Raw genomic sequence first — 57,671 nt, 5'->3', positions numbered from 1 at the left:
GGGATCACTCAATTTGAATCCGGCTGCGCATACAAACATTCCCAGCATGACCGCAGCCAACGAATAGAAGATGGCATAGATGCCGGCGGTAATCGTGCCCCAGCGTGCGATCTTCGGCGTCTTGGCCGTGAAGATACGCTGCCACATATCCTGGCCGATCACCAGACCGGGAACATAAAGCAGGATCCAATGAAGCGTTCCTGAGAAACCGTAGGCGCCCAGATTCCAATGGGTGGCAGGGATGTGCTGAACGAATCCGGCAATTCCACCGACAGCAGGGTTGCTGAGCACGAAAATAGGCACCAGAATCATCACGCCAAGCGTTTTGATGATGAATTGGACGATATCGGTCATGGTCACCGACCACATACCGCCAAGGAAGGTATAGAAAACCACGACCAAGCCCGAACCGATGATGGCCCAGACTTTCGGGATCTTGAAGATGCCAGAGACGATGGCGCCCATCGACACCACCTGAACCACCGTCAGAGAAACCGTGTAGATGATGGTGAGAACGGCCCCGAAGACGCGGGCGCTGGCACCATAGTTGCGTTCGATCACTTCATTGATCGACAATGCGCTGAGCTTACTGAGCTTGCTGGAGACCAAGATACCGAGCGCTATAAGGCCCAAACCGAGCGAAGTACCTACCCAGGCACCGGCGATGCCGTCGGAATAACCTTTCTCGGTTCCGCCCACGGTAACGGCGCCACCTACAGCCATGGCCGCCATACACCCGAAGAACAACGGAAAGTGCAAACGGCGGCCAGCGACGAGGTAGTCATCACGATTTTTGGTTTTACGCAACGACCAAAGCCCTATACCTATCAGGACCACGAAATACAATCCGATAACAATAAAATCCAATGTATGCAAGGATTTCAAGAAAATCACCTTCGATTCTCATGATTAATGAAAAATCTATAAATTTGAACCATAAAACAAACACCACCAGGAACACATTGTCCCAACGACACGAAAGCCTTGAGAACTTTCAACTCAATCCCGCCGGGACACTAGATACAACCCACAAAAGTGATGGGCGGCATATGCGTGCTACCCATCACCACTGTGAGCCTTCTCCTTGCCACATATAATCAGTTTCAGGCGTGGATGCGTGTCCCGGCGGTACCCGCAAGCGTCGCTGCCGCTTGCTGCAACGAACCGATGACTGCAACCTTACCCGGCCCAGATTCCGCGAAGCGTATAGCCGCAAGCACCTTGGGAAGCATGCTACCGGGAGCGAACTGTCCCTCTTCGCACAACTTGCGGGCCTCGGCGGTTGTCAGATCGTCAAGATCCTGCTGCTGCGGAGTGCCGAAGTTGATCGCCACCCTATCGACCGCAGTCAGAAGGCACAATGTCTGGGCACCGACATCCTCGGCCAAAACGGCCGCAGCGAGATCCTTGTCGATGACGGCGGGAACACCCTGAAGCATGCCATCCTTATTGCTGACAACAGGAACTCCTCCGCCTCCGGAGCAGATCACTATGAACTCGGAATCAAGCAAATTGAGAATCGACGGCTTTTCGACGATTCGCAACGGGGCCGGCGAGGCAACTACCTGACGCCATCCCCTGCCGGAATCCTCGACAAACTTCAGATCGGGCGACTCCTGGGACGCTTTCTTCATCTGTTCTTCGGTGAGGAAAGCCCCAACAGGCTTCGTCGGATTGCTGAATGCCGGATCGGCGGGGTCGACTTCAATCTGCGTGACAAGCGAAGAGACATGCCATTGCTTACCGCGCCGCTTGATCTCATTCTGCAGTGCTTGCTGCAAATGATATCCAATGTAGCCTTGGCTCATCGCCCCACACTCAGGCAATGGCATGGAGGGAATTTTCTCACCCGTCTGGGACGCGATGGAAAACGCCTTCTGAATCATACCGACCTGTGGGCCGTTGCCATGGGTGACAATGATCTCGTTGTCATGCATGATCATCTCAATGAGCGCTTTGGCGGTATCACGAACCCGCTCGAGCTGTTCCTGAGGTGTGTTCCCCAAAGCATTACCACCAAGCGCGAGTACGCTACGTGGATCTGTAGACATATTTTTATTTCCTTTCCAGTGCGAACGGAGTTTCACACTGCATTAACGAGCTTGAACACCCTTTCCTTTTCGCCTTTCAGGAAGTGCACGATGTTCTCGCAAGACAAACGCTGCAAAGCTTCCATTGAGGTTGTGGAATAGAACGCGGAATGCGGGGTCAGGAGCACGTTGTCCCTGCCGACCAAGGCATTGTTGGCCAGGTCGGGCGTCTCGTCGCTCAACACATCGGCCGCATAGCCACGAATCTGCCCGGAATCAAGCGCCTCCAACAGTGCAGACTCATCTACACATAGGCCGCGGCTGACATTGACGAACAACGGCTTTCTTTGCATCGCTGCAAACGCATCGGCGTTGAAGCAGCCAACGTTGGTATCGTTGAGGTTCATAATATTGATAATGACGTCGCTCGTGGCAAGCAGTTCGTCCTTATCCTTCATGGTTACCCCTGCGGCGAGAGCGGACTCGTTGCTGATGTAAGGGTCACAGACTGAGATGTCTTTGACCAAGCCCATCAGTTTCCTCGAGGTCGCCTTGCCGATCTTGCCGAAGCCAAAGATACCTACGCTCTGATCCTGCAGACGCGGCCATGCCGGGAATGCCGAGAAGTCCCATTCATGGTCCCTGTCAATCTGTTGGCCGTAAGCTTTGATTCTTTTGTGCAGGGCCAGCACGAAGGCAACAGCCGCTTCCGCGACATCCGTCGTGCAGTATTCGCCAACGGGGCATACACCGATGCCCCGCTTGGTCGCTTCCTTGAGATCCACGCGATCGTATCCCGTGGAATTCAACGAGACGACCTTGAGATTAGGCGCGGCATCCATCACCGAAGCGTCGACATTGACAAACGCGGTCAGTAACGCATCCGCCTTGCTTATCGCCTTCAGAAATTCGTCATGTCGCGAATCGTCATATTCGAGCACATCGATGACGGCGTCGTCGCCTAATCCATTTTTCAGCGTCTGCATTTCCAAGCGATGGTCCGGCATCATTGAATCCGGATAATCACAGATAAGAATATGCATTACAGAGCCTTTTCTCACGGACGCTCAATAGGCTGAGTCAGGCAGTGAGGGCCACCGCCGGCGTGCAGGATCTGATCGAAGGGCACGTCAATGACATCAAGGCCGAGAGCACGCATCTTATCGTTGATGTGCTTGTTCTTCTCGATGGCGATGACCTTGCCGTTGCCGATTGCCTCGACGTTGCAGCCATGCTTGAACACATCCTGAGCATCGACAGGGATGAGCTCGAAGTTACGACGCTTCAGAGCCTTCACGAACTGATAAGGAAGCTGGTCGATGACGGCCAGTGCAACCTGCGGCGCCACGATGTTGAAGCACATATCCAGATGGAGGTTGTCCGGGTTGACAGGAACACCTACGACGGTGTAACCGTACTTCCACAGCTGCTCACGGAGGTTGGCGACACCGGCTTCGTCGGTGCGATCGACTTCGCCCCAAGCCAGCGTATGCTCATCGAGCATCCAGAAGTCTCCGCCTTCCATGCAGCCGGCATTGACCCTGGCAATGATCGGAACGCCCATTTCCTTGAGCTTCGCCTCATAGTACTTGGTCTCAATCTGACGTGCCGGGTGGCGGAAGTGGCCGATGATGGCGCCTTCCTTGACCATGCAGCCATAGTCACGGGAGAACGTCATGACCTCGCATTCAGGGTGCGGCTCGACCTGAACGACCTCAATGCCGTTGTCCTTGTAGGCATCGACCAGGGTCTGCCACTCACGGACCATAACGTCGTTCTTTTCGGTGTCGCCCTTCTTCATCCACTCGGTGGTGATGACGTTGATGTCGTTGAACTTATAGCCCACCGGTGAACACATCATCACCTTCTTCAGAGGGTTAGTCGCATTGGTTACATATGTTTTGCTTGTATCTGCTGGGGCATTCATGATGGCCCAACCTTTCTTATTATTTATACTTTTATTTTTTATTTGTCTAGTTTTTAAGACTAAACAAAACCTTATCTGATAAGCAGGGAAAACATTTCTCTGCAGGAATATCAGTGTGGGAAATACTCAGATAAGCGCTGCAATGACGAGGATGACGCAGCAGGCGCCAAAGATGATCGCCCAATACGGCGCGATGAAACGTATCCATTTCCCATACGAAATATGCGCGGCCTGAAGGCACGTCATCAGCACGATGGATGTTGGTGTGACCATCTTCGCCAAGCCCAAAGCCATGCAGTAAATCGTAACCATCAACGCTGCAGGAACATGTGCGAAGCCGGCCAATGATGCCATGATGGCCATGGTCGCAGCCGCAAGTCCGGTCGAGCTGGGGATGAGGCAGGCGATAAGGGTGTAGAAGATGAGGGAGACAATCATGAAAGCAATCGGAGGCAGCGCGGCCAGCGAGCTCTCACCCATGTGCAGGATGGTAGGCGTAATCTGGCCATCATCCATAACGACCTGAATGCCACGGGCCATCGCCACGATCAACGCCGTGGACACCAGACCGGAGGCGCCGTGAATGATGATGTTGACAATCTTGTCGGTGGTGTATCCCATGACCTTGCCGATGATGAACGACATGACCAGCAGCAGCATCGAAAGCTCGGCGAAATACCAGGAACCAAACGGGGTGATATCAGAGCCAAGCAACACGCGAAGCACCGGCGTCTTGCCGATCCAAGTGGCGAAGGTTTCAAAGAACGTCCACTTCGAGTTGAGCCCCGTCCACGGAATGAGCGAGATAACCATAATCACGAAGGTCGCAACGAACAGCCACAGGGAGGCCTTCTGAGCTCCGGTCAGAGAAAGATGAGAATCGTCCTCTGCGGTCGGGAACAGCTCAAGATCCTTGTCCCTACGGTAATACTGCATCGAACGGGAAGGATCCTTCTGAACGCGCTTGGCATAGGTGAAAATGAGGAACGAGACCAAAGCGGTAAAGACGATCAGCATGATGACACGCAAGCCGAGGCCGTCACCAACGGAAATACGAGCGATGCCCGAAGCGATTCCGGTGGCGAACGGGTTAATCGTAGATGCCAGGCAGCCTGCCTGAGTACCAAGCACGATAATCATGGTGCCGGTAACGGTATCAAGTCCCATTGCCAGAAGCAACGGCAGGAACATCAGCAGGTAGACGATACCTTCCTCATATGCACCTTCGATGGTTCCCAAGACGCTCATGATGCTGGTAAGCGCCACGATGAGCAGCAACAGCTTCTTCTGGCTCGCAATTGCGATCTTGCGCAGACCGATCTTCAGAGCCCCGCTCTCTTCCATCATTTCGAGGAAGGAGCCGAAAAGCATAATGAACAGCGAAATCGGAATCGCCGGATCGATGGTCTTAGAGCCGAGCATGCCGGTGATAGGCGCCATGAGCATATCCCATATGCCCTGCGGTGTCGACTTCACGCTGTGATAGGTGCCCGAAATCGCGTGGCCTGTAGCATCCGCCTTATAGGCACCGCCGGGAACAAACCACGTAAGAACGGCGATTACTACGATGATCAGGAAAAGAATGACATAAGTATTCGGCATCGACTTGCGACGCTTGGGCTTGACATCCTTCTTTTCATCAGATTTTGCAACAGTAGTTTGTGACATAAGAAAATCCTTTTTCATATACTGGTATCTACACTGGTGCCAGATGAATGGCTAAAGTTATGCCTCGGCCAGGCTCCTATAATACGAGGAAATTAGAGGAGCCCGGTCTAGGAATAGAAAATAATCAGAGGAGCATCAATACATCAGATGCTAGGGACGTAAAGATTCCCTAAAGTTGCCGCCATGATAGCCTTGATGCTATGCATACGGTTCTCAGCTTCTTGGAACTGACGTGCGTGCGACGAATAGAAGCACTCGTCGGTGATTTCCATCTCACTGATTCCGAAACGCTCTTGGATATCCTTGGCATAATCGGTCTCGGCGTTATGGAACGCAGGCAGGCAATGCAGAATGATGTAGTTGGGGTTACGAACGTTAGAGAGCAATTCGGAATTGACCTGATACGGACGCATTACACGAACACGTTCGGCGAACTGCGCCTCTTCACCCATCGCAGCCCATACATTCGTGTAGATGACATCGGCATCACGCACAGCTTCGACCGGGTCGGAAGTGACCTTGATGGTCGATCCCGACTTTGCTGCGAAGCCTTCGGCGACCTTCACAATGGCCGGATCCGGAGCCAGATCTTCAGGAGTCGCATCCACATAATTCACACCGAGAATGGCACTGGTAATCATCAGCGAATTCTGGACATTGTTGCGACCTTGACCGCAATAGGCCAACGTCTTGCCCTCAAGGGTGCCAAACTCCTCAAGAATCGTCATGAAATCAGCGAGCATCTGCGTCGGGTGCTCCTGATCGGTAAGCCCGTTCCAGACCGGTACCCCGGAATACTTTGCAAGCTGCAGAACGTGCTCGTGCTTGAATCCACGGAATTCGATGCCGTCAAACATGGAGCCCAAGACCAACGCGGTATCACGTACGGTCTCCTTCTTACCCAGCTGGATATCCGACTTGCCGAGGAACTCAGGATGAGCGCCGAGATCGATGCTTGCAGTGGTGAAAGCAGAACGAGTACGCGTAGAGGTCTTCTCGAAGAGCAACGCGATGTTCTTGCCTTCAAGATAATGATGAGGAATGTTGTTGCGCTTCAATTCCTTGAGGTGGATCGCAAACCTGATAAGCCACATGAGTTCTTCTTTTGTGAAATCACGTGTAGAGAGCAAACTACGCCCTTGGAAATGGGACAATTCAGTCATAATAACCACCTTACAGTCCGTCGATTTACTGACGATACTCTTCGTTAAGTACGCCCGACGGACAGCACCCCAAAAAACTCGGGTAGTTATACACCTTGATTTCTCGAGGTGTCCCCTCCTTGGCTAATTCCACAGCATAGTCCGTTTCGTTTACTGGGTCAATCCAATACACGATAATGAGCTGCGTCACTATACACTAGACGGCGATTTGTTTAAAACGTTCAAGGGTTGTGTCGATTGAGGTTTGAAAGGAAATTGAATTACAATTTTCTCGTTAAGAAAATCACATTTATCGGCGTGTCGCAATTGCTTGCACAGCGCGAAAGAGGTCTTGAGTCTCACCCCTCTTCACTGACAGCGCCAGGGTAACAGAATTACAATTCGGCAAGCCCAACTCTCCATACAATTAAAAGAATAGGCTCACATTTTTTCGACGAGTTGAAAAAATGTGAGCCTAAATGTATCAACAACCTCACACGTTGAACTTGAAGTCTACGATGTCACCGTCCTGCATCACGTAGTCGCGACCTTCCTGGCGGAGTTTGCCTTCCTCCTTGATCTCGTTCATGCTGCCGTTGGCGGCGACGAAATCGTCGTAGGAGACGATGTCGGCCTTGATGAAGCCACGCTCGAAATCGCTGTGGATGACGCCGGCGGCCTGCGGGGCGGTCCAGCCCTGATGGATCTGCCAGGCACGCACCTCTTTGACACCGGCGGTCAGGAAGGTCTGCAGGCCGAGCACATCGAAGCCGACGCGAGCCAGCTGGTCGAGGCCGGATTCCTTCAAGCCTGCATCGGTCAACATCTCGCGGGCATCGGCCTCATCGAGATCGGTCAGGTCGGACTCGAACTGAGCGTTCAAAAAAATCGACTGGGCGGGCGCGACGGAATCGGCAAGCTGCTTCTGGAAGTCCTTGTCGCCCAATTCGTTGTCGTCGACGTTGAAGACGTAAATGAACGGCTTGGCGGTCATCAGATGCAGGTCGTAGATGTCGGTCTTATCGATCTTGCCGGCGGAAGCGGCGTGGTCGATGGTCTCCCCCTCGCTCAGGATGGATTGAGCCTTCTTGACCGCGTCCATGTATTCCTGCGTGACCTTCTTACCGCGCAGCTCCTTCTCGAGCTTGGGCAAAGCGTTTTCGATGGTCTGCAGGTCGGCGAGCATGAGCTCGGTGTTGATGGTGTCGATGTCGTCGGACGGGTCGACCTTGCCGTTGACGTGGACGATGTCATCGTCCTTGAAGGCACGCACGACCTCGCAGATCGCGTCGGCCTCGCGGATGTTGGCCAGGAACTTGTTGCCCAGGCCCTCACCCTCGGAGGCACCTTTGACGATGCCGGCGATGTCGACGAACGTAACGGTGGCCGGCACGATCTTCTCGGTGCCTACCAGCTTGGCCAGCACGGGAAGCCGCTTGTCGGGCAGCGGCACGATGCCGGTGTTGGGCTCGATGGTGGCGAACGGATAGTTTTCCGCAAGCACGTTGTTGCGGGTCAAAGCATTGAACATAGTGGATTTGCCGACATTCGGCAGACCGACGATTCCGATAGTTAAAGACATGCCTCAAGTCTAGCGCCAAGACGGACGAAAGCGATTCGCTCCGCACAGTACGCAAACGCCCAGTTTGTCAAAAGATAGCTCCACGCTCCAAGGGCAGGAACCACAACGCTATCCGATTCCTGACGGTTCTAATGAACAATCTCACCGAGTGAATCAGAGCAGTCAACGACCATCGGGGTTGCGAACCATCCAATTGTATCTGGTAAACAATCGAATCGACTTATGCCGTGGACGGCTCAATGTTCGATTGAGCCGAACATATAAATACGCGCGACGACAACGAGCATCACAAATTATTCGTTTCCGATTGCAATGGAACATTGACAACACCGCCTGTCGCCGACATTCTGATTAAAGCAAGATGAGTCGATTGAGACAAGACAGTTTCCAAGCCATCCATTCGAAGATCCGGCAACAAGAATCGGCTGATCAGTTTCTATCGAAATCGAAGTGATAGCCTATTAGAATAGAAATCAATCGTTATTGGCATTTGACGGCTACATTACCAACGACAGAAGAACACAGACGAAGAAATATGCCACTTTCAGCAGGCGGGAACGCATCATGAAACATCAAGACAAGAAAGGCTCCAACGCGCAACGCCTTCACAAGCCAACAGAATCTTCCTCAACACCACACGATCCAGAGATCGTAGTTCCACGACGTCGACACCGATTTTCACGCATCACGACCCGAATAGTGAGCGTGTGCGTCATCGCGGCTTTCCTCATCCTGTGGGGCTGCGCAACATGGGATACAATCACTCACCCCGATGCAACGCCACCAAGTCAAACCGCCAAAACCAGCGTCCAGCGATTTGCGTACACAAGCTCGCCGCTTTTCCTCACCAATCAGGCTCTAGCCGATAAAAGCGGCAATATCAACTATTCCCCCACCTCAATGTGGGTGACGCTTTCCATGGCCGAGCAAGGATCGGCCGGAACCACGAAAACCGAGTTTCAATCCACCCTCAACGGCAACGAAAAGCCTAACATCGATGATTATCATTCGCTGATGCTCTCCATCAACGGCAAACGTTACTGTGGAGCTGCTTCCAGGTACGGCAAATTCACCTGCGAATCAAAGATGCAGACCGACAATTCGATATGGATTCAGAAAGGACATCCCCTCGACAAGGATTTCAAGAAGGATATGAAACATGGCTTCGACGCTGAGATGAAAACGTTCTCAGGCGATGCCTCTGGGCAAATGAGCTCATGGGTGGATAGGAAAACTCACGGAATCCTCAAGCCTGATTTCGCTTCTGACGACGCAATCCTAACGCTCCTCAACACCGTGTATGCAAACGGGAAATGGCAAGACCCATTCGACGCGGACGACACATCCGACCAACCGTTCCACGGAGAGAAAGGAGACTCGAAGGTCTCCATGATGAGCCAGAGCGGAACTATGGATATGGCCAGAGGCGAAGGGTTCAGGCGCCTCGACAAAGCATTCGACGACGGATCCAAACTGAAAATCGTGCTGCCCGACCAAAAAACAGCGGCAAACGACCTAGCAGGAAAAACCGACTCGCTACGCGCCATGTTCAACGCGAAAAGCGAGCCAACCGAAGTCGATCTCAGTCTTCCGAAGTTCAAGATAGCCAATACGTTCGGCGATTCAATATCAATTTTAAGAAAGCTCGGCATTCGTTCCGCTTTCAACCCATCACGCGCGAATTTTTCCAAAATGACCAACAAAGATCCCCTCTACATCGGTCAAATCATCCAAGGCACCAGCATTGACGTGGGCGAAACCGGCGTCAAAGCTGCCGCATATACAAGCGAGACGTTGTCCACCGCGCCAAATCCCGGAATAGATAAATCTGTATCATTCATTGTTGACCATCCGTTCCTCTATGAATACGACACGCCTGACGGGGTCCCACTGTTCATCGGAATCGTACAAAATCTGTAATCAGCCGATGAACGAGCAAACAAATCAATGAACCAAATACGACAAATGGCGGTAATCAGTGGACAATCCTCATCATTTGTCGCGAAAATCCCCTATAGTCGCTCTTGTTATCAATCACAGAAGAGGTCGCTGAACCCATCAGTAACCGACCAGAGGCACGGCGGTGCCCGCGAAGGTCGGCAAAAGGGAGTTCAGCCGAAATTTCCGGTCGCCTCCGCGGCAAGAAGTTGGGCCTGGGTTCAAGAAATCCAGGACTGTCGCGGCCAACGCCGCGGAGCGCTATCGATGGGAATCGTTTGTGAGGCTTTTTCGCGATGAGGCGTGGTCTTTCCCATGACTCATCCGACCAAAAACGTAAATGGCAATCCCACCATCTGTAGGCTTCTTCCCTATCGGAAGGAACAGCATGCCGGCAGGAACCGGCCATACCGGACACACGGACAGCACAACGGCACCGACACGGATATCAAGCCAGCCGTCAGGAACGATGGCAAAGGACAGTCCATACACGCCTGATGTCAAAACCGCCGACGTACACCCCATTCCGCCCATCGATGGCAAAGACGAATCCAAGCAGACAAACGGCGTGCAGCGCAACCTTAAAACCCGCCATATCTCGATGATCGCCCTCGGCGGCTGCATCGGCACCGGCCTGTTCATGACCTCCGGCTCCACCATCTCGAAAGCGGGCCCGGGCGGCGGACTCGTGGCCTATATCGCCATGGGCATCATGGTCTACTTTTTGATGACCAGTCTCGGCGAACTGGCCACCAACCAACCGGTCTCCGGCTCTTTCGCCACCTACAACGCCAAATACGTCGATCCGGCGCTCGGCTTCGCGATGGGCTGGAACTATTGGTTCAACTGGGCCATCACCGTCGCCGTCGACATCTCCACCGCCGCACTGCTCATCCAATACTGGCTGCCGGACACCCCCGGCTGGATCTGGAGCCTTGTGGTGCTGACCGTCATCTTCCTCATCAACGCGCTGACGGTCTCGGCGTTCGGGGAAACCGAATACTGGCTTTCATTGATCAAAATCGTCACGGTAATCGCCTTCCTCATTATCGGACTATGCATGATCTGCGGCATCTTCTTCCACCCTGCAGTAGGGCTCGGCAACTTCACCTATAAGAAAGCCCCGTTCGTCGGGGGCTTCCCCGCAATCCTGAACGTTTTCCTCATTGCGGGATTCTCTTTCCAAGGTACCGAACTTGTCGGCGTGACGGCCGGGGAATCCGAAGATCCGGAACATGCAGTGCCAAAAGCGATCCACAGCGTGTTCTGGCGCCTGCTGATCTTCTATTTCCTCTCCATTTTCGTCATTGCGGCCATCATTCCCTACGACAGCCCGAATCTGCTTTCGGCCGCCAACGGAAATATCGCCATGTCGCCATTCACCCTCGTTTTCAACCGTGCGGGGCTCGGATTCGCAGCGACACTGATGAACGCCATCGTTCTGACGGCGGTGCTTTCCTCGGCGAATTCCGGAATGTATGCGTCCACACGTATGCTCTACTCGCTGGCCGAAGAAGGTTATGCACCGAAATATTTCGCCAGCACCACCAAACACGGCATTCCGATGCCTGCGTTGATCGTCACCGCCGTGATTTCCCTGGCCACGTTCGGTTCCTCCATTTTCGGCGAGAAAATCTATATGTGGCTTGTCGCCGCTTCTGGCCTGACCGGTTTTATCGCCTGGGTGGGCATCGCCATCAGTCACTTCCGTTTCCGCCGTGCCTTCATCCGCCAAGGGCACAAGCTTTCGGAACTCAAATATCATGCCAAGCTCTTCCCTCTGGGGCCGATCCTCGCGCTCATCCTGTGCATCATCGTCATCGGCGGACAGAACATCGACGCGTTCGTCCATTGGGACTGGCAGCAGATCGGCATCACCTACATCGGCCTGCCGCTGGTGCTCATCCTCTATTTCGGCTACAAGATCAAGAACCACACCCACATCATCCCATTGGACGAAGTGGACGTTTCCCCTTCCGATATTTCCAAGGAACACCAGGAAACGCTGGCTTAGACAAGCCGGAAATTGGGTTCATTGGTTTTAGGTGCTTTTGGAAAGTCCGGCAAATCAAACTGTCGGACTTTCCAAAAGTACTCTTCTATGAATTCTATGAATCATTATTACAAATAGACGATATTCCCTCGACGACGTGGTGCTTAATCGGGCCAACCAAGGTCAACATCACGAATCGGCGAGCAGCTTAGTCTTTCTGTGGCACGAACGATTCAAAGATAAAGTAATCAAAATCGCGGCCGCAGCGTTGAAGTTCCTCGGCACTGCGTGGGGTCCAAGCCACCGGCACGGCACCCAGTGCACGAACCAGACGCAGCGGCAACGAATGTCCTCCAGACCAGTCATAAGCCATAAAATCCGGGCGCGAAATCCAGTTGAAACCAAGCTTTCCGGCGAACCATGCCACCCCATTTTCTATGGATTTGCCGGTAAATCCGCTGGGTTGGGCAAGTTGTCCGCGAAAAACCTCAGGATGGTTCTGGCGATACCAACGCATCGCCAACGGATTGAAGGACTCCACCACATACGGACCGTCGTAGGCACGCAGCAAAGCGTCGCCGCTTTCCATCAGCAGCTTCTGGCGAGCGCCCCATTCATTGCCCTCGAACTTGTATTCAACGATCATCGGCACGCGTCCGGCGACGACTTTCAAGACATCGGAAAACAGCGGAACATGCTGGTACTGGCTTTGCTGCGGCAACGGCATGATTTTCTCCGCTTCCAGCTCCGCCTGCGAAAGCGCCTCGGCCTTGGCGTCCCCGTATACGCTGGGATTCGGGAAGAGCGGAATATGGCGCAGCTCGTCGTACGTCAGGTCGGCAATCCGCTGTGGGCAACCGGCCACGCGCAGCAAATCCGGGTCATGGACCACCACGACTTTGTTGTCGGCGGTGAGCTGCAGGTCAAGCTCGATGCCGTATCCTGCCTCGCAGGCGGCGGCGAAAGCGGCGAGTGAGTTTTCTGGGGCGATGGGTCGCTCGTCGTTTTCCGGACCCGCGCCATAGCCTGCCTTGCGGGCCATGCGACGCGCAAGTTCGATATAATCGCCGTCAGTTCCCTGATATTGCTTCGTCAGTCCCGAACCGGCGTCGTGCAGGCCGCGGTGGGCATAGAAGACATCGGGCATATTTGTAACGTTCTGGCGTTCACGATCCGTACGTGAACGAGGAGCCAACGCCCAAAGCGCTGCACCCGCAAGCGCAGCACCGGCCAGCAAGACGCGAGGCACCACCGACTTGGATTCTGCAACTGATTTCCCCTGTTTGCTTGTGGTCACCTGTCGTTTCGATGATTTTGCTGACATCTTCGCTTCCTACCATTCGCTTGACGATATCGACATACCGTATCCATCGTATATGGGCAAAGCGAAATTTGGCGATTATTGCGATTGACAACAATATCGAAGCGTGGAAAGACGGAAAACCTGACGATAGGAAGCCCGGATAATAGCAATTCTTGGTAATGCAAATTCCCAATACTGGCAATACCCGATACTGAAAATCCCGAATTAACGGCAATTCTCGATAATGCCAATCCCCAATACCGGCAATACCCGATACCGAAAAACTCGAATTAACGGCAATCTCAATAATGCCAATCCCAGATGATGAGCTCGAAGATTCATAAAGAATGATGGTGCAACAGATGATGAAAATGGGTGCGAACGTTGCCGCCTTTGATCACGAGCGTGCAGGCGTCGCCCAATAGGTGGATGAGATGGCCTTCCTCGCGCTCGGCGGCGGCGATGGCGCGGGCGGCACGGCCCATACCGGGGTTGTCGAGGTGCGGAACCACCCGAAAATCGACCAGATTGAGGCCGGTAGCGTCCCGAAGCGGCGGCGCGGCACCACGCTCGTCCATTTTGCCGATGTAGTCGATATCCGGTCCTGCGACCACAGCTCCGGCGGAAACCCCTACGTAGGTCTTGCCTGCCGCGACCTGTTCGACGATAAGGTCGGCGGCGCCCGAACGCCTCAGCGCGTGCAACAGAAAGAAGCTGTTGCCACCGCCTATCCAGATGATGTCACAAGTCGATAAAATATAACGAATTTCCGCAGCACTCGCCTGCGCGACATCAAGCTGATGTACGCGGAACCCGGCCGCTCGCAGCGCCCAACGGACCGCAGGTCGAATGTAACGAGCGACTTCCTTCTTATCCGCCGTAGGAATATAGGCAATGCGCAAGGCGGAATGAAACGCGTTACGTTTCGGCAGCGTGCCGAGCAACGAACGCAGAGCAGGGAACGGACTTGATGCCAGAATCACCTTGCCCATATCAGCTCTCCCTCGATTCCCACTTGTTCAGCCGTTCTGAATCGCATCCACCCCGGAAATCACCGCGCCGCGGAAACCTTGTTTTTCGAGCTCGGTGACGCCTTTGATGGTGGCGCCGCCGGGCGAACAGACCGCGTCTTTCATCGCGCCGGGGTTGGTGCCGGTGGCCATGTAGAGCGCGCCGACGCCTTCGGTCATTTTGGCGGCCAGACGGTAGGCGGTCTCACGCTTCAAGCCATACTTGACGCCGGCATCCGCGAGCGCCTCGATATACATCGCGGTGAACGCGGGTGCGCAGCCGGCTACGGACGAGCCGATGTCCATAAGCGGCGTGTCGACGCGCTCGATCAGCGCAATCGGCGAGAACAGCGCTTCGAAGGTTTCGCGCTGGGAATCGCTCAGTGTGTTGGCGTTTTCGGTGACGAGGATGCCTTGGCCGACCTCGATGGGCGTGTTGGGAATGACGCACTGCACGTGCGCACCGTCACCGAGCAGCTCCTCAAAGTAATCGAGGTTGCGGCCAGCGGCGATGGAAACGATGAATTTGTCATCGGTTTTGAGATCGTCCAGCACGTCGGCGAGCGCGGTTTCAATCTGGTTCGGCTTCACGGCGACGACCACGATATCGGCTGCGGCCACGGTTTCGGTCGCGCTGTGCACGGCCTTGGCGCCGATAGTCGCGGCGGCGGCTTGCGCCTTGTCAAAATGGCCTGAATTGGCGACAATCTGCGAGCCGCTGATCACTCCCCCGTTGACCAGACCTTTGGCGATGCCTTGCGCCATGTTGCCGAAACCGATGAATCCGACCGTCACGTCCTGTGCCATGAGAAGCTCCTTGTCAACGAAATAATAGAAAATGATACTTTCTCAATCTTAAACCATCGTATGGTAGCAACGCACTTTCACGGCACCGACGTCATCACATAATCAGCAATAAACAATAACAGGGATTGCGACAAGTCGAATCCGGGTTTACGCTCGATTCTTCATCCGTCGCAATCCCTGACCTGATATTTATTGTCTATGCACGCGACACGAAACGCGGGTCTAAAACAGACCTTCCAAGTCCCCTCGATCGAGGGCCTCACGGTAAAGATGGTCAAAAACCGCCCCTCCGTGGTGGATGCCGTCGTGCTGGTACTCGTTGGTGACCCACGCGTGCGAATTGCCCACGCGGGAAAGCGTGTCGAGCTGCATGCCGGAATCGACGTACATGTCGTCGAAATAGACCGCGGCCTGAAGCGGAACCTCGTTGCGTTTGAGCTGGTTGGTGTCGTAGATCTTGCCGAACTGGGTGTCACCCATCATCTCCTCGACCGCCGGCTTGAACGGACGCAGGGCACGTTCCTGCTCGAACATCCACGGGAACATCGCCTCGCCGGTGAAAAGCAGCGGGCGACGGTAAACGTCGAATTCCGGATGCTCGTCTCGCACCTGCTGCGCGGCCCAGCCGATGGGTTCGTCAAGCTCGCCGTCGGCGTAAATGAACTCCTGCAGCGGCCAATAAAGCGGCGTAGACGACGTGGCTTCCATCACCGACTCGAGGAATTGGTCGGAAAGCGGCGCTTTCCTGTTTTCGGAACCGTCCCCCTTGGCGAACGCGATGTCCATCAGCCAGTGCAGGCGTTCCGGGCTTGGCTGCATGCCGAAGTCGCTGCCCAAGGTCTGCAGACGCTCGACGGTCAGCAGGTCGCCATTGGGCAAGGTGACCGGGGACTTCCTTTTGCTAGCGCCGATATGGTCGGCCACGGCCGCGACGCGTTCGATATCCTGCGGGTAACGCTTGTAATACAGACGTGTTTTCTGCGCCATCCTCGGGAACGTATGTTCATACACCTCGCGGGCGCTGGCGGGGACGTGCGGAATGCCACCCATCGTGAAACTTGCGATGGCACCTTCCGAATATGACGAAAGATAGGCCAGCGTCAGGAATCCGCCATAGCTCTGCCCCAGCGTGACCCATTTTCTGCCGCCGAACTCCGTGCGACGCAGGTGCTCGAAATCGCGAACAATCGAGCCCGCGAGAAAGCACTTGAGGTATTCCGCCTGAGCACGTGCGCCGTCGATACGCCGCATCACATTCGAATCGACGCATGAGGAACGCCCGGTGCCCCGCTGGTCGGGCAGAATGACGCGGAAATGCTTGACGGCCTCGGCGATCCAGCCGTCGCTCGACGGGTTCAACGGACGCGGGCCGGCGCCGCCAGGACCGCCCTGCAGGAAAATCAGCAGCGGCAGGTCGTCGTGGACGTGCTCGGGCGCAGTGACGACACGATAAAACAGGCTCAGCGATTCCCCCGAAAATCCTTTGCCAGGCTGGTTAAAACGCCAATCGAGCGGCACTTTGATGGAATGGTCTTCCACGGCCAATCCAGGTACATAATATTTTGCCAGTAAAGTCATACTTCCCCCTTGATAACTTTGGCAATCCAATGGATTCACTGTATAACAACCGCTGTGCATTGCCCGGTCAAACATCCATTATTCGACTAAAAAATGTCACATGGTGAAATACATATTTCTGTTATTATACATAATCTGCATTCAGCAAAATAGAATACCCCCATCGAGGTCGAACGAAAAGCTCAATTCATTGATTTTCCAAGCTTTTCAGTGTTCCAAAATACGCAAAATGTGCCAACCTCAATTTTCCCACATCGACACAAAACGTCATTCCTGAGCACGATACCGGAGACGGCCATCCTGCGATAGTCTTGCATTATGAGCAAGATACGGCGATTCGGCAGATGGCTGACGCGCGACCCAGTGGTCGGGAGCTTCCTGCCGGTACTGGTGGCGCTGCTCTTCGCCTGCGTCAGCACGTCCAGCAACGAGGGCGGACTGTGGATCGGCTATAGCGCAGGCTGGCAGATTGCATGGTCGTGCGCGCTCATCGTTCCCGTCATCTTCCGCCGCAGCCATCCGCAGGGCGCGGCACTCGCTTTCGCCGCTCTCACGGTCCTGCAACTGGTTGTCGGCCCAAGTTACGTCTTCGGCGACCTGCTTGCGCTGGTAATGCTCTTTTCGGTCATCGCCTACGGAAACCCCGCACGCAGCAAGGCCTTTATCATCATGGCATTCATCATCGGCATTGCCGCGGCGCCGATTATCACATGGGGAACGGAAGTCGGACCGCTGCACAATCCCGGCTATGCCGGAGACACGGCAAGCTCGGTCTATGATTCCTGCCGAACCGTTTACACTTCCACAATGAGCGCAACCTGCGGAAGGAACCTCGCCGCGACCGCACTTTTCCTGCTCGTCTGCATCATCACCGCGCTCGCCGCCGCGTGTTTCTTAGGGTATCGTTCACGAATGAGGCTGGCCACCGCGTCCCTGCTGCGGGAACGCAATGAGGCACTGGCGGATCGCGAACAGGAAGATCTCGACATCGCGCGTACCGCCGAACGCGCGCGCATCGCCCGCGACATGCACGACGTCGTGGCCCACACGCTTTCCACCATCATCGTCCAGTCCGACGGCGGACGCTACGCCGGTGCCAACGACCCCGGCAAAGCACGCGAAATCATGGAAACCATTCGTCACGAATCCAAACGCGCACAACACGATATGGACGGGCTCTTGAGCACGTTCGGCGGCGCTTCGCATGCTGGTTACGACGATATCGCAGGGCTCGTTGCTCAAGCCGACGAAACCGCCCATGCCACTAAAGGAAAAGTGATACATGTCATCGGAGGAGATGCCCAGCCCCAGCCGGAACGTTTGAGCGACAAAGCACAATCCGCGCTTTACCACGCAGTGCAGGAAGCACTTACCAATGCTCGCAAATACGCTGGTGACGGCGTTACCGTTGAGGTTGAGGAGACCTGGAACGAGAACGGGCTGCGTTTGGTGGTGCGCGACGACGGCAACGGAGCTGCTGCAACGCTTGACGGGCATCGCCCCGGCTACGGAATCACCGGCATGCGAGAACGTATCGAGGCCGTGGGCGGTACGGTTGCCGCCGGGCCTCGGGTCAACGGTGGTTTCGAAGTCGACGTAACGGTGCCGTTTGAAAGGGCAACTAAACCGACAGAATCACCGGAACCGGTGGAGCCGAATGCCAAGGTGAACGCACTACCCGCCGTAGAATCGTCATCACAGATTAAAGCTCCGATTCAGGCAACATCGCCGTCACAGGCAAAGCATCCGCTCCAGCCAGCGCTCTCATCACAAATCAATGGAAAAATCGCCGACGGCGAGGCTGATAATACTGAATCCATTGATAGGAAATCTTTCGATTACCAATTTGTCAGTAAACAACCGAGCAATCGCAAAGCCGACAATTTCAAAGCCGAAAATTACGAATCGGCCAATACGCAATCGACCAATCACCAAACCAACGATACGGAATCTGCCAATAACCTTGCCAAACCCGATGGGATTTCGGCAACCGACGCAGGCGGGCGGATCGAGCCAAATGGCATAAAGGCACAGCATCATCCCCTCTTCGCAAATCTCTTCGCCAACACCGACAGCTCCGCAACGAAACAGCAAGCCAAGCAAGCTTCCGCTGAACTCAACTGGGCAGAACGCGTATCCGGCTTCTTTGCACAGCATTACTTACTGGCCGACGCCATCATCGCTTTGGTTTTGATGACTATCATTTTCCCGTGGAGCACGGTGACCTTCCGCTACAACGACAGCACACGCACCATGACGTTCAGCACCATCGTGCACGCATCCACGTTTGTCACGAAAGTCACGACCACCGTCATCAGCCTTGTGGTGTTTGCCGCTCTTGTGTTTCGCCGCCGTTTTCCGAGATCGAGCGCGGCGGCCATGGCGGTTACGGCGGCTTTCGCGCTGTGCTTCGTGCCGGAGATACCGTTGGCCGTGTTCTCCGCGCCGATATCGCTGTATTCGGTGTGTCTCTACGGAAAAGGCCATTCACGTCGCTGGGCTACGCTTGCCGCACTGATCGGTTGCGTGTTGTTCAGTTTGCGGTTCAACGGCTCATTCGCGGGCTATCCGACGCTCGCGGATTGGGCGATGAACCGACAGCGGCACTCGGGAATACAAGCTGCACAGGGCGCCTACCCTCGTGATCTCGCCGGCCTGCTGTTCCTTTCGCTGGCGATATGCGCCGTGGCGATCGGAGCGGCACTGTGGGTGAGGGCGAGCGGCACGAACGCGATGGTGCTTCAGGCCCGGCACGAAGCGTTGGAAGCGGAAAGCGCCAAAAAGCAGGTCTTGGCGGCCAACAACGAACGCGAACGAATCGGCGCGCAGATTCGTGGCGAAGTCAGCGAAACCTTGGCCGGTGTCATTGCAAAAGCGGACGCGGGACTTGCCATGCTCGACGACGACGCGGCTGCCGGTGTAGTCACTTCCCCAGAAGCCATTACTTCGGCTTTCCGCGACATCGGAGAACAGGGGCGTGCAGCCTTAGCGCACATGCGGGAACTGTTGCGCGTGCTGCGTGAAACCGGCGGTAGTGACGACAACTCGACCACGTCCCAGCCTTTGCTACATCCTGTAGCAGAGATGAAAAGCAAAGAACGATAGCTTTGCCGCCGCGTGTTGCTAACCTTGAACTATGAGTGAAACGCAGCCTATCCGAGTTCTTATCGCCGACGATCAGGAGCTGGTGAGGGCGGGTTTCGCCATGGTCATCGATTCACAGGATGACATGGAAGTGGTCGGGCAGGCTTCCAATGGCGCCGAAGCGGTGTCGCTGAGCCTTGATCTGAAGCCAGATGTGGTGCTGATGGACGTGCGCATGCCCGGCACCGACGGCATCGAGGCCACGAAACTCATCATTGATGCCGAACGTGAAGCGGAGAACGATGCCCCGAAGACCCACGTTATCATTCTGACCACGTTTGATTTGGACGAATACGTAATGAGCGCCATCGACGCCGGCGCTTCCGGGTTCCTGTTGAAGGATACCGAGCCGGAGACACTGCTCTCCTCTATCCGCACGGTTTATCAAGGCAATGCAATCATCGCCCCAAGCGCCACCAAGCGGCTCATCGAGAAGATGGTCGACGGCGAGCTGGGCGCGACACGGGCCGCGGCAAAAAGTTCCGGCAATACCGATACCCAAAACGCTTCTAACGGCATAAACAACAGTCAACCGGCCTACGGAGCAAACAGCGGCAACTCCCCTGCCCAGGTTCCAATACAAGACAACAATGAGCCACTTCCCTACCACGACCCGGCCGTCGATACCCTGACCGACCGCGAGCGCGAGGTGCTGGTCGAAATCGCGCATGGCCTGTCCAATCAGGAAATCGCCGACAAGCTGTGCATCAGCCTGCCGACCGTGAAAACCCACGTTGCCCACATCCTGCAGAAGACCTACTCGCGCGACCGTGTGCAGGCCGTCGTCTTCGCCTATGACAACAAGCTCGTTTAAATATTCGCGAATATATACAAAGAACCCGTTCACTTTCATACTGACAAGTGAACGGGTTCTTTGTCAATCGCCAACTCAATGGACGATGTCTTTCATCGACCTCTACGCTTCGGCGAGAGCAGCAACCGGCGGGGTCTTCACCGCTCGACGGGCCGGGAAGATGCTCGAGACCAGCGCGGCGAGCGCGGCGATCAACAGGACCGCGCCGTTGAACTTCCAGTCGAAGAGGTACACCGTTTTGCCGTAGAGGCTGAAGACCATGTAGGAGCCGAGCCAGCCGAACGCCGTACCGAGCACCACGCCGGCCACTCCCGAGACCAGCGAGATCAGGAGCGCTTCACAGGCCAGAGAACGCTTGAGCTGACCGCGCGTCATGCCGATGGCGCGCAGGGTAGCCGATTCGCGGGTGCGTTCGATCACCGACAGGCTCAGCGTGTTGGCCACGCCGATCAGCGCGATGAGCACCGCAACGGCGAGCAGAGCGACAAGCAGGGTCATGATCTGGTCAATGCTCTCGTCCCACTGCTGACGCTCGGCGATCGGGCCGGAAAGTGCGACGGCGCCGGAACCTTCGGTGACGCTCTGCGCCCTTTCGAACACATCAGCAAGCGAATCGCCTTGCTGACCCGAACCGGCGGCGCCTCCGATTTTCATCAGTTCGATGTGACCGGTAGACGGCAAGGAACCGTTGTCGAAATGTGCGATATCGACGAAGGCGACTGCAGCGTAATTCTTGCTGATGGACCGGTAATCGACCTGGCGAACGGTGAAGGAACGCGTGGCGGAAGAACCGACATGTTTGGCGTCAGTCGAGCCGTTGGCATTGGTGCTCTTCGTATTCTCACCCTGCTCTTCGGATTGGGGGGTGAGCTTCACGGTGCCGTCTGCGACATCGAGTTTCTTGCCCGTCGAAGCGGAGGTCTTGGGCATGATTGCAGTATCACCATCCAATTTGGCTCCGCTAAGATCTGCGTGCATAACCTGTTGCAGTTGCTGTGTCGAACGGACGCCAACCACCAGCATCGGCGTGTTCAGATGACCGGAATCCTTGGCCTGCACCACCGCCGTGGGCGCGTAAAGCGCTTCGGAAACGCCCTTCACTTTCGCAAGTTTGTCGGCAGTTTTCTGGTTGAGTCCGGGCCCTTCGGCCACCATATCAACGCTGTAACGCGAATCGAGGGCACCGTCCAAAGTCGCCTTGCCGCAAGCCGCACCGGTGGCGATGGTGGAAACGAGGGTGACGCCGATAAGCAGAGCCACGCCGGTAGCGGCCACACGCCGCGGATTCTTCTGGATATTCGCGTCGGCGATCTTGGTAGAAGGCCCGAGATGCGAGACCAGCACACCGACTCCGCGCATCAATACCGGCATCCAGAATGTCGCGGTGACGGCAAGCCCAACGAACAGTAGCGCACAACCGCCTACCGCGCCAAGCAGTGCCAGCTCGTAGGTCTTGTCATCGCCATTCGTCACGTTGTCGTTCAAGATTTTCGGCATCCTGCTGGCGCCGACGGCAATGAACACAGCACCCAGAACGAGCATCAGCACGCCGATTACGCCGCGAACCCGTCCGGCACGCCGCCTGTCGTCGGAAAGCTCCATGGGGCGCAACGCCTCCAACGGGGTCACGGAGGTAGCGGAACGGGCCGAGGTGAGGGAAGCGAGAATGGTCATCACGACGCCGAATACCAACGGAATCACAAAGGCCTGCCACGAAAGAACCAGACGCATTCTGGCCCCGCCGCCGGTCATGAAATTGGTCGAGCACATCAGTTGCATAAGCCCGATGCCGGCGGCGATACCCAGCAGCGAGGCGATAAGGCCCACAAATGCGGCTTCAAGCAGCACGGAACGGTACAGCTGGCCTTTTGTGGCCCCGATGGTGCGTAGCAACGCCAGCGTGCGCCGACGCTGGGCGACCATGACCTGGAAGGTGTTGGCGATGACCAAAGCCGCGACGAGCATGGCGAGGATGCCGAACGCCGTAAGGAACATCGTCACCGGAGTGGTGCTGCTGGCCGACATGGCCTTCATGGCGTCGTCGCCGATCTTGGCGCGCGAATCGATGGTGTAATAATGCGGCAAATCGGCTTTGATGGTTTTTACGGCCGCGTCGGATTTGGAAGGATCGATCGAAAGCAAAATGGCGAAAGCCGGAATCCTGCCGAAACTACGGACACCATTGAGACTGGCCATAATGTTGTCGGAGACCACGGCCCCGCCGCCGTAGAAGCTGAAAGCACCACGCGGATCGTCGCTCAGGCCCACGACCTTGACCGAGCGGTTCTGCCCGCCGGACGCCTGCGCTCCTTGCTGCGAAGAGGTTTTGCTATTGACAGTAATTTGGTCGCCGATGCCGACACCGAGTTTTTGCGCGATGCCTCGCGGCAGTGCGATTTCATCGTCGGCACTGGGTTGTCGTCCTTGCACAATGCCGACCAACATCAGTTTCGGATCGCTCGACGTGGTGGTCGTCATGCCGGAGACATGTTTGCTGCCATGCAAAAACTCGGCTTCGGAACTGATGGAGGCAGTCGCGCCGGTGACGCCGTCGATTGAGCGGATGTGGTCCAGTTTCAGATCATCCACGGTCTTCATGTCACTGTCGGTGTCGGTGGTCTGCGCCTTCAATTCATCGGCGGGCGCGATGATGTAGTTGGCCTGGCCGAATTGCGCGGTGAGCTGGGTGCGCAGCGAATCGTTCATCGACGAGCCGAACAGGAAGGTTGCGGCAATGAAGGCGGTGCCGATGAGGATGGCGATGCCGGCGGGAATGAGCATTTTCCCGCTTTTTTTCATAAGTTTGAGTGTTACCGAGAACATTTTGGTTCCTTTTACTTTTGGTCTGCAAGTTCGTTTACCGGGCGATTTGATAAGCGCCATCCGTCATTTTTCGTTTTCAGCGTTTGGCTATTTACCGGATTTATTGCGGCCATAATTGTCGCAATTTAATGATTTTTCGTCATTGTAGATAATTAAATCCAGATACGACGCACAAAACGAGGCGATGACGATTCCATCGATTCACCCAACGACTTGCGCGTGCCTAGGCTTGCCGTTCATAAGTTGATCCATCGTGGGTGCTGCGCTCTGCCTTGCGGCACGCTCGCTTTCCTCCATCAACAGGTCGCTCATGTGCTCGGCGGTGGGATGTTGTTCGTCGGCGACGATGCGGCCGTCGGCGAAGACGATGGCTCGGTCGGCGTAGGAGGCGGCCACCGCGTCGTGGGTGACCATGACTACGGTCTGGCCGAACTCGCGCACGGAACGTTTGAGGAAGCTCAGGACCTCGGCGCTGGAAACAGAATCAAGATTGCCGGTCGGTTCGTCGGCGAAAACTACCTGCGGTTTGCTAATCAGCGCGCGGGCGATGGCGACACGCTGCTGCTGGCCGCCGGAAAGCTCGTTGGGGCGGTGCTTGAGGCGGTCTTTGAGACCGAGGGTTTCGACCAACGTGTTGAACCATTTCCTGTCAACCTTGGCACCGGCGAGCGTCAGAGGCATCAGGATGTTCTGCTCGGCGGTGAACATCGGCAGCAGGTTGAAGCTTTGGAAAATGAAGCCGATCTCGTTGCGTCGCAGCATGGTCAGCTGGTTGTCGCTCATCTTGGTGATGTCCTGCCCACCCAGGATGACCTTGCCGCTGGTCACGGAGTCGAGGCCGGCGAGCGTGTGCATCATGGTCGATTTGCCCGAGCCGGAGGGCCCCATGATGGCGGTGAACTTGCCTTTTTCGAAGCCGACGTTGACATTGCGCAGCGCGTGCACGACGTTTTCGCCCGTGCCATAATCCTTGACCAGATCGATGGCCTCGACCGCGAACTGCTTATGCTGCTGCGGTTGGCCTTGGGACTGGACGGGAGTCTGTTGCGCCGACTGCTGAGTCTGGGCTTGCGGGAACAACGACGACTGCGCCGGTGCCTGATGGAATTGCTGCGACTGCGCCGGTTGCGCGGGCTGCTGCGGATACCGCTGGGGCTGGGACGCTGCTGCCTGTTGCGGGCGCTGCTGGGGCTGCGACGAAATGAAGGAAGGTGCCAGATCTCCGGTATTTGGTACGGCTCCGGAATTATTAGCATCGGTGTCAGCAACGTCGTTCCTGCCCAAGTTCGGGTTGATGATGCTGAGGAAATCGTTGCCGGCGTTGTTGCCGTTAACGTTGCTGCGGTTCATGTGGACTCCTTTGTTGAGGTCACTGCTTGTCTGTTACCTCAGAGTCTAAAAGAATTCACCCGTCTCCTCCATCATGCGTAAGAATGAATTTGTGCGATTTATTGGTCATTATCAAATTCCATAACCATCATCCGAAAGAATGATGACCGCCAATCGACTGTCCGGCACGTACTTCCACCATAAATCGGTGACCGAGCGCGGCAACACGGACAAACCTTTTCTAATGGCAGCAATAAATGATCCCATGCCCCAGACCGCTACGCTTCGGCGAGTGCGGCGATGGGCGGGGTCTTCACCGCGCGACGGGCCGGAAAGATGCTCGAGACCAAGGCTGCGAGCGCGGCAATTAGCAGCACCGCACCGTTGAACTTCCAGTCGAAGAGGTAAGCGGTCTGGCCGATTGTGCTGAAGACCATGTAGGAGCCGAGCCAGCCGAACGCGGTGCCGAGGATGACGCCGACCACGCCGGAGACCAGCGAAATCAGCAACGCCTCGCAGGCCAAGGAGCGCTTGAGCTGACCACGCGTCATGCCGATGGCGCGCAGGGTAGCCGATTCGCGGGTGCGTTCGATTACCGATAGGCTCAACGTATTGGCCACACCGATCAACGCGATCAACACCGCCACGGCAAGCAAGCCAACAAGAAGTATCATCATCTGGTTGATGGTGTTGTTCCATTGCTGTCGCTCGGCTGCCGGACCTTTGAGCGAGACGTGCGAACTGTTACCCAATACCGATTGCGTGTCCTCGAAGACCTTCGCCAAAGTGTTCGCACCGCTCTTGCTCGCGCCGTCCTTGCTTTGGCCGTCAAGTCCCACCTTGGCGATGACCATGTGCGACATGGCGAAGAAATCGCCGTTGGCGAAGTGCGAGGCGTTGACGAACGCCACCAACTGATACTCGGTGTCGACCTTGCGGTAATCGATCTGAACGGTTTTGAGCGTCGTGGTGATTTTTCGGTCGATATACCCCTTCTTCGGCCCCCTGGTCGCTGTTCTGGAATCTGTCAGATCAACCGTCGGACCCAACTTGATCTCCTTGCCGGAGAAGGTGTCGATCTTGGGCATCAGCACGGTACCCTCATCGAGGTTGACCGATGAGAGGTCGGCGCGAAGCACCTTGGAAAGCGCGGCCGAGGATTCGACCCCTACGACCAGCACGGAATTGCCGGTCGCGCCGGATTGATCCTTCATGTCGACGCTGGTGACCGGGGCATACAGGGTATTTTCTATGCCTTTGACCTTGGCGATCTTGGCGGCGACCTTGCGGTTCACGCCTTCGCCGGAAGCCACCATATCCACGCTATAGTGCGCATCGAGCGCGCCGCCCATGGTCTCTTTTCCGCAGGCCGCGCCAGTGGCGACGGTGGAGACCAAGGTGACACCGATCAGCAGAGCGACACCGGTGGCGGCGACACGACGCGGGTTCTTCCGGATGTTCGCGTCGGCGATCTTGGCGGACGGGCCGATATGGGCAATCAGCGCGCCGACGCCACGCATCAGCACCGGCAGCCAGAACGTGGCGGTAATCACAAGACCCAAGAAGAATAGCGCACACCCGGCCACAGCGGCCAACAGAGCGAACTGGTAGAACGTATCGTTGCCATTGGTCCCGCTATTGCGAATCACGACCGGTATACGGCTCGCACCGAACACGCAACCCACAACACCGACGAGAATCATCAGCACACCGAGCGCACCACGCACGATGCCGGCCTTGCGGGCATCGGTTACCTCGACCGGACGCAGCGCCTCAAGCGGAGTGACAGCCGTGGCCGAACGCGCGGATCCGATGGAGGCAAGTATTGTCACGATCACGCCGAAGAGCAACGGCACCACGATGACCGGCCAGGTGACGATAACTTTCATCACCGAACCGTTGACGGTACCGCCGGTCTTGCCCATGATTGCCATAAGCCCGATGCCGAAGACGATGCCCAACGCCGAGGCGACAAACCCCAGGACCCCGGCCTCAAAACAGAACCGAACGATAGAGTTGGCCCTTCTTGGCACCGATGGTGCGCAGCAAGGCCAGGGTGCGCCGACGCTGGGCAATCATCACCTGGAAGGTATTGGCGATAACCAGCCCAGCCACCAGCATGGCAAGGATTCCGAACGCCATAAGAAAAGTGGTAACAATACTAGTGCCGCTGCTGCTCAACGATTTGATCTGGCCGTCAACGATCTTGTCACGGGTTTGTACGACATATCCCCGGGGCAGAATCGACTTGACGACGGGAACGGCCGCACCCGCCTGCGCGGGGTCGATATCGAGCAGCAGCACGCCGGCCGGCAGGGCGTCATAGTCGGCGACACCATTGAGAGAGGCCAACACGTCATCGGAGACGACGGCCGCACCTCCGTAGAAGGAATAGACCCCATCCTTGTCGGCGGTCAGACCGACGACTTTGGCTTTTTCAGGCATAGAAGGTGAAACGGGAGGGGAAGGCAAAGGAGAATCAGTATGTTTGGAAGCACCGGCTGCGTCCGACGTGTCCGCCGCATCAGCGCCATTTGTACTATTCGCGTCTTCCGTTGCATCCGTTGCCTCACCAGATGATTGGCCGTTCACCCCCTTGGAATCCATCGTTACCGTGCCCCCGACTCCGACCTTGAGCTGGTCGGCGACGTTTTGCGGCAAAGCGATCTCGGATTTGCCTTTCGGCAGACGGCCGGAGACGATCGAGACCGACACCAATGCCGGGCTGGAAGCGGTAGGGGTGGCATGAACCGTGACATGCTTGCCGCCATGCAAGGTTTGGAAATCCGCGCCGGTGATGATGGCGACCGCCTTAACGCCCTTGATGGCACGGATGCGGGAAAGATTAAGGTCCTTGACGGTATTCGCTGCGACACCCGTATCGCCAGCGCCACCGGCAGAGTCATCGGCCGTATCCGACGAGGCCGCGGGATCCGTGCTACGATCGGTGCCAGCTATATAATTCGCTTGCGCGAACTGGCCGGTCAGCTGCGTGCGCAACGAGTCATTCATGGAGTTGCCGCACAGGAAGGTCGCGGCGATGAACGCGGTGCCAATCAGGATGGCGATGCCGGCCAGAATGAGCATCTTCCAGCTCTTTTTCATAAGTCTGAGTGTTATCGGGAACATTGTTGACTCCTTTATCTGCTAAAGGCTTGTTTGCCGGGCCAAGCCCATAGGATGGTTGCACCGCTGCAACTGATTGAACCGTCCGCGCGTGCCTGAGTCTGACTCCGTCAGCCGGACCATCGCACTTGTCTCACTTTGCCCACGTGGCACACTTGCTTTCACTGTCGACAAGGTCTCTCATGTGCTCGGCAGCAGGACCCATCTAGACTCCTTTGTTGCAGGCCGTTGCTTGTCTCTGATGCCTCAGAGTCTAAAAGAATCCGCCTGTCTCCCCCATCGTGCGCAGGAATGAATTATTACTTCTGCTGCACAATGTCAAGAAATCCATACCTCATCCTTGAGGATGATTTCCAACCGACTTGCCCAAAACCCACATTAGTGCTAGAAAACCGTACATAACCAACTTTTAAAGTCCGTTTACCAGCACAAAACATGGGAAACACACCGACAGCACACACTGGTGCTGGGAAACCGCATATAACGAACCCGCAGATGACGTTTACCAGCACCAAAGTGCAAACCCATACATTAATGCTGGTAAAACGCACATAGCCAACTTTTAAATGCCTTTTGCCAGCACCAAACATGAAAAACACACCAATGGCACCACTAATGCTGGCAAACCGCACATGACAGGTCTACAGATGTCGTTTACCAGCAGCAGGATGACAGCAAACCGATAAAATAAGCCCGCCTGCCAACCCAACATCAGGAATGTGAGTGGTAGACGGGCTTCGTTGACATTTGTACGGAACTACTTGGCGAGGCCGGAGGCACGCAGGGCCTCGAAACCGCCCTTTAGATCATCGATGATATCGTCGATATATTCAGTGCCGATCGACAGGCGGATGGTGCCCTGATGGATGCCCTGGCTTTCCAGCTCCTCGCGCGTCTCCTGGGCGTGGGTGGTGGAGGCCGGGTGCACGACGAGACTCTTCACGTCCGCGACGTTGGCGAGCAGGCTGAAGAGGTGCAGGTTGTTGATGAACACGCGCGCCGCGTCCTTGCCGCCCTTGATGTCGAAGGTGAAGATCGAGCCGGCGCCGTTCGGGAAGTACTTCTCGTAAAGGTCATGGTCGATGCGGCCGGGAATCGAGGGATGCGAGACGGACTCGACCTCGGGCACGGTCTGCAGGTATTCGACCACCTTAAGCGCGTTCTGGACGTGGCGCTCGACGCGCAGCGACAGCGTTTCGGTGCCTTGCAGCAACAGCCAGGCGGCGAACGGGCTGATGCAGGCACCAGTATCGCGCAGGAAGATGGCACGGGCGCGGGTGACGAAGGCCGTCTCACCCAGCGCCTCGTAGAAGTTCATGCCATGATAGGACGGGTCCGGCTCGGTCAGGGTCGGGAACTTGCCCGGCACCGCGGCCCAGTTGAAATGCCCGCCTTCGACGATGAGGCCGCCGAGCGTCGTGCCGTGGCCACCGATGAACTTGGTGGCCGACTCCACGACGATGTCGGCGCCGTTCTCCAGCGGACGGAAGAGGTACGGGGTGGCGAAGGTGTTGTCGACGAACACCGGCAGGTTGTGCTTGTGCGCAATCTTGGAGATGGCCTCGAAATCGGGCAGGTCGGCGTTCGGGTTGCCGAAGGTCTCGAAGTAGACGAGCTTGGTGTTCTCCTGGATGGCGTCCTCGAAGTTCTGCGGGTCGGCCGGGTCGACGAAGGTGGTGGTGATGCCGTCGCGCGGCAGGGTGTGGCGCATCAGGTTGAAGGTGCCGCCGTAGATGTGCGAGGAGGAGACGATGTGGTCGCCAGTCTGGGTGATGTTGCGCAGTGCGGCCTCGACCGCCGCCGCACCACTGGCCAGGGCAAGAGCCGCGGTGCCGCCTTCGAGCGCGGCCATGCGCTTTTCGAAGACGTCTTCGGTGGAGTTGGTCAGGCGGCCGTAGATGTTGCCCGGATCCTGCAGAGCGAAACGCGCCTCGGCATGGTCAAAGTCATGGAAGACGTAGCTGGTGGTGGCGTAAATCGGTACGGCGCGCGCATCGGTGGCGGGGTCGGCCTCCTCCTGGCCCACATGCAGCTGCAGGGTCTCGAAATGGTACTTCTTCGGTGTGGTCTCGTCGGTCATTTCCGGCTCCTTTATATATACAAATGCCCAATGTGGTATTTCCCGTTTTGAGCGTAAGCCGCCGAAACCCGCGCGGCAAGCGCGACGCTATCCCGGTAATCTATAACGGCTTGAAAAACCTTGAAATTCCGGCGTTCCGCAGGTGATTATAATACAAATTTGAATCCGCAAAACTTGCTTCCGAATTCACTCGAAAACCGATAATCAACGTAGAAAAATTCTGTGGACAAAATAATACGAAATCATATTCCCCAATTGTGAATGTTGCTAAACCCCAATCAAAACAACATATCAAGCCAATGTCGATTGCCCAATCCAGACGACTCCCGCACAAATTTCACCGACCAATTCACGGCCTTCGCATCACCTTGCGGACGAAACAGGGCGTGTCTGTCGGAAACAAGGCTACAGTCGTTACCAGCGACGCACCGAGCATTCCCGCCCGGCGACGGACGCCGATATTATTCATAGACTTTCTGAAAGGTCATGAAATGCAAGAAGATACGACGCTTTATGAGCGCGACCCCAAATATATCCCCCGCGTTGCGGCAGTGCACGACATGTGCGGCTACGGCAAATGCTCGCTGACCGCTGCGATCCCGATTCTTTCGGCGTGCGGCTGCGACGTGTGCCCCGTGCCGACGGCCCTGTTTTCGGCGCACACCAAGTTCCCGGTCTATACTTTCCACGACACCACGGATATGCTTTCCGGCTATCTCGACGCGTGGCAGAAGGTGAACGTCCAGCTCGACGGCATCTATTCCGGCTTCCTCGGCTCGGCCGAACAAGTGGACATCATCAAGCGCATGTACCGCGAATACCCGAAGGCACTGCGGCTGGTCGACCCCGTGATGGGCGACGGCGGGCAGATGTATCCAACGTATTCCAAGGAGATGTGTGATGCGGTCAAGACACTTGTGGATGGCGCAGACGTCTTGATGCCAAACCTCACCGAGGCCAGCATCCTCACCGGACGCGACTACCCGGGTCAGAACCTGAGCGATGACGAGGCGACAGACTGGGTTGGCGCACTGCTTGACATGGGCGCGAAGAACGTCGTATTGAAGGGCATCGACCGCGGCGACGGCAAGCTGCGCAACTTCGTGGGCAGCGCGAGCGCCGGGGCTTCCGCGCGCGTCGAACTGGCTCACGACAAGCTCCCCTATATGATCCACGGCACCGGCGATGCCTTCGCTTCGGCGCTGTGCGGTGCAGTGATGGCCGGCAAGACGCTCGGCGAATCGGCGCAGGTTGCCGGCGAATTCGTGCGTCACGCCATGGAATCCACCCGTAACCAGCCTGATTTCGAGCAGCGTGGCGTGAGCTTCGAGCTCAACCTCGGCGAGCTGACCGGATTGGTCGGCTGAGCATCGCTTTCGGATTTGATTAGCGGTTGCCGGGCTGCGGTTTCGGTTTGATATCGGAATTCGCAGCACGGCTCCGGCATGAAATCCATCTGGTATCCCTGTAAGTTGGCTGCTTTTAACCTTGGCTGAATTACGGGGATATTTTTATACCAATTCTCGGCAATAATCAGATTCATATTGCGGCATATTAAATCTTGCATTACATAAATAAATAAATAAATATCAACGCCACAATTCCAGACAACCAATAATTTCTGGATGTGGATGAATTTGTGCACGTTTTCGATTTCATTCGCAGGGTTCTCCACCACTAACGTCACTACCGACGAAATTCTCCACCGCTCAGGCCACCACTTACGCACATACCCCAGAAACCATCCACAGCATTAAGCACATTTGTATTACGTAAAAACGAAGTTATCCCGAGAATCGCCGAGAAAATTGAAAAGGGCAATCATCCGACCACAGTGCCCGTTTTTTACACGGTAAAAGCGCGAACCATGCAACACTGAAATACATGAACACACAAATTTCAGCAGCACAACAGCGTCAGACCACCACTTGCTTTGGCGGCAGCACAAACACAGACGACAACACCGTCCTGAACGACACCGATCTCAACAGCACCGCCTCAGAAGGCCTGCTGGCAGAGCTTGAAGAAGAGCTTGCCATGCCGGACCTTTCGGCCAAGCAACTCGGCAAAATCGGCGAGCAGTACGCAGCGGCGTGGCTGGCGCAGCTCGGCTGGCACGTTTTGGCCAGAAACTGGAGCACACGATTCGGCGAGCTCGACATCATTATGATGACGCCAGAACATATCGTGGTGTTCGTGGAGGTGAAAACCCGGAGAACGCAACGCTATGGCAGCCCGCAAGAAGCCATCACCCCTCACAAACAGGCCAATCTCCATCACGCTGGTGCGCTTTGGCTTGCCGGACCTGGTAAATCGATACGACGAACAGGCATCCGCTTCGATGCCATGTCTATCTTGCTGGAGGGCAACAGGCCAAGGGTCCAACACATACCGGGGGCGTTCTGATGGCCATCGGAACGGCGATGTCGGTGGGATTGGTGGGGCTCAAGGCCAATGCCATCCAGATGCAGGCCTTCATCTCGCCGGGCCTGCCGTATTTCTCCATCATCGGTCTGCCGGACACCTCGCTGAGTGAGGCGCGTGAACGTGTGAAATCCGCCTGCCAGGCCAGTGGTTTCAGTTGGCCGGAGACGCGAGTTACCGTCAACCTCTCCCCTGCTTCCCTGCCCAAACGCGGCTCATCGCACGACATGGCCATCGCCGTTTCCGTGCTGAGCGCGGCCGGGGTCATACCCCACGATTGTCTGGCCGACACGGTGGTGCTCGGCGAACTGAACCTCGACGGCTCGGTGCTGCCGGTCACCGGAGTGCTGCCGATTGCGCTTTACGCCCGCGAACACGGCATCGACCAGATCATCGTGCCGGAGCGCAACGTCGAGGAAGCAGAACTTGTAGAGGGACTCAATGTCATCGGCATTCGCCATCTGGGCGAACTCATCGAACTGATGGGTGGAGAGGCGAAATACCATATCAACGAAACCCGGATTCCCGCTGACCAGACATCCAACGATGACGAAGCGAACCTTGCTCCTCCGGTCGGTGACATGGCCGAGGTCATCGGTCAGGAACGCACGAAATGGGCTCTTGAAGTCGCTGCAGCTGGCGGTCATCATCTGCTGATGACCGGACCACCCGGCTCAGGGAAAACCATGCTCGCCTCACGAATGCCCGGCATTATGTGCCCGTTGAACGAGCAGGAACAGCTTGAGGTCGCCTCGATCCGTTCGCTGTGCGGAACGCTACCGAACTACGGCATCAGCGATGTGCCGCCGTTCGAAGCCCCGCACCACACGGCTTCCACGGCATCGCTGGTCGGTGGCGGGTCGGGCATCGCCACTCCGGGAGCCATCACGCGCGCCCATCGCGGGGTGCTTTTCATGGACGAAGCACCGGAATTCTCGCCACGTTCGCTGCAGACCTTGCGCGAGCCCTTGGAATCCGGTTATGTGGCGCTTTCACGCTCCAAGGGAACGACCTACTATCCCGCTAATTTCCAGCTCATTATGGCTGCCAATCCCTGCCCTTGCGGCTACGGGTACGGCGACGGTTCGCGATGCACTTGCAAAGAGAAGGATCGTATCCGCTATTTTTCAAGGCTTTCCGGCCCTATTCTGGATCGCATCGATATTCAGGTGGAAGTGCCGCCGGTGGAACATCTCATGACGAAGGACTCCCAGCCGCAGACCACCAGTGAGCAGATGCGGCACAAAGTCACCGAGGCCCGGCATATTGCCCAAGCCCGCTTCACCGCCTATCACTGGACCTGCAATGCGCAAGCCTCGGGCACGTGGCTGCGCGAGAACACCTCGAAAGCCGCACTCACGCTAATCGATGAGGCCCTGGAAACAGAACGGCTGAGCCTACGCGGGGCCGACCGCGCCCTGCGGCTGGCATGGACGCTTGCCGATCTGGCAGGCAAATCCTCGCCGGGCCATGAGGAAATGATGCAGGGCATCGCCCTACGAACGAAGGAGTCATGATGAATGGCAACGCATTGGCATCTGCCACAAATTCATCGTCATCCATCGATGACGACACGTTGGCTCGGGCCATCCTGACCTTCTGCATCGACAGTGCCGACGCTCTGCTGTTCGCCACCATCAAAGGGGCCGGCGACGCCGTCACCGCCCTGCAGCTTATCGCCGACGAAAAGGGCGGTACCCGCAACCGAAACAGGCTCGATGAGGTCTTCGCCACCGGAACGGCCAAATGGGGCCGGAAAGTCAACGCGCGAGGCATGGGCTCGTTCCACCACGGATTGGAGCGTTGGCGGGAACGTCTGCATCAGTTGCCCTCGAGCGATAAAACCGTGCTCAAAGACTTTTTCACGGTAAACGGATCGCAGTGGACCATCGGACCAACCAGCCCATACTGGCCTAGCCAGCTCAACGATCTTTCCATCAGGAAGGACTGGGCCTCCCCGCTGTGCCTCTGGGGCATCGGCAATCCTGCGGCCTTGGCGAGCTGCCCGCAACCGTTGGCCGTGGTGGGTTCGCGTGGAGCGGACGATTACGGTCGATATGTTGCCCGAACCATCGCGAAAAAAGCTGCGGAACAAGGGCACCTTGTGGTTTCCGGCGGTGCATTCGGCATCGATGCAGCAGCACATTGGGGTGCTCTGGACGCTATGAGCGGTCTCGGAGAAAGCGAAAGCGGACGAACCGTGGCCATCTTCGCCGGAGGGCTCAACCATATCGGCCCGGAACGCAACCAGCCCTTGTTCGACCGCATCAAAGCCAATGGCGGAGCACTCATCAGCGAGCTGTGCCCGAACACCATCCCCGAGGCGCGGCGGTTCCTCTTGCGCAACCGCATCATCGCGGCTTTGGCCTCCACCGTGGTCGTAGCTCAGGCGCGCAGCCGCTCAGGAGCACTGAACACGGCCAATTGGGCGGCGGAACTGGGCCGCGAGGTCTATGCCGCTCCCGGCAATATCAACGTTCCGGGCAACACCGGCTGCAACTGGCTGATCCGTGACCATCGCGCCATCATTCTCACCTCAGTCAATTCCGTCGATGAAATCTGCCATGAAGGACACGCGCCAAAAGTACTGAATATTGGTGAACCTACGACAACTCCTACCAACAATGAAACGACCGAAAACCAAGCGGCAAAGTCAATCTCTCACCTATCTACCAGCACCGGAAAGGAAAACCATGGATACATTGATCAACCGCAACGGCAACCTGATGATTCAAATACCAACCGGACAGGTGCCGGTTTGCAAGTCCCCTTGCCAAGCAGCACCGAGACTGCGCGGTCTGGTCAGGGAAACGCGGCAACGGGACAAAGCTCATCCGGCCGGCACATTTCGCAGTCGCCAGCGTCCAAGGCCAAACCCACCGTTGTGCAGCAGGAGGTGTTGACCGCTATACGCCGTTGCAGGCGGCAAGGCAATGCAGCCACCCATGAAGCCATTCTGGAGATGCTCAATACGCCACGGCCCGCCGGCAAGCGCCAATCATTTATGCAAAACCCTGCAAATACGACGATACAAGAAGCCACTTCATGGAGCATTGGCAAGCTGGAAAGCGAGCTCGGAGAGATGGAGCTGCGCGGCCTGATTGCACTGAAATCAGGCACAGTTCAAATCGTCACCAATAACCGTAGAAAAGCAGATAACCCATAACTGATCTGCAGCCCAAATCCAAACGTATGAAAATTCTTTCATCATCTTGTTCGATGAAACACATCGAAAGAATCCACCATCAAACTAAAGCGTAACAACGGATACTAATTCAATCGTCAATCACACCAATCCATGAATTCGAGGAAGATAGATGAAATCGAACTATACCATCATCAGGGCGGCTTCAGCACTGCCACTGGCAACGCTTCATGTCGACGACCCATCCTTCTTCGCCGGCGTTCTCATGCTTGGGCGCGGGAGGCAGAAATGACACACCCTCATCCTCAAGCAACGCCCGTTGACGGTCGGGACCGCCGAACGCAAAGCCCGGTGCCAGCGATCCGTCGCGGAACACCACGCGATGGCACGGAATCACGCCTGGCTCGGGATTGGAATGCAACGCATAACCCACAAACCTCGCGTTACGCGGATTGCCCGCGAGCGCCGCCACCTGGCCGTACGTGGCCACCTTGCCTTCAGGAATTTTCTTGACGACATCGTAGACCCGCGCATTGAATGTTCCGCTCATACCCCCATGGTACGAGTGCCCCATCCACAAGGGAAGAGCTCACCTATCACGTTCCTGCAAAACGCTCTTGCGGGCCTTGTGCCATAATCGGGGGTATGAGTCCAGAGCAAGTTGAAGACATGTACGATGCGGTGATCATCGGCGCGGGGGCTGCCGGATTGTCGGCGGCACTGGGAATCCTGCGGTCCGATAAAGTCAAGGAAATGAAGACGCAAGGCCGCAACCCGAAGCTTTTGGTCATCTCCAAACTGCAGGCATTGCGTTCACACACCGGTTCGGCGGAAGGCGGCATCGCCGCAAGCCTCGGCAACATCGAACATGACGACTGGCACTGGCATTATTACGACACCGTCAAAGGCAGCGATTGGCTGGCCGACCAGGATGCGGTCAAAATACTAGCGCAATATGCACCTCAGACCGTGGTCAACCTCGAGCGCAGCGGCGTGGCGTTTTCGCGCACCGAGGACGGGCATATCGCTCAGCGCAAGTTCGGCGGGCACACCAAGGGCTATGGCAAGGCTCCAATCAAGCGCGCGGCTTATGCGGCCGACCGCATCGGCCATCAGATTCTTTACGCGCTGTGGCAGCAGTGTATCGGAGCTGGAGTGCAGTTCGCGGAGGAATGGTATGTCACCGATCTGGTCTTGAACGGCAGCAAAGACAAAGCCTGCGGCGTGGTCGCGTTTGATACCCACACCGGCAAAACGCACGCTATCGCCTCCCGCAACGTTCTGATGGCAACGGGCGGTGCCGGACGGTTGTTCCATACGACTTCTAACTCTTGGGACCTAACCGGCGACGGTATGGCGCTGGCGCTGAAGGCCGGTTTGCAGCTTGAGGATTCGGAATTCGTGCAGTTCCATCCCACGGGGCTGGCACACACGGGAATTCTCCTTTCCGAAGCCTCACGCGGCGAAGGCGGCATCCTGCGCAACGCGGACGGTGAGGCGTTCATGGCCCGCTATGCCCCGGAGCACAAGGATCTGGCGGCACGAGATGTGGTCAGCCGTTCCATCATGGCCGAAGTCGACGCCGGTCGTGGCGTGGCCGACCCGAAGGATCCGAATGGTCCGAAAGACTGCGTCTGGCTGGATATGACGGGAATCGACAAGGCACACATGCAAGAGGTGCTGCCCCAAGTGGTCGAAACCATACACGATTACGCAGGCCTTGACCCGAGCAAGGACTGGGTGGCCGTGAAGCCTACGGCGCATTACACCATGGGCGGCATCCCCATCACCACCGACGGCGAAGTCTATCGTTGGGAAGACGACAAACGCCATATCGTGAGCGGGCTTTATGCAGCTGGTGAATGTTCCTGCGTCAGCGTTCACGGCGCGAACCGTTTGGGCGGCAACAGCCTGCTCGACGCCTGTCTGTTCGGCACACGTGCCGGCGAATCCATGGCACAAAGCATCGCTAGTGAAGAGAACGATATTCCCGACACCGACGAACAATCTTCAGATACCGAAAGCCAGAATGCGACGCAATTGTCTGCGGATAAGCGCCAACAGTCGGTCAAAACCCTACTGACGTCATCCACCGACGATAACACCGCCGAAGCCGCCAGCGGTATTGGAATCGCACCAACACGAAGTGAGCAGCCCACCGGCGAAATCGACAACAGCAAAAGCACTTCAACATCAACCGAGCAGAGCACCGGTCAAAGCGATTCATCGTCCGCAAGCAACGCAAGCAGCAACAAGTCGACTGCCGGTAACGACAACCCCTACCAGCTGTTGGCCGACCTTGGAACGACCATGGAACGCGCGGTCGCGGTGAGATGCGATGCCAACAGCATCGCCAAGGCACAACAGGCCATTGCCGACGAACTGCTTCCTCGTGCCAAGGCCCTGCGTACCCATTCGGATGCCACAGCCTTCAACCAGGAGCTCACAGCTATATGGGAGGTCAACAACCTCATCGAACTGGCACAGGCAATGCTCGACGCTTCAGCCGCACGTCACGAATCCCGCGGAGCATTCGCCCGCACCGATTTCCCGGAACGCGACGACGATCATTTCCTGGCTCACTCCATGGCCAACGCCAACGGCGACGTGAAGTGGCAACCGGTCCATATCGTTGATATGCCGCCGAAATCGCGTGCATATTAGATTGTTTTTGGAAAACAAAGTTTCAAAGAAACAACCAACACAACAAATTTGTGTTCGTGGCAGATGAACAACATTACAGACCAAGGCTCGCGGCAGACGGCAATGCAACGGACGATGGCTCACAGCAAATAGGCCACGGTTCACAGTGAATGGGCAACACAACGGGCCACGGTTTGTGGCAGACTGACAGACGAAAGCAGACAACGAAGGCAGTGGCAATGAGTGAAGATGCAATGCGTGGCATGAATGTGACCATACGAATCCAGCGGTTCACACCGGCACCGGAACGCGAGCATGCCCGCCGTCACTCTTCCAGCCCGTTCGGAAGCAAGGCGCGGGGCGGCAGCCCGTTCGGCTCTTCTTCATCACGTCGCCGCATCCGCGGCAAACATTTCACGCAGGACTACACCGTTGAAGCGCTGGCCGGCCAGACCGTGCTCGACTGCCTGCTCGACATCAAACGCAACATCGACCCGACGCTAGCGTTCCGCTATTCCTGCGGCCACGGCATCTGCGGCTCCGACGCAGTATCCATCAACGGCACACCGACACTGCTATGCACTGCCAAAATCGAGGACTATGCCAAAGTAGAATCGAATCCGGCTGGCGATACAAAGACATCAGCCAACGAGGGATTCCGCTCGACCGGAGCTACGGAAAATGCAGCCGACAATACTCACGCCAAAGCCGATGCCAAAACGATTTCCAAGGGCAATAATGCCGCGCATGTGGGTTCCAACTCCGCTGATTCCAACAATTCTAGCTATGCCAACAACCTCGGCAATTTTGGCAACACCAATGGCTCCAACAACACCGACGATTCCTATGACCATAGCAACTCACTAGCAACTCAGCGCACCACATCCGCTTCTACCGTCATCGAAATCGCGCCTCTCCCCGGCTTCCCAGTGCTCCGCGACCTCATCGTCGACATCGACCAGATGATGAACCAGATCAAAAAGCTCGAGCCCTATTTGAAGGCCGACGGCAAGCTGGCCACCACCAAAGACGGCAAAATCGACATGTTCGAGTACTTGCAGAGCCCCGAAGAACTCAAGCGCTATGAGCTTCTGAGCAACTGCATCTCGTGCGGCGTATGTGAAGGCAGCTGCCCGGTCTACGCCGGCGGCGAGGCGTTCATCGGCCCGGCAGCATTGATTGCCCAATCACGGTTCATCAACGATTCGCGGGACAACGCCACCAACGAACGTCTTGATGCCATCGCCACCGCAGACGGCATCACCGCCTGTCAATCCGTTCGCGCCTGCAGCCGTGAGTGCCCACGCGGCATCGATGTCGGCGAAGAAATGTGGAAGCTGACCGAACGTGTTAAGAATCATCAGAAGTGATATCATTTTCCGATCAATCCTCCAATAACCGTGTCAAAAAGCCATTTTGGTGATTGCTAGCCGTATTATAAAAACCAGTAATCGGCAGCCGCTATACGCGGGTAGACAGCACAACTGCAGGATGGAAGATGAACAAAACGACATATACGAATATGGCCAAGGTTTGGGAAATGGCGGAGACCCATGCGCTGAGTCTCGAAAGTGACGTACTGCGCAAGGCCCGCGCCGACGCCGAAAAAGCCAAGCTTCCACAAGGTTCCGCAGCACAGGCCAATCTGCTGCGTTTCATCACCCGCACGCTCAACGCGACCTCCATCATCAGTGTCGGCACAGGCTCGATCGTCGAAGCAATGCAATTGGTTGAAGGCCTAGGCGGCGCCGGGCAGCTGACGGCCGTGGATTCCTCGGCCCGCGGCATCACGCTGATCCGCAGCCTTTTCGCCGATATTTCCGATTCCGTCGATAACCGCACCACGCTTCGCGCCGTCAACACCTCCCCGACCGTCTTCCTGCCTCGCCTGAACGCCGGCACCTACGACCTCATCGTCGTCTCCGGAGTCGCCTCGAACTACGAGCCTTCCTTCGTCGAAGCGGCGAACTTGCTGAAAGTCGGCGGGCGCATCATCTTCACCGATATGTCGGGTCTCGCCTACCCCAGAGACGGGAAGGCGGAAGCCATGCGCGCGTTGCTCACCAACGTCGAGGACGACGAACGCTTCGAACAGGCACTGACGCCGACGGGCACCGGCATGCTGATTGCCGTGAAACGCTGATACTGCGAGTTATTTCGTCATTCCGCCGATTGCCAGCCGCACCGCTTCCTTGGGGTCGTCGGTGAACTGCACCTTCTTCAAATCCTCTTTCGAGATGAGTCCGCGGTCGAGCATCGGCCCCTGAACCCAGTCGAACAGCCCCTTCCAATACTGCGTATCGAACAACACCACCGGTTTGGGCGAGGTCTTGCCGGTCTGCACCAGCGTCAGAATCTCGAACATCTCGTCGAGCGTGCCGAAACCGCCAGGGCAGACGATCAGCGCCGAGGAATACTTGACGAACATCATCTTGCGCACAAAAAAGTAGCGGAAATTCATCCCGAGATTCACCCACTGATTGAGTCCCTCCTCATGCGGAAGCTCGATGCCAAGCCCGACCGAGACGCCACCGGCCTCGGCAGCCCCGCGGTTCGCGGCCTCCATGATGCCGGGGCCTCCGCCAGTGATGACGGTAATCCCGTTTTGCGCCGCCATTTCACCCATGCGCATGGCCTGACGATATTCCGGTTCCTCTTCTTTCACCCGTGCCGAGCCGAACACGCACAGCGCACGGCCCAAGTCCGCGAGCGCATCAAAGCCTTCCACAAATTCCGACTGGATACGCAACACCCGCCAGGGGTCACCATGCCGCCAATCCTTGCCGCCATGGGATTTTGACGCACGTCCGGCAGTTCCAGAAGCGCTTCCGTTAGCGATATGGCCGGTCCCAACGCTCTCAGGCGCGGCGTTGTTCGCGCTCGAGCCATCGCTTCCATCCGTATCAGAGTTGTCGTCACCTTCACCCGAGAACGAAAGCAACGACTGGTCCGGGGTCTGCTCGGGAATCATCGACCCGCGCATCAGCACCGACCCGCTGCGATGCGTCTCCCACGAGCGCACGTCACGGGCAGAACCAGCGCCACTATTGACGCCATCCACGCCAGGCGCGCCGTTGCCGTTCCCGTTGCTGTTCTCAACCGCCTGGTCGCCGTTCGCGCCGATAATACTGTCTGCTTCATCCCTCGTCATCATGCTTCCGAACTCCTATATCCGATTTCGCGCTTCCACACCTGCCGGACGCAACGCAAATACGATTCTCACCATATGCTATTGTCCTAAGCAGGAGAAGGCTTCAACACTGTCATTGAAGCAGGAAGGGACGCCAAATGAGTGGCAATCAGTCTTGGACGCAACCTAGTACAAATCCACCATATCCCGCTCCAGCCAATAACACGACATATAACGCGCCGACCAGCAGCGTTCCTCCGCTGCCCACCAACGTTCCTCTGCCAAGCGGTATGCCGCAACCCAATGGCGGAGCGGCACCGGCAAACCCTCACAAAAGCAAAACCACCAGAATCGTCATCATCATTGCCGTGCTTGTCATGGTCGTGGCGGCCATCGCCGCAGGCGGTTTCTATTATTTCTCATCGAATTCCCATGACGCTGCGGTCTCCCAGTATGGCAAAGCGGTCAATCATTTTGCGGACACGAAATCGGCTCTGAAATCAGCCATCAAACATGCCAACAGGGATACCGAGGACATCCACAAAGGCCAGGTCAAGAATCCCGGTTTGCTTGACGACTATCGGCAAACGCTGAAAACATCCCGTAATCTTTCCGAAGCCAAGGCTCCTGCGACCATCGCAGACACTTCCAGCGCTTCGACCAAAGATCTGAAGCAGGCGACGCGTTCTTTGAATGACCTGTCACGCAGAGTCAGCGACAGCGCCAACGATATCAGCGACGCAGCCAAAAAATTGGTCAATTCCAAAAACGACGCCGACGCCGTACTTGAACCCATCGAACGCGAGGTGTCTACCGCCGAAAAACAGAAAAAGGCCAACGATGAAGAGGCTGCGGACAGTGGCATTGACCTTTCGGAAATCAAACGCGGCGACTATTCCAGCCTTGATGGCACCTGGACCAACCCGGGCGGGGCTTGGATGAAAATCTCGAACGGCAAGGTGACCCCTCAAAATCCGGTGGAGGGCAGTAATCCACCATATCGGCTAGCCGACTGTCCGGGAGGCGAAGACGACTATTGCTTCTCCCCTGGCACATTGCCATCAAGCCAATACCAGCTATTGCAAAACGGGGCCTTGCAGGATTTCCACGGCGAGGAAGTCAATTTACAATACAGCCTCATCGTCGTGCCGAGAAACGTGACCCTTTATAACGCATCGTATGACTCCGATGACGTCGGCAGCGATCCGACGGACTCGTCGCGCGACCGCATCATCCCCTCGGCGGGACCGGCGATCAACCAAGGCCAGACGCCACTCTGCGGCGATTCAGGCTGCGCCTATTATCGCAGTGACGGCGGTGAGGTCTCTCAGACTTCGAAACGAAAACTCAAAAGCAAAGTCGACGCAGCCAATGACGACATCGCCAGCATGGATGAAAAATGGGAAGAAGAGGCCAAGGCCAACTTCCAATGCCGTGTCGATGTGGTCAACGGTGCGAAGAAGACCTGCCGGTCGATTAGCAACGCTGATGATTCGGATGAGGCCGACCAGTCGGACGACACCGATACCGGCAATAGCGATACCAGCGCTTATCTCGAACCGAATACCAGCGACAAGCGCCTTTCACTTTTAGCATCCATTAGACGAAGCGGAGGAGAAAATCCGGATTCGAATCATCAGCTTGGGGACGTCGCGCGCCGAGAACTGCGGTTCGTGGATTAATTCTTCTTATCACGCCGCTTATTGCCTGCTGACATATATAGCTGAGCTGCCATGCTGAAGACGCATCAATGAGATTGTTCCGCCAACAATTCATCAAAATCTTTGACGAGTTGTGCATTGCCGCCGGCTTCGTGCATGTCACGGCTCATCGACTTGACACGTTCGGCGGTTTCTTTGCTGGACATGACTTTCGTCACGGCGTCGTAAAGCGATTGCGCCGAAATCGAACGCTTATCAAGTCTCAAACCCAATCCAAGTTCCGCAAGCCTTGCGGCGACTGCCGGTTGGTCATCCGCCATCGGCACCGCAACTAGCGGCACACCGTAATACAAAGCTTCGTTGACACTGTTCATACCACCGTGGGTCAGGAACACCGAGGCCTTGCGCAGCACGGAAAGCTGTTCCACCGATTCGTAGATATGAATATTGTCCGGTATCTCGCCGAGTTTGTCGCGTTTGAAATTGTGCCCGACAGATAGGATGACCGTAACGTCCTTGCCTCCGAAAGCGCCAAGGACCGCGCGGTAGAACGGCAGGAAGGTATTGAAAATCGTGCCAAGCGAAGCATAGATAATTGGCCTGCCTTCAGCTTGCTCCAGTACCGACGCCAAATCAGCGCTCGGCTTTTGGTTTTCCCGACCATCCAACGAAGGACCGATGAAACGATACTGCTTCTGCGGGAAGGAATCGCCGTCGATCTGGAACGATCGCGACGTGTACGTGTAGGTCAGCGTCGGCGGGTTATCAACCATCTCGCTGACGAAATCTTCGGTCTCCATCAGTCCCCTGCGCCGCGTACTCGACGACATCAGACGCAGGAATTTCTGGCTGCGCAGGACCGACGTCAGATGAAATCCCTTGCTCGCACCGGCAAGACGGTTAAGAATGTCACGATTATAACAGAATGTCGAATACAAGCGAATCGACGGAAGCTCTAGCTTGTCCGCCAAAGCCTTACCGGCAACCAACAGACCCTCGTACAGGAATGCGTCGAAATGCGACTCGCGGCCAACCCGTAACACCGTGTTATCAGCCTTTTCGGGTGCCTGGATCGTGCGTTCGAACTTGCCTGGATTGCTGGAATAATCATCGTAAGGTACGAACGTCGCCCCCGATTCCTGAACCTGCCGTTTCCACCGCGGGTCACAGATATAGGTGACGCTCCAACCGTCGGCGACCAGCGCGCGAACCGTTGCCAGAGTCGGATTGATATGCCCCTGATACGGCATGCACACCATCAGCAGTTTGCCGCGGGTACGCTGCTTCGATTCCAACTTTCCGTCACCTTCGACAGGATTCTCCGATGCGCACATGTGTAATCTTTCTTGTTCTCAATGACCCAACATTGTCAGCAACAACTTCTTCATCGTAGCATCACTAGGTCGGGTAACCATCATGATTCCAAATTGAAACATTATGAATCTTTGTTTTCCACGATGCTTTCCATCACTTGACATGGCTTCCTCACCGCTGTCGCATTCACGAATTTCGAACTATTCCAAAACCTGTATCAAGATTATTGAATTATCGATGTCAAACCATATGGAACTTCGTTGATTTTCAAATATCAAAGATTATCCATACCGGCCTTGTACCAGAGGACGGCTATGTTGACGCGCTCTCGGGCATCGAGCTTGGCAAGAATGCGGCTTACCGTCTTTTTGACGGAATCAGGTTGGATGCTCAGGCGTTCCGCGATTTCGGTATTGGTCAAGCCTTCGCTTACCAACGAAGCGACTTCAAACTCGCGTCTGCCAAGCGTTGCGAAACCCTCGCGCAACTCAGCTTGTTCGGCTTTGGCGTTTGCCTTCGAAATCCCCCGTTTGATGACTTCACCGGTGATCCGCGGTGTCAAAATCGCATCACCTTCATAGACCGAATGAATGGCGCGGCACAGATCGGCCGTATGCACATCTTTTAAAAGAAAACCGGAGGCACCTGCTCCCAGCGCCCCGAATGCGTAATCGTCCTGATCGTAGGTGGTCAGCATCAAAATCTTGATGTTCGGATACCGCTGTTTAACGGCGGCAGTCGCGTCAATGCCATCCATGACGGGCATCCGCACGTCCATAAGCAACACATCCGGCAGCGGTTTATCGGCCGCACTCAATGAAACGAGCATGTCAAGCGCCGCCTGTCCGTTTTCCGCCTGCCCGACCACCTGAAGCTCGCGATCTTTGGCGACCATCAGTGCAAACCCCATTCTGGCCGGACGCTGATCGTCCACAATCATGACGCTAATCATCTCTGTTCAACTCCCTGCGATTGCTTGTCGACAGAATTCATCAACGAAGGAATGTACGCCTTCACCATCCAGCCATCAGTGTCCGGTCCAGCGGCAAACGTACCGCCCACCCGTTCGACGCTTTTCTTGAGTCTCGTCAATCCCGTGCCATCGCTATATTCGCCTGATTTTGCCTCAATTTTGCCGTTTTCTGTACCAGATTCAGATAAACTTCTTCCATTTTGGCCCGGTTTATCAATTGATTTTCCATTGTCCCGCACGGTAATGGCAATGCCATCTTGCTTGTCATGGTCCCAGGAAACGACGATTCTATCGACACCCTGCCCATGCCGAATAGCGTTGGTAATGGATTCTCGGGTAACAGTAAAACTCAAATCTGCCTGCTGTGGGTCCTGCGGCCGACGTCCGGTTTCCGTCAAGGCCGTAGTGATGCCGATTTGACGGGAATGATCCAGTATGGGATTGATGTCATCCCAATTGTGCAGCTCAACTTGAGCAGACGACATGGCGACATTGCTGTCCTGTTTACCATTTTGGACAATATCACCAGCGGTTTGCTCGAAACCATGGTTATTTTCCTGATTCACGTTCTTATCACCATCAACATGTTCACCTGGCTGCAGCGCCTTTACAGCGGTTCTCGTATCCGTAAGCCCTTGCCTAGCCAAATCGTTGATCATATTGATAGCATCGTTCATCTCAGGCTTGTCACTGACACCGTCCAGTCCTTCGGAAAGGGCAATGATGGCGGTCAGATCATGGCCGACACTGTCGTGAAGTTCCGCTGCTATACGCGACTGTCTCATGACCCTGTCACGCTGCAGCGCCAATTTTTCGCCACGAACTTGCTCGTCGCGTAACTCATGCTCGGATCGCCGACGTTCTCGATAGCTTCTCACTATCAGTCCCATTGCAATGAAGACAACGTAGAGCAGGACAAATGGGTACAAAAAGTTGGTCAATTCGGCATCTTGATGCCATACAGTCGCCAAAACCACGCTGCCCAATCCCAACAGACCAGCAGCGACCAGCCCACATATCCGCGATGGCAGGCTCTCGATTCCTACGGCGGCAAAATACAAGGCAATCGCCCACGGCAGCGACAGATAGCTGAATGCCGAGCCATAAAGCGCCGAGACAAGCATAAACAAGCCGGTTTCCGCCAGCAATATCCATAGCGGCCAACGGCGGCAGAACCAAATTCCAACAACCGCCACGATGACAATAAGGACGAATACCGGCATTGCCCATGCCCTAGTCGCCATCGCCAATCGCAATGTCTCATTCGCAATGCCGGGAACCAGCATCAAACGTGTCACGATTACGGTTTCGTAGAGAGCGCAGAGCACGGCAAGGATGTGGGCACCGTTTATCCGTGACCAAGCCTGACGAATCCGGTCTGTCAACATTGCCGCACTCATGTCAGCCTCCTCACCGATTCTGATTGTGTGCCGTTCCATTCCATTATGACGGTTTTGGCGTATAACTTTGGGCATCATCACACGGCTTTACGGGTAAGCCTGCGAAACATCAGTCCACCGACGATGACCCAGAACGCAGCCATCAGCGTTGCCGCCAAGATGGAACCCACCGACGCGATATTGCCCAAATCTCGAGCGGCCGAGGCACCAGTGATCAGTGAAAAAGGATAGGCCAACGCCAGTGAGGGGATAATAAGCGACAGCACACATCCAATCAAGGTGAGCACCAAGACCACGCTCATAGTGCCGGCGAATGATTCGAATTTCGCCGAAATCGCCTGGGTCAGAGTCATAATCGCCCAGACCGCCAAGGTCATCGGAACGCCACGAAGCAGGAACGGGCCGACCTCACGCAAGTTGAAGCCAAGCAGCACTTTGCCGACTATCAAGAATTCAGCCTCGAAAACCGCCAAAGTCAAAACCGAGGCCAGCAAGCCGTGCAACATCTTGCCCGTAACCGCCGCCGACGCCGTGCCGCTGGCGTTGAGACGCTGCCAGTTGCGGCCGACGTGCTCGTTGGATTCGATCTGGGAGGCGAACGCCGCGACCAGAATCGGCATGAACACCATGCTTGGTAACAGGATGGCCTGACCCCATACCGCCGCCCACGTCACACCTTGAGCTTGAAAATCCTTGTGATAGTCGACATACTGGCTCCACCCGTTGAACATGCCGATGAGGCCAAAGAGCGCCGTCGCGATCCAGTACCACAAGTTGCCCGCTTTCTGTATTTCCCAACGGAGTGCTGCGATTATCGAAGGTTTGGATGGACACCTTGTCGCTTCTCCGCTACCATCAGTGAATCTCGGAGAGACCACGCTGGACGTATTTTGGGCGTCGCCTACCAGCCCGTTCATTGTCACTTGTCTGTTCATCATCATGTTGCCATTCATTGTCTTTTGTCGCTGCAGCATCGCTAATCTGTTTGCTCTCTCATTTCCATTCATCGCTTTGACTCCCTTATCTTGATGGCCAACGCCGAAACAACGACCCAAAACGCACATACGCCAAAACTTACTACCGCTCGAACCCACGGATTGCCGGCCATCGTCACGCTGGCATATCCATTCGCCATGGCTTTGCTCACGAAAGGATCGGCGGCGGAACTGATGCCGGCGGGAAACAGCCAGCCAAGCTGCGGCTTGCCCATTGCAATCAGTCCGGAACCAATCAAGCCGGCGATGACACCGATTCCAAGTCCCACGGCCTGTTTGCCGACGACCATGGAAATCAGCAATTGGACGGCCGTGACCGCGAGCGATGAGAACAGCGCAATCAGCGATGTCAGAATCAACAGGCTCGCAAAACTTCCGGTAAAACCAAAACCTTTCGCCTTCGCGGCCACAGGAATCCACACCAGAGGAATGATGAAGCACGTCGCGAGCGCCAGCCCCGCGACCACAAACTTGGCCAGGAACCTCATCACTTCTGATTGGCCCAACGACAGCCATTTGAGGTTCATCCGCCCACCCGTCTCCATCACTGCCAAGCGACTGGTCAGCAGCGCAGCCAGAATCGGTGCCATCAAGCTGATGAAGGTGTATGGCTCGTTGTCGGCGAGCAAAACGGTACGAAGCGTAGAGTTGCCGCCGACCCGTTTCATGAACGCTGCCCCTGACCATGCCGAGGTCAGCAATGCCATGCCCGCCGCCATCCACCAGAACGATGACCCTTTGAGCTTGCGCAGTTCCATGCGGATTGCGGTGAATACGGGCATGCCGCTTTTCTTGCTGGTTGTGTTTACAGGGGTTCTCGGAACCGATTGATTGTAATACGGATTGTCGTATGGACTGAATCTTATCACGCAGTCACTCATCGCACACCTCCCGAAACCGACATCAAGCTGACGTTGGGATATGGTCGGAATCCGGAAACATTCCGATTCGCCATAGTTGACATATTGCCGATATTCGCTGCCATCTGGGTCGTTTTGCTTCCGTATGCCATCGTTATCGATGCTTGATTGACGCGATTGTTCTGTTCACTTTGTGATTGCTGATTTTGCGGACTTTCCACCAACTCGAGGAACGCTTCTTCGAGACTTTTGCGTTCGGAGGCGACGCGGTAGACCGCGATGTTCCTATTAACCATTTGCAAAACCAAACCGGCAATCCGGCCATCCGAACATTCCGGAATCTGCAGCTCGCCTGTCTGCGGTATGAGCTGATAAGGCATGCCGCTTTGGCTAAGCACGTCCGCAGCACTTTTCGGGTCGGAGACGCGGATATCGATATGCCCCTGCTCGCGCAAATCGTCCAAAGAACCCTGATACAGCAGACGACCTGCAGCGATGATGCCGACCACCGGTGCCATCTTCTCGATTTCGGAGAGGATGTGACTGCTAATGATGACAGTGACCCCTGCTGAAGCCGCCAGATTCATAATCATCTCGCGAACCTCAACAACGGCCTCGGCATCCAAGCCGTTCGTCGGTTCATCAAGTAACAGCAATTCCGGTCTCGAAATCAGAGCCATGGCGATGCCCAAGCGTTGCTTCATGCCCAGCGAATAATCCTTCGCCTTCTTGTCCTCGTGACCCTTCAGACCGACCTGAGCCAGCACCTGAGTGGCTGCGCAAACCGGCAGACCAAGATAGTCCGCAACCATGCGGCAGTTATCCAAACCGGACAAGCCTGGATAGAAGCTCGGTCCTTCAATCATCGAGCCGACGCGCCCCGGCTGGATACGGTTATTTCCACCGCGTTTGCTGTCAATCTGCTGCCCGAGCATCCACATCTGACCGGAGGTCGGCGAGGTGAGCCCCAACAGCAGTTTCATCGTGGTGGATTTTCCGGCACCGTTGGGACCAAGCAGGCCGTAGACACCACCCATCGGCACCTTGAGATTCAGACCATCCACCGCTTTGAAATCCCCGTATGTCTTCACGAGGTTCTGGGTAGCCACGGCCAGTTTCGGCTGCTTTCCAGATTGTCCGCGGTTCTCGTAACTATTGACGTTCATTGTTCCGCCTTTCTAGTAAGTACTTCGTGTACTTCCTATACAAGACGCGACAACTCGCAGCGGCAACGCAAGACGGAAAACTGTACCCCTAGGTAGACATAACAGTATGAAAATTGGGGTTATAGACCGTACGTGATACAAAACAACCTCAAAGACGATTACAGACACACATTCTGACCTATAACCCAACCCTAAATCTTGTCCGGAGTCGAGATACACCTCGGCCCTGGTGTTCGTTTCCAAACACCAGGGCCCGCGGCCATAATAACGGGATGAATCGAAACACCCCATCCATTGCGGCCTCACCGGATAAAAGCTTTATTCGCCGGCTAGGTTCCAGTGAGTCACCTCCGCAACAGACATAGCCAGTATACCATCTACTCTATGTAATACCTATTTCGCGATAGGATGGAATTGTCGCCAAGCCCCTCACCAAGGTTTGCGCGACCGTACAGCCAGCCGGCTGTATCGACCTCGCCGCGCCTGTCGTGGCGCGGCCACAATAAAAAGGACATGCTATGTCCAATCGGAAGAAGGGCTTTGACGCCCCTGAGATCATCCAAGCCATCGTGCCACTTTTCGTCGTTCTTGCGGCGAACGCGGATAACACGGTGGTTGATGTGCTGCTCGTGGCTGTGACAGGCTGCGCAGTGGCAATCGTATGGAGGTATCGCAGGCAATAATTGAAGCCGGCCTGACCTAGAGCAATGCGGGTCAGGCACTTCCTCGACCTGGTGACGACATTCATGATGACGGCCTGTCTTGGTTCTTGCCTATTGTCTTTGTGCTTTCCACATCCTCCAACCATTGCGACTGCGGTATGCCGGTCAATCGCTCGAGCACACTTCCCGAACCGACAAACTCAAAACGCGAACTGATACAACAGCCATTACGCAGCCATACCGAATGTGCGTCATCCGGAGGCATGAAAGTACTCGAATACACCACTCCCAGCTTGGGAACGATAATCGAGGCCGTATACGGCTCCGGACCAAAGCGCCTGTCTCGCTCTTGACTGTCACCGCCCAGCCACGTGCGGCGGTAGTCGTGTGACACCATTGTCCCCGATTCATAGCGAATTTTCTTGATGCCGTACTTATAGCCGAAACGATCAGGGTTCATCAGTCCGTCCGCCAACTCGCTCAGACGTCCTCGGAACTCCGGATGCACGGCCTCGCAGCTCTTGGCCGCATGAATGTCACCATCCAGCATGTGCGAAACAAGCTCGTCCTCTTGCGCAGAAGCATCTACCGAAAATCCGTTAGGCTTCTTCGAATAGCGCCATAGCCGGGCCAGATGGGTGGCCTTCATGAACGATTCCTCCCAATTCTCGGGTCCTCCCAGGTCGAGCAACGCGTAACCGGGCCGGTCCGCCGAAAATGTCCGGCAGATCATCGTGGCCGAGCGCCTGCCGAAGCACACACAGAACGTCCGCTCGTCAGGTTGACTATCATCACTGTCATCATCGTCGACATCATCGAGGATTAGGGACTCGTTGTTGTGCAGCGCCAACCCCTTCTCTATCATAGGAGCGACATCGGGTATGAACCCGTCGGCCACGTCGAAACGGCAATCGCGAATCGGATCAAGCACATGCGCCAGCGCCGGGCACGGGTTTCCATCGCGGTCGACCAAGCCCAGCCCCTCATACGAAGCCACCAGATCCTCCCTCATCTCGTCAAGCGTGTCCTGCTCCCCGACATAGCCCAACGGGACCTGATCGACCGGTACCGCGCACCGCGCGTAATCCGCTCCCCCGATCAACGTGGCCAAATGCTCGGAAGTGAATCCCACACCACTCACCGATTCCGGCGTCCATTCCTTTCTCATCTCCGTGAATGCACCAGTCATTATCATGCCCTGTCCTTGCTGCGGGAAAGTTTGCGATTCCAACGGGCCTGAAAGCCCCTCCTATCAGACCAGCTGCCGCCATCGACTATCACGGATGGACTGGCACCCACACCACGTACATGATCCTCATACATGCGAATGAACCCGTTGACATCGCCAATCGCGGAGAGCGGCAAGATGACCCCGCCAAAGCCTCTGTCGACCTCTACATTGCTAATCACGACGCATGACCGGCATACATACAACCGATTACAGTCCTTCCAAGCGAATCGGGAGACCTCGGTCCTTCTCGGTCCGGACCGCGTCCATTTCACTTCTTCATCTGTGAACACCACACGGCAATGCGCCGACCGGTTCAAGCCACGCACCAAATCCATGCGCCGCGCCGGCCGAGTGAACCCGAACAACGTGATATCCCGATCCAAACGAAGCGACCACGGAACGACTACTCTTTTAAGCAAGACAACAAACAAGATGTAAAAGACCACTCCCAAGCCTACGAACGCCAGAATTTCAAGGATGATACGGCCCCAGAAGAAATCATCAGACATATCAAGTCCGATATCAATTCCGATATCAAGATCGAACGTGGTTCCAAGTATGATGCAGACAAGGACATCCCAAAACACGAACCTGTGCCGGGCATACTCGAACCCGCCAGCTACCATGTACGCGGAATCCTCGGCCACGCTCAATGTCAGATCGTAGTCATAGACAACCGAGTCCGGAGGCAACGCCGACTCATCAAACGGCTGCGCACAGATACGCTTTGTCGTACCTGCCTGTTTCCTGATTTCCTCTGAACGATTCCGTGACGGATATCCGCTGCCGGAAAGTTCCGCAACTTCATTTTTCTGCGTCCCTTTATACCAGCGGGCGACCAAGCCTCGGTCATCCGACCAACGGCCGCCTTTGACCGCCACCATCGGCTCGGCATCCATGGCACGCGCCCTCTCCAAACAGACCCTCAAGAACCCGTCCACATCGCCAATCGCCGACAACGGCAACACCACCGCATCGAACCCACTAGAGGCCTTTGTATCAGCCAGCACAACACACGACCTGCACACGCACACACGGTCACAATCCGCCCACACGAACTTCAGAACCCGCGTGCCGTTTGCTCCAAGACACAGCCAAGTCACCCCGACATCAGACAGCACTGCTCGACACCGCACCGACAAACCTGCCTTGCGTAGCAATTCCGGCTCCAGATGCCCGTATGGACCCACATAGCCGAACGACAGAAGACTAGGATTGAAACGATCCCTCACCCATCCCATTCTCTTCGATAAAGAGGGGGCTAGATAAACGCAGAGAAGAAACAGACCGCCACCACCACAAAACAGCATGGAAAAATACCACATAGGAGCCTCGCCGTCATCAAAGGCCGTATCATGCACACAGATTCCCAACACCGTCAGAAGAAAACTACCCACCAGACCGGGCAGCAACACATTTCTGGGATTCCCACCCCGGTCTCTCAGCAGATTTGTGGCATCCCGCACCATATCAAGAGTCAAATCATAGTCATACACGTCGCAAGCAGATATCTCCGACGAAACCGGACCAGAGGTTGACGGTGCACAATATGGCTCAAACGGTAGACGCCGACGCGGCGTATAAAGCGACGGCAACAAAGACAATTGCATTCTCATCTCTCCATCCCAACACAATCGTTCACTCCGATTTACAAGCCAACCTGCAGCCAGTCCATCACCGATTCCACAACCACAGAAAGCAGCAGTGCAGCGAGCTACAAAGACGCTCAACGATGGTGTCTGCAACAAGTGCTTTCTTGCCACTTGCCTCACTGCAATCACCACGTTGTCGCCAACAGAATCGAAAAAATCCACAGAACCTTGCGATTCCGCGGATTAATCTGTGCGCACGGCAGGATTCGAACCTGTAACCTGCTGATCCGTAGTCAGCTGCTCTAATCCATTGGGCTACGTGCGCAGTGTCAAGAACCTTGTTTTTGACAACTCATCTAATATAACGTAAGTGCCCGATTCACGCAAGCTAGGCGTGTCGCGCAGATAAATCGCAGTATTACAAATATCGGAACAACCTCACCACCAAGGCAAAACGGATTGGTACAACAGGTATTGTCAATCGACAACTCTTCATCGGGGCACAATCAAACTCAGACAACATACCGCAGCTGCAATGATGGCAAAATTCTGCTTATCCGAACGCGTGTATCTTGCCGCGACGCGACGAACGGCTGGACGAGGACGACGAAACGACCATCTTCGGCACGCCCTCACCGCTGACAGCGGAAGCGTCAACGATGACCTGCTGAACATCATTCATCTCCGGAAGCTGGAACATGGTTTCCTCAAGCGTCTTTTCGATGATGGAGCGCAGCCCGCGGGCGCCAGTGCCTTCCCGGATGGCCTTCGCAGCAATGGCAGCAATGGCTTCATCGGTAAACGAAAGCTTGACCCCGTCGACGGCGAACAGCTTGCGGTATTGCTTGACCAGCGCGTTGGCCGGACGCACGAGGATGTCGCGCAGATCCTGTTCGGTGAGCTCGTCCAGCACACTCACGACCGGCAGTCTGCCAATAAATTCGGGAAGCAAACCAAAATCACCCAGATCATCGGCATCGACCTGACGCAGCAGATCGGCCTTGCTCTCATCATGCTCGTGTAGTGTCGCGGTAAACCCGCTTTCCTGTGCCCCAAGCCGCTTGCGCACGATGCTGTCGAGACCGACGAACGCGCCGCCGCATATGAAAAGGATGTCGCGCGTATCCATTTTGACCGTGTTCTGGTCACGATGCTTGCGCGTGCCTTCACCTTCCAGTGGTACAGATGCAATCGTGCCTTCAAGAATCTTCAGCAACGCCTGCTGTACACCTTCCCCACTCACATCGCGGGTCAGCGAAGTGCTTTCGCCGCTTTTGCGTGCAATCTTGTCAATCTCATCGATATAGACGATGCCATGCTGGGCACGGTCAACGTCACCGTCTGCGGCCTGCAGGAGCCGCTGCAGCACGCTCTCCACATCGTCACCGATATAGCCGGCCTCAGTCAGCGTGGTAGCATCCACGATAACGAACGGCACATTCATCACGCGGGCGAGCGTCTGGGCCAAGTAGGTCTTGCCGACACCTGTGGGCCCAAGTAGCAAAATATTGGACTTCGCCACCTGCACATCAGCCAGCGGATCAGTGTCGCCTTTGCCGGAGCGCTTGGCAGAACCCGTCTTGCCGTTTCCAGCAGCACCGGACTTGCGTGCCGCGCCCGACGCGGCAGCCGCCTTGCCCATACCGGCTCCGACTGCACGACCGCCCTCGCCCATCTCCATGTTGACGCGCTTGTAATGGTTGTAGACGGCCACCGAAAGGGTACGCTTGGCCTGCGGCTGCCCGACGACGTACTGGTCGAGGTAGGCGTATATTTCAGAAGGCTTAGGTAGGTTCAGCGCGTTGATCTTGACGTCTTTGTCGTTGTCGTCCCTGATGAGCTCGACGCATTGGGCGATGCATTCGTCACAAATCGCCGCGCCCTGGCCGGTGACCAGCTTGCGTACCTGACGTTCGCTTTTACCGCAGAATCCGCAGTGTGGGACGGAGTCGTTATAGTCCACCACGTCGCCCATGCCTTCTCCTTACCGCGTCATGCGCTTTCAACCCGGCCTTTATTCAGGCCGTTCGCTCGCCGTTCTCTTCTACGGCGACATCCGATTACGACGATACCCCTCGCGCGCGAACGCAAGGGGTATCGAATCGTTTTTGTTATAAATCTACACGGCAAATCGCGGCATAACCGATGTGGTTATCGCTACCGTTAGAGCTACAAGCTACTTGCGGTTGGCGAGCACTTCGTCGACCATGCCATAGTCCTTGGCCTCCTGAGCCGTCAGGAAGGTGTCAACCTCGATGTCCTTGCGGATACGCTCGGCAGACTGGCCGGTGTGCTTAGCCAGCGTGTTCTCGAGCCATTCACGCATACGCAGCATCTCCTTGGCCTGAATCTCGATTTCGGTGGCCTTGCCGGCTCCCTGATCGATGGCAGGCTGGTGGATCAGCACACGAGCGTTCGGCAGCATCAGGCGCTTGCCCTTGGTTCCGGCTGCAAGAACGACGGCCGCAGCAGAAGCTGCCTGTCCAAGGCAAACGGTCTGCACATCTGGCTTGATGTATTGCATCGTGTCGTAAATTGCCGTCATCGCGGTCATGGAGCCGCCGGGAGAATTGATGTACATCATCACGTCGCGGTTCGGGTCCTGGCTCTCCAAGACGAGCAGCTGGGCCATGATGTCGTCGGCGGAGGTGTCGTCCACCTGCACACCCATGAAGATGATGCGGTCTTCGAACAGGCGGCTATACGCATCCTGCGTCTTCATGCCGTACGGCGTCTTTTCGCTGAACTGCGGCATCACGTAACGGCTCTGCGGCGCGAACCCGGCCACACCACGGGGGCCGGCGAGACGCTCGACACGAGCTACAAACTTCGCTTCTTCACTTGCCATGTTACTCACTCCCCTGCCTTTTCCGTACGCATGCTGCCCGGCGTGGTCACAATCTTGTCGAAGAACCCATAGTCCAGCGCCTGCTGGGCGGTGAACCAGTGATCGTACTCGTTGTCGCGATAGATCTCTTCAAGAGTGTGACCGGTCTGGTCGGCGGTGAGCTGCGACATGGTCTTCTTCATATCCATGATCAGCTCGGCGTTGATGCGCACATCAGTGGCCGTTCCGCCGATGCCGCCCGAAGGCTGGTGCATCAGAATGCGGGTGTGGCTGGTGGCGAAGCGCTTGCCCTTGGTACCACTGGAAAGCAGGAACTGGGCCATGGAAGCCGCCATACCGACAGCCACGGTGGCCACGTCAGGTTCGATGAGCTGCATGGTGTCGTAGATGGCCATGCCTGCGGTAACCGAGCCACCGGGCGAATTGATGTAGAGCCAGATATCCTTCTTCGGATCTTCGGCCGCGAGCATCAGCATCTGCGCGCAAATGACGTTGGCATTGGAGTCCTTGACCTCATCGCCAAGCCAGATGATGCGTTCTTTGAGAAGCCTATTGAAAATCGGATCCGTGATGGCGGGGGCCGAATCCCCCTCGTCCATCGACGGCATAGATGTCAGCAATCCTGCCACCGTATCTCCTTGATATTCACGTATTTATTACCGTTAACGATATTACCCGCACTTATACGACAGCCCTCGGTTTTTTGCGCTGAGAACGAGAAAGAAAGCAGTTGAAACCGCGAGAGACCAACGCCGACACGGCCACACCGATACCAACCGGCACGAAGAAAGCCATTGGGGCTCCCGTCAGTTCCATCACCAGGCACATCGCCATCAGCGGAGCTTGCTGAGAGGCGGCAAGCAGGGCGGAGGCACCGACCAGCGCACACGCGGTGACGGTATCGCCAGGGCTTATGATGACCCATGCGAAGCCGAGCAAAGCGCCCAGCGTCGCTCCGATGGAAATACCGGGCTGGAGCACGCCACCGGAAGCGCCGGAACGGATGGTACCAAGCGTCAGCACGATTTTGGCGATGAACAGCGCCAGCAGAATCGGCACGAAGGCATTGGCCTCGCGAGCGGTGGCGGAGAAGGCGTATTGTGCCACGGAACGGCCGTTACCCATAATCTGCGGCAACCATATCGCCACGACGCCGGTCGCCAACGCCGCCAGCGGCATCATCCAAAGGATACCCGCACCTTTGGGCTTGTTGCCCTCGGCCCATTGCGAGCCTTTGCGGAACAGCGCGCCGGCGATGCCACAGACAATACCGGCAAGAACGGCGAACAGTGTCAGGCTCAATGTTGGAATCGTGGATTTACCCATGGCGGCC

At 56.1% G+C, this 57,671-nt stretch carries 43 protein-coding genes, 1 tRNA gene and 1 riboswitch (2 of these 45 cut by a window edge); of the genes, 13 read left to right on the top strand and 31 right to left on the bottom strand.

Translation table 11 applies throughout. The features are described 5' to 3' along the window. The 7 genes from OZX62_RS03675 to ychF all read right to left on the bottom strand — a co-directional run. On the bottom strand, positions 1-837 hold the 5' portion of the coding sequence (locus tag OZX62_RS03675) for a hypothetical protein (RefSeq protein WP_277177019.1). Its footprint begins 681 nt before the window's first position; the window shows 837 of its 1,518 coding nt (coding positions 1-837); the start codon lies at positions 835-837; its stop codon lies beyond the left edge, outside the window. A gap of 266 nt (positions 838-1,103) precedes the next feature. Then, entirely contained in the window at positions 1,104-2,051 is a 948-nt protein-coding gene (gene arcC, locus OZX62_RS03670) for a carbamate kinase (protein WP_277176669.1), read from the bottom strand. Positions 2,052-2,083: 32 nt separating this feature from the next. After that, entirely contained in the window at positions 2,084-3,073 is a 990-nt protein-coding gene (locus OZX62_RS03665) for an NAD(P)-dependent oxidoreductase (protein ID WP_277176668.1), read from the bottom strand. A gap of 14 nt (positions 3,074-3,087) precedes the next feature. After that, entirely contained in the window at positions 3,088-3,888 is an 801-nt protein-coding gene (locus OZX62_RS03660; RefSeq protein ID WP_277176666.1) for an arginine deiminase family protein, read from the bottom strand. 195 nt (positions 3,889-4,083) lie between these two features. Next, positions 4,084-5,625, bottom strand: a complete 1,542-nt coding sequence (locus OZX62_RS03655; protein WP_277176664.1) for a YfcC family protein — start codon at positions 5,623-5,625, stop codon at positions 4,084-4,086. Between the two features lie 143 nt (positions 5,626-5,768). Further along, complete coding sequence (argF, locus tag OZX62_RS03650) at positions 5,769-6,788, bottom strand: ornithine carbamoyltransferase (protein WP_277176663.1); 1,020 nt, start codon at positions 6,786-6,788, stop codon at positions 5,769-5,771. Positions 6,789-7,260: 472 nt separating this feature from the next. Beyond that, positions 7,261-8,349: a redox-regulated ATPase YchF gene (ychF, locus tag OZX62_RS03645; RefSeq protein WP_277176662.1), complete on the bottom strand. Its 1,089-nt coding sequence runs from the start codon at positions 8,347-8,349 to the stop codon at positions 7,261-7,263. Between the two features lie 483 nt (positions 8,350-8,832). On the opposite strand from ychF, the gene OZX62_RS03640 reads away from it, so the two are divergent. After that, positions 8,833-10,269: a serpin family protein gene (locus OZX62_RS03640; RefSeq protein WP_277176661.1), complete on the top strand. Its 1,437-nt coding sequence runs from the start codon at positions 8,833-8,835 to the stop codon at positions 10,267-10,269. Between the two features lie 112 nt (positions 10,270-10,381). Continuing rightward, positions 10,382-10,559, top strand: a riboswitch (Lysine riboswitch). Positions 10,560-10,756: 197 nt separating this feature from the next. After that, the gene (locus OZX62_RS03635) at positions 10,757-12,301 is read left to right on the top strand and encodes an amino acid permease (protein ID WP_277176660.1); all 1,545 of its coding nucleotides are present in this window, start codon (positions 10,757-10,759) and stop codon (positions 12,299-12,301) included. 187 nt (positions 12,302-12,488) lie between these two features. Here OZX62_RS03635 and OZX62_RS03630 read toward each other — a convergent pair whose 3' ends face one another. The 4 genes from OZX62_RS03630 to OZX62_RS03615 form a co-directional block, all read right to left on the bottom strand. Then, on the bottom strand, positions 12,489-13,604 hold the full coding sequence (locus tag OZX62_RS03630; protein WP_277176658.1) for a glycerophosphodiester phosphodiesterase family protein: 1,116 nt from the start codon (positions 13,602-13,604) through the stop codon (positions 12,489-12,491). A 317-nt stretch (positions 13,605-13,921) separates the two neighbouring features. Beyond that, the gene (locus tag OZX62_RS03625; protein ID WP_277176657.1) at positions 13,922-14,575 is read right to left on the bottom strand and encodes a Type 1 glutamine amidotransferase-like domain-containing protein; all 654 of its coding nucleotides are present in this window, start codon (positions 14,573-14,575) and stop codon (positions 13,922-13,924) included. A gap of 27 nt (positions 14,576-14,602) precedes the next feature. Further along, positions 14,603-15,400 (bottom strand): pyrroline-5-carboxylate reductase, encoded by a 798-nt coding sequence (gene proC / locus OZX62_RS03620; RefSeq protein ID WP_277176656.1) that lies wholly within the window; start codon positions 15,398-15,400, stop codon positions 14,603-14,605. 222 nt (positions 15,401-15,622) lie between these two features. Then, positions 15,623-16,978, bottom strand: a complete 1,356-nt coding sequence (locus tag OZX62_RS03615) for an alpha/beta fold hydrolase (RefSeq protein WP_277176654.1) — start codon at positions 16,976-16,978, stop codon at positions 15,623-15,625. Positions 16,979-17,296: 318 nt separating this feature from the next. Between OZX62_RS03615 and OZX62_RS03610 the strand changes: the two genes are divergently transcribed. After that, positions 17,297-20,083, top strand: a complete 2,787-nt coding sequence (locus OZX62_RS03610; protein ID WP_277176653.1) for a histidine kinase — start codon at positions 17,297-17,299, stop codon at positions 20,081-20,083. 31 nt (positions 20,084-20,114) lie between these two features. Then, complete coding sequence (locus tag OZX62_RS03605; RefSeq protein ID WP_277176652.1) at positions 20,115-20,936, top strand: response regulator transcription factor; 822 nt, start codon at positions 20,115-20,117, stop codon at positions 20,934-20,936. A 102-nt stretch (positions 20,937-21,038) separates the two neighbouring features. On the opposite strand, the gene OZX62_RS03600 is transcribed toward OZX62_RS03605, so the two are convergent. The 5 genes from OZX62_RS03600 to OZX62_RS03580 form a co-directional block, all read right to left on the bottom strand. After that, positions 21,039-23,759: an FtsX-like permease family protein gene (locus OZX62_RS03600; protein WP_277176650.1), complete on the bottom strand. Its 2,721-nt coding sequence runs from the start codon at positions 23,757-23,759 to the stop codon at positions 21,039-21,041. A 201-nt stretch (positions 23,760-23,960) separates the two neighbouring features. Next, a complete protein-coding gene (locus OZX62_RS03595; protein WP_277177018.1) occupies positions 23,961-24,743 on the bottom strand; it encodes an ABC transporter ATP-binding protein in 783 nt (260 codons plus the stop codon). Between the two features lie 623 nt (positions 24,744-25,366). Next, positions 25,367-27,022: an FtsX-like permease family protein gene (locus OZX62_RS03590; RefSeq protein ID WP_277176648.1), complete on the bottom strand. Its 1,656-nt coding sequence runs from the start codon at positions 27,020-27,022 to the stop codon at positions 25,367-25,369. Positions 27,023-27,080: 58 nt separating this feature from the next. Next, complete coding sequence (locus OZX62_RS03585) at positions 27,081-28,217, bottom strand: ABC transporter permease (RefSeq protein WP_277176647.1); 1,137 nt, start codon at positions 28,215-28,217, stop codon at positions 27,081-27,083. 754 nt (positions 28,218-28,971) lie between these two features. Further along, positions 28,972-30,294 (bottom strand): O-acetylhomoserine aminocarboxypropyltransferase/cysteine synthase family protein, encoded by a 1,323-nt coding sequence (locus OZX62_RS03580; protein ID WP_277176645.1) that lies wholly within the window; start codon positions 30,292-30,294, stop codon positions 28,972-28,974. Positions 30,295-30,785: 491 nt separating this feature from the next. On the opposite strand from OZX62_RS03580, the gene OZX62_RS03575 reads away from it, so the two are divergent. From OZX62_RS03575 to OZX62_RS03560, 4 genes are all read left to right on the top strand, one after another. Continuing rightward, complete coding sequence (locus OZX62_RS03575) at positions 30,786-31,661, top strand: pyridoxamine kinase (protein ID WP_277176643.1); 876 nt, start codon at positions 30,786-30,788, stop codon at positions 31,659-31,661. A gap of 517 nt (positions 31,662-32,178) precedes the next feature. Further along, the gene (locus tag OZX62_RS03570) at positions 32,179-32,700 is read left to right on the top strand and encodes a YraN family protein (protein WP_277176642.1); all 522 of its coding nucleotides are present in this window, start codon (positions 32,179-32,181) and stop codon (positions 32,698-32,700) included. Continuing rightward, positions 32,700-34,235 carry a YifB family Mg chelatase-like AAA ATPase gene (locus OZX62_RS03565; protein ID WP_277176640.1) on the top strand — a complete coding sequence of 512 codons (1,536 nt, stop codon included), beginning with the start codon at positions 32,700-32,702 and terminating at the stop codon, positions 34,233-34,235. Before OZX62_RS03570 ends, OZX62_RS03565 begins: the two co-directional genes overlap by 1 nt. After that, entirely contained in the window at positions 34,232-35,884 is a 1,653-nt protein-coding gene (locus tag OZX62_RS03560; protein WP_277176639.1) for a DNA-processing protein DprA, read from the top strand. Before OZX62_RS03565 ends, OZX62_RS03560 begins: the two co-directional genes overlap by 4 nt. 184 nt (positions 35,885-36,068) lie before the next feature. Here the strand turns inward: OZX62_RS03560 and OZX62_RS03555 are convergent, their stop codons facing one another. Next, positions 36,069-36,413, bottom strand: coding sequence for an MGMT family protein (locus OZX62_RS03555; protein WP_277176637.1), 345 nt, complete (start codon positions 36,411-36,413; stop codon positions 36,069-36,071). Between the two features lie 95 nt (positions 36,414-36,508). Here OZX62_RS03555 and OZX62_RS03550 point away from each other — a divergent pair, with 95 nt between their 5' ends. From OZX62_RS03550 to OZX62_RS03540, 3 genes are all read left to right on the top strand, one after another. Beyond that, a complete protein-coding gene (locus OZX62_RS03550) occupies positions 36,509-38,527 on the top strand; it encodes an FAD-binding protein (protein ID WP_277176636.1) in 2,019 nt (672 codons plus the stop codon). A 218-nt stretch (positions 38,528-38,745) separates the two neighbouring features. Beyond that, positions 38,746-39,876, top strand: coding sequence for a 2Fe-2S iron-sulfur cluster-binding protein (locus OZX62_RS03545; protein WP_277176635.1), 1,131 nt, complete (start codon positions 38,746-38,748; stop codon positions 39,874-39,876). 128 nt (positions 39,877-40,004) lie between these two features. Then, complete coding sequence (locus OZX62_RS03540; RefSeq protein ID WP_277176634.1) at positions 40,005-40,649, top strand: methyltransferase; 645 nt, start codon at positions 40,005-40,007, stop codon at positions 40,647-40,649. Between the two features lie 9 nt (positions 40,650-40,658). Here the strand turns inward: OZX62_RS03540 and OZX62_RS03535 are convergent, their stop codons facing one another. Next, positions 40,659-41,660, bottom strand: a complete 1,002-nt coding sequence (locus OZX62_RS03535; RefSeq protein ID WP_277176633.1) for a TIGR00730 family Rossman fold protein — start codon at positions 41,658-41,660, stop codon at positions 40,659-40,661. A 134-nt stretch (positions 41,661-41,794) separates the two neighbouring features. Here OZX62_RS03535 and OZX62_RS03530 point away from each other — a divergent pair, with 134 nt between their 5' ends. Next, positions 41,795-43,318 carry a DUF6287 domain-containing protein gene (locus tag OZX62_RS03530; RefSeq protein WP_277176632.1) on the top strand — a complete coding sequence of 508 codons (1,524 nt, stop codon included), beginning with the start codon at positions 41,795-41,797 and terminating at the stop codon, positions 43,316-43,318. 65 nt (positions 43,319-43,383) lie between these two features. Here the strand turns inward: OZX62_RS03530 and OZX62_RS03525 are convergent, their stop codons facing one another. From OZX62_RS03525 to OZX62_RS03500, 6 genes are all read right to left on the bottom strand, one after another. Beyond that, complete coding sequence (locus OZX62_RS03525) at positions 43,384-44,631, bottom strand: macrolide family glycosyltransferase (protein WP_277176631.1); 1,248 nt, start codon at positions 44,629-44,631, stop codon at positions 43,384-43,386. A gap of 254 nt (positions 44,632-44,885) precedes the next feature. Further along, entirely contained in the window at positions 44,886-45,563 is a 678-nt protein-coding gene (locus OZX62_RS03520; RefSeq protein ID WP_277176630.1) for a response regulator transcription factor, read from the bottom strand. Next, positions 45,560-46,984 carry a histidine kinase gene (locus OZX62_RS03515; protein ID WP_277176629.1) on the bottom strand — a complete coding sequence of 475 codons (1,425 nt, stop codon included), beginning with the start codon at positions 46,982-46,984 and terminating at the stop codon, positions 45,560-45,562. The genes OZX62_RS03520 and OZX62_RS03515 overlap by 4 nt, the downstream gene beginning before the upstream one ends. A gap of 77 nt (positions 46,985-47,061) precedes the next feature. Then, complete coding sequence (locus OZX62_RS03510; RefSeq protein ID WP_277176628.1) at positions 47,062-47,925, bottom strand: ABC transporter permease; 864 nt, start codon at positions 47,923-47,925, stop codon at positions 47,062-47,064. A gap of 62 nt (positions 47,926-47,987) precedes the next feature. Further along, a complete protein-coding gene (locus tag OZX62_RS03505) occupies positions 47,988-48,761 on the bottom strand; it encodes an ABC transporter permease (protein WP_277176627.1) in 774 nt (257 codons plus the stop codon). A gap of 95 nt (positions 48,762-48,856) precedes the next feature. After that, positions 48,857-50,005: an ABC transporter ATP-binding protein gene (locus OZX62_RS03500; RefSeq protein ID WP_277176625.1), complete on the bottom strand. Its 1,149-nt coding sequence runs from the start codon at positions 50,003-50,005 to the stop codon at positions 48,857-48,859. A 518-nt stretch (positions 50,006-50,523) separates the two neighbouring features. On the opposite strand from OZX62_RS03500, the gene OZX62_RS03495 reads away from it, so the two are divergent. Next, a complete protein-coding gene (locus OZX62_RS03495) occupies positions 50,524-50,688 on the top strand; it encodes a hypothetical protein (protein WP_277176624.1) in 165 nt (54 codons plus the stop codon). Positions 50,689-50,749: 61 nt separating this feature from the next. Here OZX62_RS03495 and OZX62_RS03490 read toward each other — a convergent pair whose 3' ends face one another. The 7 genes from OZX62_RS03490 to OZX62_RS03460 form a co-directional block, all read right to left on the bottom strand. Further along, positions 50,750-51,856: a hypothetical protein gene (locus OZX62_RS03490; RefSeq protein ID WP_277176623.1), complete on the bottom strand. Its 1,107-nt coding sequence runs from the start codon at positions 51,854-51,856 to the stop codon at positions 50,750-50,752. Positions 51,857-51,858: 2 nt separating this feature from the next. Further along, entirely contained in the window at positions 51,859-53,514 is a 1,656-nt protein-coding gene (locus OZX62_RS03485; protein ID WP_277176622.1) for a hypothetical protein, read from the bottom strand. A 227-nt stretch (positions 53,515-53,741) separates the two neighbouring features. Continuing rightward, a tRNA-Arg gene (locus tag OZX62_RS03480) sits at positions 53,742-53,815 on the bottom strand. A 228-nt stretch (positions 53,816-54,043) separates the two neighbouring features. Beyond that, entirely contained in the window at positions 54,044-55,465 is a 1,422-nt protein-coding gene (gene clpX / locus OZX62_RS03475) for an ATP-dependent Clp protease ATP-binding subunit ClpX (RefSeq protein ID WP_277176621.1), read from the bottom strand. Between the two features lie 201 nt (positions 55,466-55,666). Then, a complete protein-coding gene (locus tag OZX62_RS03470; protein ID WP_277176620.1) occupies positions 55,667-56,338 on the bottom strand; it encodes an ATP-dependent Clp protease proteolytic subunit in 672 nt (223 codons plus the stop codon). Positions 56,339-56,343: 5 nt separating this feature from the next. Further along, complete coding sequence (locus OZX62_RS03465) at positions 56,344-56,967, bottom strand: ATP-dependent Clp protease proteolytic subunit (RefSeq protein ID WP_277162685.1); 624 nt, start codon at positions 56,965-56,967, stop codon at positions 56,344-56,346. Positions 56,968-57,019: 52 nt separating this feature from the next. Continuing rightward, positions 57,020-57,671, bottom strand: partial view of a chloride channel protein gene (locus OZX62_RS03460; RefSeq protein WP_277176618.1) — the 3' portion only. 656 nt of this gene lie beyond the right edge of the window; the window shows 652 of its 1,308 coding nt (coding positions 657-1,308); its start codon lies beyond the right edge, outside the window — the gene reads right to left on this strand; the stop codon is at positions 57,020-57,022.

The sequence above is a fragment of the Bifidobacterium sp. ESL0690 genome, assembly GCF_029392315.1.
Classification (GTDB): Bacteria; Actinomycetota; Actinomycetes; order Actinomycetales; family Bifidobacteriaceae; genus Bifidobacterium.
The sequence above is the reverse complement of the archived record's forward strand: the minus strand, read 5'-3'. Positions and strand labels throughout refer to the sequence as shown.

Bases quoted from the DNA above. Each gene is read 5' to 3' on its own strand.
- arcC (WP_277176669.1), bottom strand. From the start codon at position 2,051: ATGTCTACAGATCCACGTAGCGTACTCGCGCTTGGTGGTAATGCTTTG.
- OZX62_RS03665 (WP_277176668.1), bottom strand. From the start codon at position 3,073: ATGCATATTCTTATCTGTGATTATCCGGATTCAATGATGCCGGACCAT.
- OZX62_RS03660 (WP_277176666.1), bottom strand. From the start codon at position 3,888: ATGTGTTCACCGGTGGGCTATAAGTTCAACGACATCAACGTCATCACC.
- OZX62_RS03655 (WP_277176664.1), bottom strand. From the start codon at position 5,625: ATGTCACAAACTACTGTTGCAAAATCTGATGAAAAGAAGGATGTCAAG.
- argF (WP_277176663.1), bottom strand. From the start codon at position 6,788: ATGACTGAATTGTCCCATTTCCAAGGGCGTAGTTTGCTCTCTACACGT.
- ychF (WP_277176662.1), bottom strand. From the start codon at position 8,349: ATGTCTTTAACTATCGGAATCGTCGGTCTGCCGAATGTCGGCAAATCC.
- OZX62_RS03635 (WP_277176660.1), top strand. From the start codon at position 10,757: ATGGCAAAGGACAGTCCATACACGCCTGATGTCAAAACCGCCGACGTA.
- OZX62_RS03630 (WP_277176658.1), bottom strand. From the start codon at position 13,604: ATGTCAGCAAAATCATCGAAACGACAGGTGACCACAAGCAAACAGGGG.
- OZX62_RS03625 (WP_277176657.1), bottom strand. From the start codon at position 14,575: ATGGGCAAGGTGATTCTGGCATCAAGTCCGTTCCCTGCTCTGCGTTCG.
- proC (WP_277176656.1), bottom strand. From the start codon at position 15,400: ATGGCACAGGACGTGACGGTCGGATTCATCGGTTTCGGCAACATGGCG.
- OZX62_RS03615 (WP_277176654.1), bottom strand. From the start codon at position 16,978: ATGACTTTACTGGCAAAATATTATGTACCTGGATTGGCCGTGGAAGAC.
- OZX62_RS03610 (WP_277176653.1), top strand. From the start codon at position 17,297: ATGAGCAAGATACGGCGATTCGGCAGATGGCTGACGCGCGACCCAGTG.
- OZX62_RS03605 (WP_277176652.1), top strand. From the start codon at position 20,115: ATGAGTGAAACGCAGCCTATCCGAGTTCTTATCGCCGACGATCAGGAG.
- OZX62_RS03600 (WP_277176650.1), bottom strand. From the start codon at position 23,759: ATGTTCTCGGTAACACTCAAACTTATGAAAAAAAGCGGGAAAATGCTC.
- OZX62_RS03590 (WP_277176648.1), bottom strand. From the start codon at position 27,022: ATGGCAATCATGGGCAAGACCGGCGGTACCGTCAACGGTTCGGTGATG.
- OZX62_RS03585 (WP_277176647.1), bottom strand. From the start codon at position 28,217: ATGTTCCCGATAACACTCAGACTTATGAAAAAGAGCTGGAAGATGCTC.
- OZX62_RS03580 (WP_277176645.1), bottom strand. From the start codon at position 30,294: ATGACCGACGAGACCACACCGAAGAAGTACCATTTCGAGACCCTGCAG.
- OZX62_RS03575 (WP_277176643.1), top strand. From the start codon at position 30,786: ATGCAAGAAGATACGACGCTTTATGAGCGCGACCCCAAATATATCCCC.
- OZX62_RS03570 (WP_277176642.1), top strand. From the start codon at position 32,179: ATGAACACACAAATTTCAGCAGCACAACAGCGTCAGACCACCACTTGC.
- OZX62_RS03565 (WP_277176640.1), top strand. From the start codon at position 32,700: ATGGCCATCGGAACGGCGATGTCGGTGGGATTGGTGGGGCTCAAGGCC.
- OZX62_RS03560 (WP_277176639.1), top strand. From the start codon at position 34,232: ATGATGAATGGCAACGCATTGGCATCTGCCACAAATTCATCGTCATCC.
- OZX62_RS03555 (WP_277176637.1), bottom strand. From the start codon at position 36,413: ATGAGCGGAACATTCAATGCGCGGGTCTACGATGTCGTCAAGAAAATT.
- OZX62_RS03550 (WP_277176636.1), top strand. From the start codon at position 36,509: ATGAGTCCAGAGCAAGTTGAAGACATGTACGATGCGGTGATCATCGGC.
- OZX62_RS03545 (WP_277176635.1), top strand. From the start codon at position 38,746: ATGAGTGAAGATGCAATGCGTGGCATGAATGTGACCATACGAATCCAG.
- OZX62_RS03540 (WP_277176634.1), top strand. From the start codon at position 40,005: ATGAACAAAACGACATATACGAATATGGCCAAGGTTTGGGAAATGGCG.
- OZX62_RS03535 (WP_277176633.1), bottom strand. From the start codon at position 41,660: ATGATGACGAGGGATGAAGCAGACAGTATTATCGGCGCGAACGGCGAC.
- OZX62_RS03530 (WP_277176632.1), top strand. From the start codon at position 41,795: ATGAGTGGCAATCAGTCTTGGACGCAACCTAGTACAAATCCACCATAT.
- OZX62_RS03525 (WP_277176631.1), bottom strand. From the start codon at position 44,631: ATGTGCGCATCGGAGAATCCTGTCGAAGGTGACGGAAAGTTGGAATCG.
- OZX62_RS03520 (WP_277176630.1), bottom strand. From the start codon at position 45,563: ATGATTAGCGTCATGATTGTGGACGATCAGCGTCCGGCCAGAATGGGG.
- OZX62_RS03515 (WP_277176629.1), bottom strand. From the start codon at position 46,984: ATGAGTGCGGCAATGTTGACAGACCGGATTCGTCAGGCTTGGTCACGG.
- OZX62_RS03510 (WP_277176628.1), bottom strand. From the start codon at position 47,925: ATGATGATGAACAGACAAGTGACAATGAACGGGCTGGTAGGCGACGCC.
- OZX62_RS03505 (WP_277176627.1), bottom strand. From the start codon at position 48,761: ATGCCCGTATTCACCGCAATCCGCATGGAACTGCGCAAGCTCAAAGGG.
- OZX62_RS03500 (WP_277176625.1), bottom strand. From the start codon at position 50,005: ATGAACGTCAATAGTTACGAGAACCGCGGACAATCTGGAAAGCAGCCG.
- OZX62_RS03495 (WP_277176624.1), top strand. From the start codon at position 50,524: ATGTCCAATCGGAAGAAGGGCTTTGACGCCCCTGAGATCATCCAAGCC.
- OZX62_RS03490 (WP_277176623.1), bottom strand. From the start codon at position 51,856: ATGACTGGTGCATTCACGGAGATGAGAAAGGAATGGACGCCGGAATCG.
- OZX62_RS03485 (WP_277176622.1), bottom strand. From the start codon at position 53,514: ATGAGAATGCAATTGTCTTTGTTGCCGTCGCTTTATACGCCGCGTCGG.
- clpX (WP_277176621.1), bottom strand. From the start codon at position 55,465: ATGGGCGACGTGGTGGACTATAACGACTCCGTCCCACACTGCGGATTC.
- OZX62_RS03470 (WP_277176620.1), bottom strand. From the start codon at position 56,338: ATGGCAAGTGAAGAAGCGAAGTTTGTAGCTCGTGTCGAGCGTCTCGCC.